This is a genomic window from Pseudomonas pharyngis (genome assembly GCF_021602345.1).
GTDB classification, from domain to species: domain Bacteria; phylum Pseudomonadota; class Gammaproteobacteria; order Pseudomonadales; family Pseudomonadaceae; genus Aquipseudomonas; species Aquipseudomonas pharyngis.
In genome coordinates, this window is the sequence record NZ_BQID01000020.1 from 1 (window position 1) to 57,671 (window position 57,671).

Genomic DNA, 57,671 nt, shown 5'->3' on the forward strand with positions numbered 1-57,671 from the left:
TTACCGCCGCCACCCCCACCGTTTCCACCGCCGCCGCCACCGCCGCTTCCTCCACCACCACTTCCCCCATCCTTGGCCTGAACACTCGACACCCCGGACAGGCTGTCCGGAATCAGTACGGTAGACGCCGACAGGACTGCGCCGATGGCCATTGCGAGCACGAGCTTTTGAATGTGCATATCGTTCTCCGTCTTTGTTGTCTTGATTGGGAACGTGGATGTGGCTTGTTGCGTGTGATCCGACCCGTTCCCGAGGTCAGTGGATACTCGAAGCCAGTTCGAAGATCGGGATGTACATCAGGATCACGATCACCCCGATCAACAGGCCGATGAAGGTCATGAGCAGCGGTTCGAACAACCGCACGAACCACTCGATCCAGCGGCTGATTTCCTCGTCGTAGAAATCGGCGCTGCGTTCCATCATTTGCCCGAGGTTGCCGGACTGTTCGCCAGCGCGCAGCAGGCGCAGGGACACGGGTGTCACCAGATGATTGAGCTCCAGCGCAGTGGACAGCGACTGCCCCTCGCGCACCCGCTCGCAGGCCTGGTCCAGCCGTGCTCGCGAGGCCACGGTGAGCAGGCCGCGCACCATGCCCATGGCCGTCACCAGCGGAATCCCGCCTTGCAGCAGAATCCCCAGTGACCGGTAAAACCGCGCCAGCTCATACATGAAAATCCGCTGGTGTACGGCGGGCAGTTTCTCCACCAGCCGATCCAGCCCACGGCGAAACGCCGGTTGTTTCTGCAGCACGGCGAGGGCGATGACGATTGTCGCCAACAGGCCGAAAAACTCGCCCTGATGGGCGTGTAGAAACATGCCGCTGCTCATCAGGATCTGCGACAGCCACGGCAGGTTCGAGCCCAGCCCTTCGAACACCAGGCTGAAGCGCGGCACCACGTAACCCATCAAGAACAGCACCACACCACCGCCGACCACCAGCAACAGCAGCGGATAGATCGAAGCGCTGACGATCTTCTGCCGCACCTCGTCCATGCGCTGGCGATAGCTCACGTAACGGCCCAGCGCATCGCCGACCGCGCCGGTCTTCTCGCTGGACTGCACCAGCGCCACGTACAAGGGCGGGAACACCGCCGACAACTGGCCCAGTGCCTGGGAGAACGATTTGCCTTCGTACAGCAGCCGCACCAGCTCACTCAAGGTTTTGCGGGCGGCGGGGGCGGTTTCTTTTTCGGCCAGGCTTTCCAGCGCATCGATCAGCGGCAGGCCGGCGTTGAGCAAGGTGGTCAGCTCCTGGCTGAACAGCACCAGATTGAAGGTCTCACGCTTGCTCAGGCGCAACGAACGCCAGTGGCGCTCGGCGTGCAGGCTGACCACGCGCAAGCCCTGATCCTCGGCGATGCGCCGTGCTTCGCTCTGGCCGGGCGCCTCGACGCTCAGCGACACCACCCCGGCCTTGCCCACTGCTTTGAGTTGAAATCGCATGCCGTGTGCTCCGCTTATTGCCAGTTGGTGACTTCGGCATTTTCGCCTTCGCCGCCGGGCTGGCCGTCCTTGCCCATCGAGAGCAGGTCGTACTCGCTGTTTTCGCCGGGATAGCGGTAGGTGTAGTTACGGCCCCACGGATCCTGCGGCAGTTTTTTCTGCAAATACGGGCCGGTCCATTTGGCTTCGTCGCTCGGTGCGGTCACCAGCGCCTGCAAGCCCTGTTCGGTGGACGGGTAATGGCCGACCTCCAGCCGGTACAGATCCAGCGCCTTGCTCAGGCCTTCGATCTGCGCCTTGGCGACCTTCACTTCGGAACGCCCCAACTGGGCGAAATATTTGGGCGCGACGATCCCGGCCAACAGGCCAAGCACCACCAGCACCACGAGCAATTCGAGCAGGGTGAAACCGCGTTGGGCACGCGGACGAAAATGCAGCTTCATGATGACCTCCCGTGAGTGGCAGCCGTGTCGCCGAAAGGGCTTATGCAATTGCCATGCTCAGCCCCCGATAAATTCGGCGGTCGGGCTGAAACCCTTGTATTACGGGCTTTTCAAGAGTCGGCACAGTGCTTGCGTACGGCTGATCAACGACGGGTCAGTGGGGCATTTCCCCCAATTTTTCGGGGCCTGTCAGGGGAGGCCCAATGATCCATTCATTCACTGCAGGACTGCTCGGCTGCGTGCTGTCGGTCGGTGCCGCGCAAGCCGATGTCTTCGTTTCCATGGACGCCAAGGGCAGCTACGTGCTGTCGAACGTCCACCGTCCCGGACGCACTTACGAGCGGGTGATTCGCGAGTCCGATGCGCCACTGGTCAGCCTTGACCGGCAACCGCAATTGATCGCCAACCAGCCCTACGCCGAGCTGGTGTCAGCGGCGGCCAGCGCCAATCACCTGCCCGAAGCCTTGCTGCACGCGGTGATCAAGTCCGAATCCAACTACAACCCCGGCGCCACCTCGCCCAAGGGCGCCGGCGGACTGATGCAATTGATGCCCGACACCGCCCGCGAGCTGGGGGTGAAAGACGTCTACGACCCCAAGGCAAACATCCAGGGCGGGGCCAAGTACCTCAAGCGCCTGATGACCCTGTTCGACAACGACATCGCCTTGGCCGTGGCCGCTTACAACGCCGGGCCTGACGCGGTGCTCAGCCGGGGCCGGGTGATCCCGCCGTTCGCCGAAACCCAGCGTTACGTCCCGAGCGTTTTGCGTCAGTACCGGCGCTTGCAGGGGCTGGCGGTTGACGAACCTTTGTAGGTCCAGCCCCGGCTTTCCCCACTTTCGGGGCAAACCCAAGGGGCCCGGAAAAGTGGGGAAACGGGTGGGGAATATCCCCCGCATTCTCAAGTGACCTGTGTAACTGATTGAGATGGAAGGCAATTTTTTGTGGCATGCGGATTGCTCTCAGGGCTTTAACGAGAATCGTTCCCTGTGAGCACCCACTACGAGGTTTCCGATCATGGTTGGCATTCACCACGCTCCGCCCCTGTTGAACTGGCTGCTGTTGCTGGTCTCGATGCTCAGCGTCGAACTGGCCAGCGCCGCCGTGCGCTGCGAGCGCAATCTGGTGGCCAATGTGGTCGCCTTCGATCAACCGCTGATGTTCAACCGCCTCGGTGCGCAAAATGCCAACGGCATGATGTACGCCCTGCGCCGCGATGTGGTCGATGAGCATGACGTCTCGCTGGCCTATGGCGGCAGCGCGGTGCCGGGCAAGGTGTCGCTGCGTGCGGACAAGCGTCCACGGCCGTTGGTGCTGCGGGTCGCCGCCGGTGATTGCCTGACGATCAACCTGCAGAACCTGCTCGATTATCAGGCCAACCCGAACAAGCACTTCGAAGGGCCTGAAGGCGAGGAGGGCACCGTGAACCCCGGTGGCGCCGATGCCTTCAAGGTCGACGAGCAGGTCGCCGACCGCCATGTCGGTTTCCAGGTCAACGGCCTGCAAGCGGTGAACAGCATCGACGACATTTCCTCCTACACCGGGCGTAACGCCAACACCCTGGTGCCGCCGGGCGCGAGCCGTTCCTACGTGTTGTACGCCGAGCGCGAAGGGGCGTTTGCCGTCAGCAGCCGTGGCGCGACATTCGGCGGGGAAGGCGCGGCCGGCAACACCGCCAATGGCCTGTTCGGCCAGGTCGTGGTGGTGCCGAAGTCGGGACGCACCTATCGCAACACCCTCACCGAAGAAGAAATGCGTCTGGCGACCACCGGCCGCACACCGGCCGGTCACCCCATCGTCGATTACCAGGCCCGCTACCCGCAGCGCGAACCGTGGTTGCGTGAAGGCAAGGCCGGCACGCCGATCATCAGCATGGTCGACGGCAACGAAATCATCTCCAGCGAAAGCGACGCGATCGTCATGGGCAGCAATGCCGATGGCAGTTTTGCGCCCAGCACCTATCCGCTGGAATCGGTGGGCAAACGTAACCCGGCGATCCCCAACCGCCTCGAGCCGTTTCGCGATTTCGCCTCGCAGTTCCAGGACGAAACCGCCGCCACCCAGGCATTCCCCGCCTACTGGGCCGACCCGGTCATGGCCCATGTGCTGGAGCCGACCCGCGACTCGTTCATGATCAACTACGGTTCCGGCGGCATGGGTGCCGAAGTGGTCGCCAACCGCCTAGGCGTGGGGCCGATGCACGATTGCCTGTCGTGCGCCTACGAAGAATTCTTCCTCAGCTCGCACACCGTCGGTGACGTGGCGATGCTGGTGGACGTGCCGGCCAACACCGGGCTCGAGAACATCGCCCCCGGCCAGACGCCGAGCGCCGATCAGGTCGGCGTCAAGGCCACCATGGCCCTGTATCCGTCGGAGCCGTCGAACGTCAACCACAGCTACATCGGTGACTTCGTCAAATTCCGCAACACCCACAATGGTCACGAGCAGCACATTTTCCACCTGCACGGCCATCAGTGGCTGTTCAACCCCAATGACGACAACTCCGATTACGTCGATGCCCAAGGCATCGGTCCGGGCGCCGGCTATACCTACGAAATTGCCAACGGCGGCTCCGGCAACCGCAACCGGGTGGCCGGCGATGCGATCTATCACTGCCACTTCTACCCGCATTTCGCCCAGGGCATGTGGTCGATGTGGCGGGTGCACGATGTGTTCGAAGAAGGCACCCGGCTGGAAGTCTCGCAACAGGGCGCCGATGGTTATCACAGCGAACCTTACGCCCTGCGCAGCGGCAAACCCGCCGCCGGTGCCCGCGCCTTGCCGGATGGCGAGATCATCGCCGGCACGCCGATTCCTGCCGTCGTGCCGCTGCCCGGCAAAGCCATGGCGCCGATGCCGGGCAAAGTGGTGGTGGTGCCGAAAATCGGCGAAACCCTGGTCGCCGGCCACGATGACGACGATGAGGAAGACGAGGGCGATGACGACGGCGAGCACCACGGTGGTAACGGTGGATCGCAAGCCATCGGTTCCCTGGCACTGGTCGATCGCAGCGAAGCCAACCGCAACGCCGACGGCAGCCTGAAAAACCCTGGCTATCCGTTCTGGATCGGCGGCATGGAAAGTTCGGTAGGTCAGCGTCCGCCAACCCCACCGCTGGACATGCTCGACGCCGCCACCGCGCAATCGTTGAAAGCCAGCGGCAAAGCGCTGTGGGCCAACCTCGATCCGAATCAGTCCGGCGGCTGGGACGGCGGCTTGCAGCGTCACACCCTCGACGGGGTGGCGGCCGGAGGCGAGGCGCACACCGTGACCACCTCGCTGGACTTCTCCAAGGAAGTCACCCGCGCCAAGCCGATCTACCTGCCCGAAGAGGGCACCGAAGTGGAACAGGCGGCGATGGCGTTCCATGCGAAAAAGGATCACCCAAGCTTTGCCTTGCTGCCCGGCAACCAGATCGTGGCCAAGGCCTTCCGCACCAACGGCGCCTTGCCGATGGCCGGCGCGCCGTACTACGAACCGTGCATGGACGACCGGCAAAAACGCCTGACCAGCAGCGCCGGCACCGGTGAATTCGCCAGCGGCGATCGGCTGGACGGCATGTCCTTCGTCGGCGCCTCGACCTTCACCGCCGACCGGCCACGGATCTACAAGGCCGCCAACATTCAGTTCGACGCGGTCTACAACAAGGTCGGCTATCACTTCCCGCAAGCGAGGATTCTGGCGCTGTGGGAAGACGCCTGGCCGGTGATCACCAAGCAGCGTCCGCCAGAGCCGCTGGTAATGCGCATGAACACCTTCGACTGCGTGCAATACCAGCAAACCAACCTGGTGCCCGCCACCTACGAGATGGACGACTATCAGGTGCGCACGCCGACCGACGTGATCGGCCAGCACATTCACCTGCCGAAATGGGACCTGACGGCCGCCGACGGTTCCTCCAACGGCTGGAACTACGAGGACGGCGTGCTCTCTCCAGGCGCTGTTCAGGAACGCATTCACGCGATCCGCGAATTCAATCAGTGCGAGGGCAGCGACCCGCGCGACGGCACCCAGGCGTGCCCGAAAGCCAAGGCGCATCCGTTCTTCGGCCAGTTCGGGCGCAGTGACTGGATGGGCGCGCGCACAGCCATGCAACGCTGGTTCGTCGACCCGGTGGTCAACGCCAAGGGCGTGGATCGCGGGCTGGGCACCATCTTCACCCACGACCACCTCGGCCCATCGACTCACCAGCAGATCGGACTGTATGCCACGGTGCTGGCGGAACCGGCCGGTTCCACCTGGTTCCACGCCGAAACCGGCGAGCCTCTGTACAGCGGCGCGCGCCAGGACGGCGGGCCGACCTCGTGGCAGGCGGTGATCAACACCGGCGACCTCGACGGCGACGGCAAGAACGACAGCTTCCGTGAGTTCTTCCTCGAATACAGCGACTTCCAGCACGCCTATGAAGCCGGTGTGTACGTGGGCGCCGGCCCCAACGGCGTGCCCAATCCGCAAGCCTTCCCGGCTACCGCCGACAGCTTCCGCTACGCGATCAATCCGCCGGTGCGCAACAACGCCAGCACCCTGCTCGAAGGCGTGCTGGAAGTGCAGGGCGGTCAGGTGCCGGGTTGCCCGAGCCGGCCTTGCCCGCAAGCGATCTCCGTGGATGATCCGGGCATGTTCGTCGTCAACTATCGCAACGAGCCGCTGGCCCTGCGGGTCTACGATCCGAACAAGGTCGGCCCGGACGGCAAGCGCGGCATGCAGGCCGACGGCCTCGGCGGCGATCTGGCCTATGCCATGCAAAGCCGTACCGACCGGGCGATCCCGGCGATGAATCTGGCACCGAACCTGGTGACGGCTGCCACCGGCCCGACTGGCGGCACCACCCTGTTCCCGCCGCACATCAACAAGGGCGGCAGCGAGCCGGGCGACCCGTTCACCCCGATGCTGCGTACCTACACCGGCGACAACGTGCGCCTGCGGGTGCATGCCGGCGGCCACGAAGAAGAGCACAACGTCACCCTGCACGGCGTGAAATGGCTGCAGAGCGGTTCCGGTTTCGGCAACAGCTCCAACTCTGGCTGGCGCGCCTCGCAGATGATCGGCATCTCCGAACAGATGGGCTTCATCGCACCGGTGTCGATGCTCTCCAGCTCTGCGGCGACCACCGGTGACTATCTGTACTCGATGGACGCTTCGATCGAAGGCTACTGGAGCGGGATCTGGGGCGTGATGCGCAACTACACGGCCAAACGCAATGACCTGTTCGCCATCCCCAACAACCCGAGTCCGGCGGGCATGCGCAACACCGTGGCGTTCGAAGGCAGCTGCCCACGGATCAGCGCCAACCCCAACGGCATCGGCACCCGGCCGACGGTGCAGCGCAACTATGAAGTGGTGGCGGCGCTGGCCAACGACATCCTCGGCAATTCGCTGGGCCTGAGCATCGGCGATTCGGCCGGGCTCGGTCAGCATGTCGGCGGGCCGCTGAATCCGGCGGGCGGCACCCTGGTGCTGAACTCGCGCACGGTGAGTATCCCGCAGGTCACGGTGACTGATCCGGAGGACGGCGAGACCATCACCATCGGTGGTCAGAGCGGGCCGCTGCATGATCCGACGGCGATCCTGTACGTGCGCAAATCCGACCTCGATCCGGTCAGCGGCAAGCTCAAACCCGGCATTCCGGTCGAACCGCTGGTGCTGCGCGCAGCGGCCGGGGACTGCATCAATATCACCCTGGAGAACCGTCTGCCGAGCGTGATGCCCGACCTGACCCAGACCGCGGTGATGCAGGGCATCGTCAAGCGCGATCGCAACAGCGGCCTGGGCTCGACCACTTTCAGCAACAACCTGATGCGGCCGTCCAGCCACGTGGGTCTGCACGCGCAACTGCTGGCCTATGACATCACCAAGTCCGACGGTGCCAACGTCGGCGCCAACCCGATCCAGACCGTGCCACCACGGTTGGGCAGCAGCGGCGCCTACCCGACCCGTACCTATCAGTACTACGCCGGGCACCTGGAGCGTGAAGGCAAACCGGTCACGCAACTGGGGCGCAGTGTCGACAACATCAACGCCACGGCCGTGGAGTTCGGTGGCCTGAACTTCACCCCGGCGGACGTGATCAAGCAACCGCAAAAAGGCCTGGGTGGGGCGATGAGCATCCTGCCGATCGGCGCGACCTGGGTCGACGATGCGCGCAAGGTCAACGCCACGGTCACCGCACCGGGGCAGACGACTTACCGCGACTTCGCGATGGTCTGGCACAAGGCGCTGAACACCCGCTGGGCCAATGGCCGGCCAGTCGAAGGCATCGCTGCCGAGGGCTTCGGTGTACCGACCGATCCGCAGGACAACTCGAGCATGGCGATCAACTACAAGACCGAACCGCTGTGGTATCGCTTCGGCCTCGCCCCGGATGCGCCGTTCGGTCGCGCCGATGGCGCGGGTTACGGCGACATGACCAACGCACACATGGCCTACAGCAATGCGCTGGTGGGCGGCGATCCGCAGACGCCGGTGCTGTATGCCAAACCGGGTCAGCCGTTGCGTACGCACATTCTGATGCCGAGCGGCGGCAGTCGCGGCACGACGTTCCAGCTCGACGGACACGTCTGGTCGCTCAACCCGTTCCAGGCCGAGAAGAGCGACACCGGCGGCTACCCAATGGGCACGCCGGGCGTGGGTTCGGTGCGCTTCGGTTACAACCCGATGTCGATGTACATCGGCGCTCACGAAAGCATCCTGCCGGCGGCGCACTTCAGCTTCATGATCCCGAGCGCCGGGGGCAGCAACGCGATACCGGGGGACTACCTGTTCCGCGATTACGCCGCCTATGGCAACACCTCGGGGCTGTGGGGATTGCTGCGGGTGACCAATGAGCCGGAGCCGGCGCCGCCTGCTCAGTAGGTGCCAATGCGCGACCTGTGGGAACCGGTGAACCCGCTCCCACAGGTGGGGACAGGATTTGTAGGGGAGAGCGACATGAACAGGATCATCAACATCATCGGCGTCTGCCTGCTGGCGATGGCCGGCGCGCTGCTCACGTTGAGCGAGATTGCCCTGGCGCAAACCGGCGCCGGGCAGGTGCTGACCCGCGACGGTGTGTCGATCGCCTTCGATCTGAAGCCGCTGGCCAGCGACGGTCAGCTGCGTGAAGGCGAGTTCGCCGACGTGCAGTTTCGTGTCACCGACGGTGCGTCCGGCCAGCCGTTGTCCGGTGTGGCGCCGGGGGCGTGGATCGATCCGCAAGCCGTCGCCGCCGACCAGGCCCAGGGCCGTGACCAGAGCTGCAAGTCGCGGGTCGGTACGTTCCTCAAATCCAACATCGGCGCGCGGCCGCTGCTCGACCTCAACAGCTATTTCCTGCTGGTGATGAACCGCGATGCCAGCGTTTCGGTGGTCGATCCGTCAGTCTCGGTGGGCGGCATCACCAGCACCCTGGCGCGGATCGAACTCAAGCAATCGCCGATGGACTGGGTCACGCCCAAGGACAATAAAAAGGTCTTCGTGTCGATGCCGACGGCGGGGGAAGTGGCGGTGATCGACAGCGAGCAATTCAAGGTGATCGACTCGGTGGCCGCCGGCAGCCAGCCGGTGCGGGTCGCCCTGCAACCGGACGAGCGCCTGCTGTGGGTCGGCAACAACGCGAGCAAGGCTGAAGAATCCGGCGTAACGGTGATCGACACCCAAAGCCTCAAACCGCTGAAACACCTGGCGACCGGTCGCGGCCACCACGAAATCACGTTCAGCAAGGACAGCCGTTTCGCCTTCGTCAGCAACCGCGACGACGGCACCCTCAGCGTTATCGACATCGCCAGCCTGAGCCTGGTGCAACAGGTCAAGACCGGCTCCAGCCCGTTGTCGGTGGCCTACTCGCCGCTGTCCGGCGCGGTGTACGTGGCCGATGGCAAGGACGGCACCGTCACGGTGATCGACAGCAACAGCCGCGCCGTCCGCCGGGTGATCAAGCTGCAACAGGGCCTCGGCCCGATGGGCTTCAGCGCCGACGGCCGGTTTGGCGTGGTGCTGAACACGGTGGAAAACCGCGCCACGGTGATCGACGCGGCCAACGATTCGGCGATCCATGATCTGGAAGTCTCGGCCGAACCCTATCAAGTGGTGTTCACTCAGGCCTACGCCTACGTGCGCGGACTGGCCTCGCCGAAAGTCACCATGATCAACCTGTCTTCGCTGGGCGAAGGGCGTCAGCCGATTACCCAGGGTTTCGAGGCCGGGCCGCAGCCGCCACGGCTGGCCGGGGACCTGCCGCTGGCGTCGAGCCTCGCGGTATCGCGCGATGACAACGCGGTGTTCGTGGTCAACCCGGTGGACAACACCACCTATTTCTACGCCGAAGGCATGAACGCGCCGATGTCCGGTTACCCCAACCGCGGGCAAATCGCTCGCGCCGCGCTGGTGATCGACCGCAGCCTGCGCGAAGTGTCGCCGGGGCTCTACAGCGCCCGGGTCAAGCTGCCAGCGGCGGGGCGCTTCGACGTGGCGTTCCTGCTCAACCAGCCGAACATCATTCATTGCTTCACCGCCCAGGTAGCGTCCGACGGCGCGCCGGAAAAACACCTGGGGGCGGCAAAAGTCGAGTTCCTGCTGGACAAGACCGCCGTGGCCCTCAACGACCCGTACGTGGTGCGCTTTCGCATCGTCCAGGGCAAACAGAAGATTCAGCGCAGCGGCGTGACCGACGTGCAGTTGCGCTATTTCCTCGCGCCGACCTCCCGGCCCCGTGAAGTGGCGGCGCTGGAAGTTGCTGACGGCGTGTACGAAGCACCGGTGACGCTTGATCGCAGCGGCGCCTGGTACCTGCACGTGCGCGCGGCCTCGCTGGGCGCCGGTTTCGACGACAAGACCTTTGCTAGTGTCCGGGTGCTGCCCGGCCAGACTCAGTGACGAGGAAACGACCATGAACCGATTTGCATCCCGTGGCCTGCTGACCCTGTGCCTGTTGGCCGTCGGTATCCAGCAGGCCAGCGCCCACTCGGCGGACGAGCATGCCGGCCACACCGCACCGGCCGCCAACAGCCAGGAACACGCCCAGGTCAAATTCGCCGACGTGCCGCTGCTCGACCAGAACGGCAAGACCGTGCACCTGGAGCAGGATCTGGTGCACAACAAAATCGTGGTCATGAGTTTCATCTACACCAGTTGCACCACGGTGTGCCCGGTGGTCTCGTCGATCATGGGCAAGGTGCAGAAACAGCTCGGTGCCCGGGTCGGCGCGGAAGTGCAACTGGTGTCGATCAGCATCGACCCGCAGCGCGACGACCCGAAACGTCTGCAGGACTACGCCCGCACCTTCCAGAAAGGCCCGGGCTGGAGCTGGCTCACCGGTTCGCCGCAATCGATCAACGCCACCCTCAAGGGCCTCGGCAGTTTCAGCGGCGACTTCAAGAATCATCAGCCGCTGATCCTCGTCGGTGACGGGAACAGTCGCCACTGGACGCGCTATTACGGCTTCACCGACCCGGCATTGCTGGCCAAAGAAGTCGAGAAACTCAGCGGCCTGCGCACCCACGCCAAACACACCGCGATTGCCATGGAGCAACAACCATGAGAACCCTGGACTGGCTCACCCTGACGGTGTGTTTCTGGATTTTCAGCGCTATGGCCCTGGCTCACGAAGGCCACGAACAACCGGCACCGGCAACGACAACGACCAGCGCTGCGCCCGCACCGGCGAAAGGCACCCATGATGCGAAAACCTGGTTCACCGACACGCCGCTGCTGGATCAGAACGGCGACGTCCAGCGTTTCTACAGCGATGCGCTGCACAACCGCGTGGTGCTGCTCAACGTGATTTTCACCAGCTGCAATGACGCCTGCCCGCTGATCACTCGCAAGCTCAAGGAAGTCCGCGAGCTGCTGGGCGACAAGGCCGACGGCATCACCTTCATTTCCCTTACCAGTGATCCGCTGCGCGACACGCCGGCGGTGCTCAAGGCTTACACCTTGAAGCAGGGCGCCGATGACCCTCACTGGCTTTTCCTTACCGGCGACAAGGCGCAGATGGACCTGGTGCTGGGCCGCATCGGCCAGATCGTGCCGACGCCCGAGCAGCACTCGACCCAGTTGATCGTCGGCGATGTGGCCAACAAACGCTGGAGCAAAATCCGTCCCGACGCCCCGGCCGCCGCCATTGCCCAGCGCTTGCAACTGCTGACAATGCCTGTGGCCGGCCGCTGAGTCCGCGCCATGAACCTCGGCCGCGTCCTCGCCCTGATCCTGCTCGCTGGCGTCAGCCTCGGCGCGGCCGCGTTGCCGCTGACCGATGAAGAAAGCGCCGGCAAGCGCCTGTACCGCGAAGGCCTGTCCGCCAGCGGCGAGCCGATCATGGCGCGGGTCGGCGCGGCGGATGTGTTGCTGCCGGCCACCAGCCTGCCGTGTGCCAACTGCCACGGTGCCGACGGCCTCGGCCGGCCCGAGGGAGGGGTGCGTCCGCCGCAACTCAACTGGTCGCGGCTGACCAGCATTCATGGCCAGCAACAGATCAACGGCCGCAACTACCCGGCCTACACCGACAGCAGTCTGGCGCGGGTGATCCAGCAGGGCCGCGATCCCGGCAACAATCGCCTCGACCCGAGCATGCCGCGCTTCCTGCTGTCGATGAAGGATCAGCGCAACCTCACCGCGTACCTCAAGCGTCTGGCCGATGACCGCGATCCGGGGCTCGATGACCAGACCTTGCACCTGGGCACCTTGCTGCCCAGCCAGGGGCCGCTGGCCGAGGAGGGCGCCACCATCGCGGCGGTGCTCAACGGCAGTGTGGCGCGGATCAATCAGGCCGGTGGCATTCACGGCCGGCAGTTGCGCCTGACCGTGGCCGATCCCGGCCCGGATCGCGCCAGTGCCGAACAGGCCCTGCAACGGCTGATCGAGGAAGAGCAAGTTTTCGCCCTGATCGCGCCGTTGGCCCCGGCGCTGGACAGCGAACTGGCGCCGCGTCTGGAGCAGTCCGGCGTGCCGCTGATCGGGGCCCTGTCGTTGCTCGGCCCGGTGCAGGCCAGCCCGCAGATTTTCGAACCGCTGCCGGGGCTGCGTGAGCAACTGATCGCGCTGGCCGACTACGCCACCGCCAGTCTGCGAGTGCTGCAAGGGCCGACGCTGATTGCCTATCCCGACGACCCGGCCCAGATGCTGGCGGCGCAGACCCTCGGTCGCTATCTGCTGGAGCACGGCTGGGAAAAAGTCCATCTGCAGGCCTACGACCCGGCGGCGGACAGCTTGCCGCTGGGCTCACGCTCGGTGTTCTACCTGGGCAACGGCGGTGGGTTCAGCCGGCTGGCGGCCGGGTTGCAGAATGCCGGGCAGGTGCCATACCTGTTTGCCGCATCCAGCCAGGTGGCGGGGGATCTGCTGCAAGTGCCGGAGGGTTTTTCCCGGCGGGTGTTTCTGGCGTATCCGTTCGTGCCCAGCGACTGGACCCAGGCCGGGCGCATGGCGCTGACGCTGTTGCGTGAGCATCAAGGCCTCGGCGCCCAGCACGCGGTGCTGCAAGTCGGCGCCTACGCCTCGATGCTGTTGTTCAGCGAAGGCATGAAGCAGGCCGGCCGCGATGCCAGCCGCGAAAAACTGGTGGCGGCGCTTGAAGGCCTGCACGACTTCGACACCGGCCTGACCCCGCGTCTGAGCTTCGGCCCCGGCCGACGATTGGGCCTGAGCGGGGCGCACGTGGTCACCGTTGACTTGCCCGACCAGCGTTTTTATCTGGTCGCTCCCTACAAACCGATTATTGCCACGCCCTGACCGGAGGCCCTGATCATGAAGCTCAAAACCCTGTGTTGGCTGCTGACAGGCTGGTTGTCGGTGGGAATGGCGAACAATGAACCGGTGGCCGCCCGGGTCAACGGCGAGGCGATTTCCGAGTTTCGCCTGGAACGCTTTTTCGCCGAGTACCTGGAGGATCAGGGCCGCGCCGTGGCGAGCATCCGCAATCCCAAGGCCTATAAACAACTGCGTCAGGCCGCGCTGGACACGCTGATCGACAAGGAACTGCTCTGGCAGGAATCGCGCAAGCGCGGGGTGAAAATCGATGAGCAAGCCGTGCGCGAACAGGTCGAACAGACCCGCACCGCCATCGGCGGCACCGACAAATTCCTCCAGCGTTTGCAGGACGCCGGTTTCGATGAGGCCTCGTTCACCGAGTACACCCATCGCGAACTGGCGGCGCAGCGGATGTTCGCCGAACTGACCCAAGTCCAGGCCCCGGACGAGCAGACCGTGCGGGCTTTCTTCAACGAACACCGCGCCGAAATGGGCGCACCGGAGCAGGTCCAGGCCCGGCACATTCTGATCAAGGTTGCCGGCGATGCCGATGCCGCCACGGTTGAAGCGGCGCGACTACGCTTGATGCAGATGCGTGCGGCTATCGCAGGGGGGCAAACCTTTGCTAGCGTCGCGCAATCGGGATCGGAAGATGTCACCGCCAGCCAGGGCGGGGACCTGGGGTATTTCGCCCGTGGGCAAATGGTGCCGGCCTTCGAAACGGCAGCGTTTGCCCTCAAGCCTGGTGAACTCAGCGAGGCGGTGCGCACACCGTTCGGCTGGCATTTGATTTTTGTCGAGAACCACAGGGAGGCGGCCGATGTCCCAGAGGAGCAAGGGCTGGAAACAGTCAGGGCGTACCTCGCCCGACAGCAACAGACCCAGGCTCGTCGTCAGGTGCTCGCGCAGTTACGGGCAGAGAACAGGATCGAACGAATTGACGACGACTGAAGGTTCCCCCCCCAATAGTGGGGATTGGCTTCGATGCCCATTCAGGTGCTTCCCCGTTTCTGGGGAACGGGGTACCGGGACGAGCGGGCATTTCCATTCAATTCAAGGACATGAAGACAAAAAATTACCGGCATTCAGCCTGGCATGAAGTGTGCGTTACCTCTTGTGAGGCGCACTCCAGCAGGTTCGGGTCATTGAATTTCAATTGCCGGCACTTGAGGTTTCAGGGAGTCCACCTTGGTTAACAAAGTACTGGTTGTCGAAGACGAACAGCTGCTTGCACAGAACCTTCAGGATTATCTGTCGGCGCAAGGGCTGGAAGTCCGGATTGCACATGACGGCGCAGAGGGAATCGGCCAGGCCGAGACTTTCGCCCCCGACGTGCTGGTGTTCGATTACCGCTTGCCCGATATGGAAGGGTTCGAGGTGCTCGACGCGGTCCGCCAGAACAGGACGTGTCATTTCGTGCTGATAACGGGTCACCCGACCGCTGAAGTCTGTGAGCGGGCGCGGCAACTGGGGGTCAGCCACATCCTGTTCAAACCGTTTCCACTGGCGGAACTTGCCCGAGCTGTCTGCGACCTTCTGGGGATCCAGCGCGAAGCGAAACCCGGTGCGAGCCCATCCGAAGGCTTTGTCGAACGACGCCAGAGCAGGACCGAGAGCTTCCCGTTGCAGTTGTACGATGGCAGTTGGGTGCTGGCGGACCGCCGACGAAACCGGTCGGAGGTCATGGCACCGGACGACGATCAAATGCTCACCGGGGAGTAATGGCGCGATAGACGTTCCGGCACTCGCCGAACTCGCCTCCCGCGCCGTCAGGGCCTCAAGCCCCGGGTGTTGGAGAGCAAGCCATGGATCGTCTGTCCGTTGTCGTCGAACCGCTGTCGGTCAATCCTCCACTGGAGGCCCAGACCCCGCCACGCTTTTCCAGTGAGCAACTGGCCCAGGCCCGGGCACGGGCCAGCACTTCCGGGGAACGGGTGCTCGATGCGCTGGCCGTGCTCTGTGAGCTGGCGCCGATGCCGTTCATTGCCAGCCTCGGCGCCACCCTGCATTACCCGGTGCTCGACACCGACACGCTGTTTCTGGCGACCCCGGTGTTCGACCGGGTCACCCTCGCGCAATGCCTCAAACGTGAATTCATCCTGCTGCGCCATAACGACGAAGTCATCGGCGTGTTCGCCGACCCCTTCGACACGTCGCGCCTGGCCTGGATCGACGAATGCCTGCACGGCGCGCCGCTGTACCTGGTGCACGCCGACGACCTCAAGGCCTATCTGGCCCGCCACGAAGAAAGCTTCCACGCGGTCGAATCGCTCAATGCTCAGGCTGACGCCGGCAGCGAGACCGACACCCTGCAAAGCCTGTCGCTGACCAGCATCAGCGAAGACTCGAGCGTGGTGGTGAAACTGGTCAACTCGACCCTGTACGACGCGCTGAAAATGCACGCCAGCGACATCCACCTCGGCACCACCGGCCAGGGCCTGGTGATCAAGTACCGGATCGACGGCGTGCTGAACAACATCGGCAAGATCCAGGGCAGCGAGTTCGCCGAGCAGGTGATCTCGCGGGTCAAGGTCATGGCCGAACTGGACATCGGCGAAAAACGCGTTCCCCAGGACGGTCGCTTCAAGATCGGCATCAGCGGCCGGCAGATCGACTTCCGCGTTTCGATCATGCCCAGCATCTTCGGCGAAGACGCGGTGCTGCGGGTGCTGGACAAACAGGACCTGGCCGACAAGGTCTGCGGCGTGCAACTGCAAGCGCTGGGCTTTGAAGACGAAACCCTGCGCCAACTGCGTCGCCTCGCCGCCGAACCCTACGGCATGGTGCTGGTGACCGGCCCCACCGGCAGCGGCAAGACCACCACGCTGTACGCGATGATCACCGAGATCAACCACGGCGTGGACAAGATCATCACCATCGAAGACCCGGTGGAATATCAGCTGCCGGGCGTGCTGCAAATCCCGGTCAACGAGAAAAAAGGCCTGACCTTCGCCCGTGGCCTGCGCTCGATCCTGCGTCACGACCCGGACAAGATCATGGTCGGCGAGATCCGCGACCCGGACACCGCGCAGATCGCCGTGCAATCGGCGCTCACCGGTCACCTCGTATTCACCACCATCCACGCCAACAACGTGTTCGACGTGATCGGTCGTTTTACCCAAATGGAAATCGACCCCTACAGCCTGGTCTCGGCGCTCAACGCGATTCTCGCCCAGCGCCTGATCCGGCTGGTGTGCAGCAGTTGCAGCACGCCGGTCAACCCGAGCGATGAAGAACTGCGCGCTTCGGGCCTCGATCCACAGAAAGTCGATCACTACCACTTCGTCCACGGCAAGGGCTGCGGCCACTGCCGGGGCAGCGGCTATCGCGGCCGCACGGCGATTGCCGAGCTGCTGCACCTGGACGACGAACTGCGCCAGATGATCGTCGAGCGCCAACCCATCACCCAGATCAAAGCCCTGGCCTGCGCCCGTGGTTTGCGCCTGTTGCGCGAATCGGCGCTGGAGCTGGTGGAGCACGGTCGGACCACGCTGGAGGAGATCAATCGTGTCACTTTTATCGCGTGATCAATTTATCGCCGTGCTCGGCGCCAGCGGTGTCGGCCTCGGCCAGCGCCGGGGCAGCGACACCCTGTGGCTGGGCAGCGTCGGCTACATCGACGAAGGCTTTCAGAGCTACGCGGTGGCGCTGGACACCCTCGACCGTCTGCTCGGCGAACACACCCGTGCCGGTGCCGAGCTGAGCGTGGTGATCTCCGGCCACTTCAGCCGCTTCTGTCTGGTGCCGTGGAGCGAGCAGATCAGCAGCCCTGAAGAATTGCGCGGCTTCGCCCAACTGTGCTTCGAAGACCTGTTCGGCGCCCCGACCCAACCGTGGAGCCTGGTGCTGTCGGCTGAGCCTGCCGGGCATGACCGGATCGCCAGTGCCTTGCCGCAGGATTTGCTGGAACGCCTGCGCACGCTGGTAAGCGGTCGCGGCCTGCGTCTGCGTTCGGTGCAGCCGTACCTGATGACCGCGTTCAACCGTTTCGACAAAAGCCTCGACGCCGGTGACTTCCTGTTCATCGTCGCCGAACCGCAACGCAGCGTGTTGCTGCTGGCAAGGGAAGGGCGCTGGTCGTCGGTGCGTTCGGTGGGCGGCAGCGACAGCGACGCGGCACTCAACGCGTTGATCGGTCGCGAACGGCAACTGCAAGCCTCCACCAGCGAACGCGCCTTCAACGTTTATCTGCACGCCCCGGCGCGCCTCGATGCGCAACCGGAGGTGGCGGGGGTGCAGTTGCGCACCCTCGAAGACAACTCGATGACCGTGCGTGACGCCTTGTACGTCATGTCCCGGGCGGTGGCCTGACATGCGCGCCTTGAACCTCGACTTCCAGCCTCGTCCGCGTTCCGGCCCGTTGGGCTGGAGCCTGCTCGGCGGCGGTGTGTTGCTCGCGCTGGTGTGCTTCGGTGTGCAGCAGCACCTCGGCGATCAGGCCGAGCAACAGCAGGGTCACTTGCAGCACACCCAGCGCCAGCTCACTGGCGACAGCGGCAGCAAGACAACGCTGAGCCCGGCGGAAACCCGCGAGCAGGCGCAGAACCTCGCCGAAATGCGCAAGGTCTCGCAGCAACTGCGCCGGCCCTGGGAACGCCTGTTCGCCATGCTCGAAGCCATGCCGCGCGACGACATCGCCTTGCTGACCCTGACCCCGGATGCCCGCAAGGGCCAGGTGCGGATCAGCGCCGAAGCGCGGGATCTGCAAGCGATGCTGGATTTCCACAAACGGCTGGAGGCCAGTGACGAGCTGTCCGACGTGTCGCTGCTGAGCCACGAAATCGTCGTCAAATCGCCGGAGCAACCGGTGCAATTCAACCTGTCGGCGACCTGGGAGATAGGCGATGCGAATCCCTAGACTGATCGTTCACGAATACCTGCAAGGCCTCGGCGTTCCGGGCCTGGCCGGTCTGGCGCTGCTGCTGGTCACGGTTGCCTGGGCACTCGGCGGTTTGCTGCCGGGCTGGCAATCGCTGCAACAGCTCAGCCAGCAAACCCAGGAAGCCACCGAATACCTGGCCAAGGTCGAGGACGGCAGCGTCGCCCCGCCCGTGGTGCCGCAACGTCAGCTCGATGATTTTCGCAACAAGCTGCCGGCCCAGCCGCAGGCCACCGTCGCCATCGACCGCATCTACGCGTTGGCTGCGCAGGAGCACATCACCCTGGCGCGCGGCGAATACGCCCTCGGCGTCGATCCCAAGACCCATCTGGCGCGCTACCAGATCCTGTTGCCGGTGCGCGGCAGCTATCCGCAGCTGCGCCGTTTCCTGCACGCCTTGCTCGGCCAGTTGCCGGCGGTGGTGGTGGAAGACGTCGAGTTTCAACGCAAGAAGATTGCCGACACCGACCTCAGCGGCCGGATCCGTATGACCCTCTACCTGTCGAGGTCGTGATGGACAGCAAACGCATAAGCGGCTGGTTGGCGTTCTTCGGCGTGGCGGCGGCGCTGGCCTGGTTGCCGGAATATTTCTCGCCGAGCGACGAAGCGGATTCGACCGAAGTCGCCGTGGCCAGCCCGACAAAATCCACCGCCCGTGGCGCCTTGCCCGCCAGCAGCGCCAAGGCGAATGCGGCGCCGATCAAGGACCTGAGCCCGGCCGGCGACCTGTTTGCGAGCAAATCCTGGAAGGCCGCGCCGACCCTGGCGACGGTCACCGAACAAGCGATCAACCCGACCCCGGTGGTGCAAGCCCCGAGCCTGCCACCGGTGCCGTTTCAGTTCGTCGGCAGGCTGCATGACCGCAGCGACCTGCAGGTGTTCTTGCAGGACGGCGAGAAAATCTACGTCGTGCGCAGCGGGGATGTGATCGACGACACCTGGAAGATTGCGGCGATTTCCGATGTGGAACTAAGCCTGGTCTACCTGCCTTTGCATTTGTCGCAGACCTTGTCTGTGGGGAGTACGCAATGAACAGATCCCGTTTGCTGATGAGCCTCGGCCTGTGTGCCGGGCTGGCCGCGTGCAGTTCCGCGCAGGTCGCCAACAAGGAAGCCGCCGACCTGATCGAGCAGGGCCAGTACGAGGCGGGCCTGGCCCGGATCGAGGAAGGCTTGCGGGAAAATCCGCGCGACACCGAGCTGCACCTGCTGCTCAACAGCGGCCGGGCCAAGGCGATCACCGCGCTGCTGACCTCCGGCGACACCGACCGCGCCCGCCGCGATTTCGCCTCGGCCCGCACCGCCTACAGCCGGGTGCTGACCATCGAGCCGAACAACCGCCGCGCCCAGGATGCCCTGCGCCAGCTCGACTACCTGCGCAGCATGGACGAGAAACTTGAGCTGGCCCGTGGCGACCTGCGCCGGGGCGACATCTACGGCGCCGACCGTCAGGTCAAACAGATCCTTGAACTCGACCCGAAAAACGACGGCGCGCTGGAGCTGCAAGGCAACATTCGTCTGGTGCAGAGCCGCAACGTGGTCCAGTACCCGCAACTGCGCACCCGGCTCGATCGCCCGGTGACCCTGGAGTTTCGCGACGCCAACCTCAAGACCATTTTCGAAGTGCTGTCGCAGGTCGCCGGCCTCAATTTCATCTTCGACAAGGACCTGCGTCCGGACATGAAAGCCACGATCTTCGTGCGTGACGTGCGCATCGAAGACGCCGTGCAACTGCTGCTGCAACAGAACCAGCTGCACCAGAAAGTGGTGAACGAAAACACCTTGCTGATCTTTCCGGACTCGCCGCAGAAGCTGAAGGACTACCAAGAGCTGGTGATGCGCACCTTCTACCTGACCAGCATCGACGCCAACACCGCGCTGAACATGATCAAGACCATGCTCAAGACCCGCGACGTGTTCGTCGACGAACGCCTGAACACCCTGACCATGCGCGACACCGAAGACGCCGTGCGCATGGCCGAAAAACTCCTGCAATCGCAAGACCAGTCCAACCCCGAAGTGGTGCTGGAAGTGGAAGTGATGGAAGTCGCCACCCAGCGCATTCTCGACCTGGGCCTGCAATGGCCGAACACTTTCGGTGTGATCAACAGCGACGGCACAGGGGTGTCCGTTCTCGATCAACTCAAGGGCATCAACTCCAGCCGGATTTCGATTTCGCCGTCGCCGCAAGCCAAGATCAATGCGCAGGACAACGACATCAACACCCTGGCCAGCCCGGTGATCCGCGTCAGCAACCGCGAACAGGCGCGCATCCACATCGGTCAACGGGTGCCGATCATCAGCGCCACCTCGGTGCCGTCGACTCAGGGCCCGGTGATCACCGAAAGCGTCACCTACCTCGACGTCGGTCTGAAGCTCGAAGTGCAGCCGACCGTGCACCTGAACAACGAAGTGGCGATCAAGATCGCTCTGGAAGTGAGTAACGCCACACCGCTGGAGCCGACCCGCCAAGGGACGATCCCGGTGCAGGTCGATACCCGCAACGCCCAGACTTCCCTGCGCCTGCATGACGGTGAAACCCAGATCCTCGCCGGCCTGATGCGCAACGACCACGGCGCCACCGGCAACAAGATTCCGGGCCTCGGCGACATTCCGGGTCTGGGCCGGTTGTTCGGCAGCAACAAGGACACCATCGGCAAATCGGAGCTGGTGCTGTCGATCACCCCCCGGATCGTGCGCAACCTGCCGTACCAGAGCCCGTCGGACATGGAATTCCCGACCGGCACCGAAACCAGCATGCACATCCAGGCGCCGGACCGTTCGCAGAACTACACCATGCCAGCGCCTGCCGCACAGCCTCGTGCAGTCGGTGAAGCGGCCGTGGCAACCACTCACGTCACCGTCGAGAAGCCTTGATCATGAACGCCTCCCAGCGCGGTTTTACCTTGATCGAAGTCGTGGTGACGCTGGCCCTGATCGGTTTGCTGGCCGGCATGGCCGCGCCGCTGACCGAGACCCTGGTACGGCGTGGCAAGGAGCAGGAACTGCGCACCGCGCTGTATCAGATTCGCGATGGCATCGACGCCTACAAGCGTGCCTTCGATGCCGGCTACATCGAGAAATCCCTGAACAGCAGCGGCTATCCGCCGAACCTGAAAGTGCTGGTCGAAGGCGTGCGCGACGTGCGCAGTGCCAAGGGTGCGAAGTTCTACTTTCTGCGCCGGATACCGCGGGATCCGCTGGTGCCGGCCAAACGTGACGACAACGGCGGTTGGGGCCTGCGGGCCTACAACAGTTCGGCCCAGAACCCGCGCGATGGCGAAGACGTGTTCGACGTCTACTCCCTTGCCAGGGGCCGTGGCCTCAACGGCATCGCGTATCGCGAGTGGTGATTCTCATGCGCCGGGAAAAGGGTTTTACCTTGCTCGAGCTGATGGTGGTGATGGCGATCATCGCGACCCTGATGACCATCGCCTTGCCGCGCTACTTCAACAGCCTCGAGGCCTCCAAAGAGACCACGTTGCACCAGAGCCTGTCGGCCATGCGCGAGGCGCTGGATCACTACTACGGCGACACCGGGCGCTATCCCGATTCCATCGAGCAACTGGTGGAGATGCGTTACCTGCGCAACGCGCCGCTGGACCCGATCACCGAGCGCAATGACCAATGGGTGTTGATCGCACCGCCGGACGGTGTGGCGGGCGGCGTCGCCGACATCAAGAGCGGAGCTACCGGGAGGGCGCGTGATGGCAGCCAGTATTCCGAGTGGTAAGCACGTGGAGCAGGGTGGGTTCACCTACCTGGGCGTGCTGTTCCTGATCGTGATCATGGGCATGGGCCTGGCCAGTGCCGGCGAGTTGTGGTCGACCGTGTCGCGCCGCGATCGCGAGAAGCAACTGCTGTGGGTCGGCACCCAGTACGCCCAGGCGCTGCGCAGCTACTACCGCAGTTCGCCGGGCCTGGCGCAGTACCCGAAAGAACTGGTCGACCTGCTGCAGGACGAGCGTTTTCCGGACGCCCGCCACCACCTGCGTCAGCTCTATCCGGACCCGATCGGCGGCGGTGAATGGGTACTGCAACGGGGTTTCGACGGGCGTATCACCGGCATCAACAGTGCCTCCACCGAGGTGCCGTTGAAGCAGGCGGACTTCCCTTCGCAGTGGTCGGATTTCGAAGGCATGCAGCGTTATTCGGACTGGCAGTTCGTGGCCGAGAAAGCCTTCCTCGACGGCACCGGCTCTGGCAACGGGGCCCCGGTCAAAGGCCAGTCGGCCCTGCCACAGGCGTTGCAGCCATGAGCCGCCACGTTTGGTGCGCGTTGATCCTCGCGGCCGTGGCGTCTTTCGCCAGCGCCAGCGAAGAAGACGAAATGATGGGCTTCATCGTCGACGACACGATCTCGCACATCGGCCACGACTTTTACTACTCGTTCAGCGAACGCCTGCGCGACACCAGCCGGATGGATTTCAACCTGGTGGTGCGCGAGCGCCCCGACGCGCGCTGGGGGAGCCTGGTGACCGTCGAATATCAACAACGCCTGGTGTATCGGCGCTTCCTGCCGCCGAACACCGTGGAACTGAAGGACGAGGCCTACGCGGCCGCCGACTCGGTTCGACTGGAGGTCGTCCGGCGCAAGCTGGAAGCCTTGTTGCAGGACACCACCGACCTTGAGAAGGACGAACTATGAACACGACAACGTTCTCACGGCGCAGCGGATTCTGGATCTCGGGGTTGTTGATCGGGCTTGCCAGCGCCGCTGCCGTCCAGGCCACCGAACTGGTCTACACGCCGGTCAATCCGTCGTTCGGCGGCAACCCGCTCAACGGCACCTGGCTGCTCAACAACGCCCAGGCGCAAAACGACCACGACGATCCGGACCTCAAGAAGCGCTCGACGGTGGCCGGCACTTCGGCACTCGAGCGCTTCACCAGTCAATTGCAGTCACGGTTGCTGGGGCAACTGCTGGACAACATCTCCACCGGCAACACGGGGAGCCTGTCCACCGACGCTTTTATCGTCAACGTCGTTGATGACTCGGGGGCACTGACGATTGAAGTGACCGACCGGGCGAGCGGCGAAGTTTCCGAAATTCAGGTGAACGGCCTCAACCCATGACGGGATGACGGTTCCGGGGAGCGATGGACATGAAAAAAATAATTGCGCTAGGGCTGATGTTGGCAGCATTACAAGGGTGCAGTCTGCGCGAGCCGATGCCGGCCGAGCAGGACACCGATACCCCGACCCTGACCCCCAGGGCCTCGACCTACTACGACTTGCTGAAAATGCCGCGACCCAAGGGCCGGCTGATGGCGGTGGTGTACGGCTTCCGTGACCAGACCGGGCAGTACAAACCGACGCCGGCCAGCTCCTTTTCCACCAGCGTCACCCAGGGCGCGGCGTCGATGTTGATGGACGCGATGCAGGCCAGCGGCTGGTTTGTGGTGCTTGAGCGTGAAGGGCTGCAGAACCTGCTGACTGAACGCAAGATCATTCGCGCGTCGCAGAAAAAGCCGAATACCCCGGTGAACATTCAGGGTGAGCTGCCACCGTTGCAGGCGGCGAACATGATGCTTGAGGGCGGGATCATCGCTTATGACACCAACGTGCGCAGCGGTGGGGAAGGGGCGCGGTATCTGGGGATCGATTTGTCCCGTGAGTATCGGGTCGATCAGGTCACCGTCAACTTGCGCGCGGTGGATGTTCGCAGCGGGCAGGTGTTGGCGAATGTGATGACCAGCAAGACGATTTATTCGGTGGCGCGCAGTGCGGGGATTTTCAAGTTTATCGAGTTCAAGAAGTTGCTTGAGGCTGAGGTCGGGTATACGACCAATGAGCCGGCGCAGTTGTGTGTGCTTTCGGCGATTGAGGCGGCGGTGGGGCATATGGTGGCGCAGGGGATTGAGCGGCGGTTGTGGCAGGTGGCGGGGGATGCTTCTACGCCTTCGCAGGATGATGTTTTGAATCGGTATTTGACTCAGAACAAGGTGGATCCGGAGGCTGAGTGAACTTGGCTGTTTTTCAGACGCGGGCGTTATTGCGAATGTACCCGGAACCCTGTGGGAGCTGGCTTGCCAGCGATGGCGTCCGGTCAGTCGATGGGGGGCTTTCTGGCTGGGTACATATCCATTTCTGCGGTAACGGCTGCCTAGGGTTTCGCCCTGACGGCGAGTCACCTTTTCCAAACGCCGAAAAGGTAACCCAAAAGGCTTTACCCTGACGTACGGCCCTCGCTGTGGCTCGGGTTCCTTCGCTCCGGGATTGATCCGGGGGCATCGCCTACGGTTTGCTTCGCTGCACCTCCTCTCGATGCATGCGGCTGCGCCGCACGGTCGCTGCGCTCCCACCCCCGGATCAATCCCTCCACTCAGCCTTCCGACGGGCCTTGCGATCAAAAGCGGTACTCGAGCTAACGCTCATCGTTTGGTTTGTTGAGGGCGCAAGGCTGTGTAGATGGGTTTGGTTTTGATTTTTTTGTTTTGAAAGCTTGAGTTCAGCTCGATGGTTCAGGTCGATGTAACTCGAATGAACAACTCGATCGGCTCCCTCTCCCTCCGGGAGAGGGCTGGGGTGAGGGCCAGCGTCCTAAAGTCTGTTTAAAAACGTGTCTGAATACACCGAACCTTCCCACAGGGTTTTCAGGTTGTCCGTCGGAAGCGCGGGCTCTAGCCTGTTTCGGTCGCTGCCAATTCAGCGATCGGGCCTGGAAACCCGCGGGAAAACAGAAACAAACGGCGGCATTCATGACGTATGCTGCGCACCTTCTCTGGTGTGCTCCTTGTTATGGCGGCTGTACGTGGGGACCTTCGGGTCGTCCGGGTTTCTCTGTTCCCCGGGTTTCCAGCCTGCGTACAGCTGCCACCCCTTCGTCCGGAAACCGAATGGGCCAGCTTCATTACTCAAACAGAGAAAAACATCATGTTCAAACCAACACCCAACCCACCCGAAACCCAAGCCAACCCCGAAACCGACCCAACCTCCCCATACACCTCCGCCCACTCCAGAAAACTCCACGAAGCCGCCGAACGCGCCCTCGATCATTACCTCTGCCCCGGCGCCCACATCATGGGCAGCGTCAACGAACCCGCCCCGATGTACCTCGCCAACCCGGCCTACAACACCGAATCCCTGCTCGCCAACGCCAGCGAATCCCTGGGCTCGGCCAGCGAAATGCTCAACAACTTCGCCGCCACCCTCGACCCCGCCCACCGCAAGACCGCCCTGGGTATCGCCCAGATCCTCATGCTGGGTGAACTGGCCGTAAATCAGGCTTTGGATCACGTCGAGTTGAAAGTCTAATCAGCTCAGTATTCATAAATTGGCTGGTAATATTTTGCCTCCGAAGAAAAATCGCGCCTTCGAAGGAGGGCGCGATCTAAAGTCGGGCAGATTTTTTATTTATACAAGAAAACGCCCTGTTGGCATGGTTTCTCATTTCGAGCCTTTGTTTGTCCGAGTCGGGATTGTTCAGACTTTGCTGGGGCTCAATTCGGGGTTGCCTAATACAATAGCTTGATATTGCTCGGATCCGGGGGCGTAGCGCTGATCATATCGATTTTATCGTATGTAATAACTTCGTTTGCACCGCTTTTGTCTGTTGGCCTTTTAATTGTTGCGGAGTTTTGGTCTACCGAGACTAACTCTTCGTATCGATTAGTAGAGCCTGTAGGGAAGTCAAATTTCCCTGCAAGGTACACCTTGTTCCCCACCCCAATGCCGTTCAGTTTTTTTTGTGCTGAAGTGCTATCCATGGCGTCGATTCCAATCTGGAGGATGAGGACATACGGTAAGTTTTTTAATGTTCAATGGAACCTGTCATAAATGACAGTGCATTAGAACTCTTCGAAATAAAGAATTGCTATCTGTTATGGTTTCATCACCTACGGTGACTTCTCTTTGGGAAGCGACGGGATGCCGGGTCTTTGCAAGACTGCTCCCGGCATCGCGCAGATTGTCATATTGGGTGAGTCGGCAGTGAATCAGGCGCTGGATCACGTCGAGACTGAAATCTAAGCGTCCTTGCCACAGTTGATTAGGGCTACATAGAAAGAGCCGCGACTCCTTGAAAGGATCGCGGTTTTTTTATGAGACAGACTTGGAGCTATTGATCAGCTTCGTGTTTTCGACGTTTGGTTTGAAGCAGCGCATGTATCTCCGCCATCACCTCTTCATGCGGAACACTCGGCCGTGGATCATCAATTGAAGCTTTTATCTTGGCGCGGAACCAGAGGTCGTAGCGTGCGGCCCCTGGGTTATTTGCAAACTCTGAAGTAGGTGGGTAGTAGTGAAAGTACAAGGGGCCTCCGATTAATCGCCTGATAGCCAAAACGGAAGGCACAATGCGCTCACCGCAGGCTGCGTTAATAGCTCCAAAGCCTAAACGTCATACGTCCGACGGCCAACCTGCAAAAGCAGTCAGACAATTCCGCTATTCTTTGCGAAATTTCGCAACTGTTTCACAACAAACTAAACGCACAAAAAGCCGCGATCCCCTTCTTCAAAGAACCGCGGTTTCTTAACACCCAACCCTTACTGCTGCAAAACCGTCGCCTGGTTAGCCGACCCGAACTGCTGAATGGTCGCGGTCTGCGTCATCCCGCTCTGATCCACGTTGGCAATGTTCCCCGTGCCGCCCTGGGTTACATACGCCACGTTCATGGTGTCCGCCTGTTTCACGGTGATCATGTTGTCGCTGCCATACAGCTGCGCGGTGTAGGCCTGGTTGCCGGTGCCGGATTGATCGAATTCGGCGCTGTTGCCCGAGCCGTTCGACGAGCCCTGAACCAGGTTGGTGGTGCCGCGCTGGTCGGCGATGAGGATGTTGTCGCTGCCGTTCTGATCGAAGTACAGCTCGTTGTAGGAATCAGCCTGGCTGACCGTGGTCTTGTTGCCGGTGCCGGTCTGGTGGGTGGTCATGATCTGGCCGATGCCGTCCTGTTTGAAGCTGGCGATGTTGCCGTTACCCGCCTGGGTGACGGTGGCGCGCTGGCTGCTGCCGAACTGGCCGCCCAGTTGCGGGCCTTTCCAGTTGCTGGCGTAGACCTTGTTGTCGTTGCCTACCGAGGTGGCGTTGAGGGTGTGGCTGTCGCCGTTCTGGTAGGTGAAATGCACGTTGCCGTTGCCGACCTGGTAGAGCGCCAGGGTCGAGTTGACCGATTCGAACTGGTCGGCATAGATGGCGTTGGTGTTGCCGACCTGGGTGACGGCGGCGGTGTTGTTTTCGCCGAAGCTTTGGTCGACCACGGTTTCGTTGCTGTCGCCGTACTGGTTGACGGTGGCCTGGCTGGCCAGTTGCGAGTCTTGCCAGATTTCGGTGCCGTTGAGGTTGCCGAACTGGTTGATGGTGATGTTGCCGCCGGTGCCGTTGCGCTGGTCGCCGTAGGCGTAGTTGCCTTCGCCGGCCTGGTTGATGCCGATCTGGCCGCCGTTGTGCAGCACCTGTTCGGCGGTGCCGTAGTTGGCGGTGCCGTACTGGGTGATCACCGAGCTGTTGCCGGTGCCTTCGTACAGTTGCTCGATGTTGGCTTCGTTGCTGTCGCCGAACTGGAAGGTCTTGCCTTCGCTGCCGTTCTGCGAATCCTGATAGACGAACGAGAAGTTGCCGGTGCCTTGCTGTTGTTGCAGCGCCTGGTTGCCGGCGCCGAAGCCGAGGGACTGGCTGGCGTGGGCGGTGTTGAAGGCACCGGTCTGTTGTTGGGTGATGGTGCTGTTGTCTTCGAAAAGCTGCTCGGCGTAACCGGCGTTGTAGTCGCCGACCGCGTCCTGGGTGATGACGCTGGTGGCGGTGTCCTGCACGGCGGCGGCGTTGTTGCCCTGGCCCAGTTGGGTCTGGGTCGCGGTGCTGAACGGGGCCTGGGTCTGCTTCACATCAGCGATGTTGGCCGTACCGAACTGGCTCTGGGTGGAAAGGCTGTCGTCGGCCATGGCCTGGGCACTGATCATGACCAGGATGGCGGCGGTGAGGGGCGTCAGTTTGAACATGATGAACTCTCCGATGATTGCAGTGCTTAGCGATATTGCTTGACCGAAACGCTCATGCCGTTGCCCGACTGGGTCACGGCGCTTTGCAGCCCCGTGCCGGCCTGCTCGATGCTGGCGTCGTTGTTGTTGCCGTTTTGCGAAATCTGCGCGCGGTTGTGGCTGCCGGTTTGCGTGATGGACGCGGCGTTGCCGGAGCCGTTTTGCGTAATCAGGGCCATCAGGTCGCTGCCTTGTTGCAGGATGTACGCCTCCTGATTGCTGCCCGACTGCACGATCCTGCCCAGCAGCGACTGACCGTTCTGCGACAGCAGTGCCAGGTTGACCTGGCCGTTCTGGTCGATCAGTGCTTGCTGGCCCACGGGGGGCGGCAGTTCGCCGAGATCGGCGCTGTTGGGCGCCAGGTCATCGTTTTCCATCAGGTCGTCGGCGCGCACGCCCGCACTGACGCACAGGGCGAGCAGGCAAAGCAGGGCGGCGGTCGGCGTGTTCATGGCAAATATCCTGTGGGGCGTTAACCGTTGAGCGTTGCCCCGCCTGCCCGAAAACAGGCGGGGCGTGGTTTACAACGTGTTCACCGAGATGGTGCGAACGGTGCCCTGGGACGAGCGGATGGTGGCGGTCGGGTTGGCTGATGGCACGACCAGCGTGTTGTTCAGCGTCAGCCGCCAGCGTCCGGTTACCGGTACCGTGGTGGTGCCCAGCGTTACCAGCCCGGTCGGGGTGGTGACCTGCACGGTGATGGTGTTGCCGGTGGTCACCGACGAGGTGCCGGCGAAGTCCCAGTTGAAGCGGCCGCCGGAACGGGCCTGCACGGTCGAAGTGGTGATCGTGAAGGTTTCCGCTGCTGGCCGTGGCGACACTTGCACCGTGACGGTCGCCGGCGTCGACTGGGCGTTGAAGCTGTCCCGGGCGATGTAGGTGAAGGTCGTGGTGAAGGCCGTGGTCACGGTGGCCGGTGGGGTGTAGGTGATCACCGTGCCGTCGGTGCTGACCGTGCCGCGTCCTGCCGGCGGTTGGGTCAGGCTGGCGACGCCCAGCGGCGTGTTGCCTTCCGGATCGGTGTCGTTGGCCAGGACGTTGATCGGGATCGCGACACCCAGCGTGGCGACGCTGTCGGCGACGGCGGTCGGTGGCCGGTTAGGCGCGACGGTCACCGTCACGGTCGCCGGGTTGGCCGAGGCCAGGCCTTTGCTGTCTTGCGCCTTGTAGGTGAAGGTCGTGGTCAACGGTGTCGTCACCACGGCTGGCGGGGTGTAGACCACCGAGGTGGTGCCGCTCAACGCGACGGTACCCTGGCCGGCTGCCGGTTGAGTCAGCGCGGTAATGGTCAGCGGCACGTTGTTGTCCGGGTCGCTGTCGTTGGTCAGCAGGCTGAGGGTGATCGGCACACCGAAGCTGGTGCTGCCGGTGTCGGCGTTGGCCAGTGGCGCCTGGTTCTCACCGGTGTCCGGTGCTGCACCGACCACTACGACTGGCTCGGTATCGCTGCCGCCGGCGGCGGATTTGACCGTGACGGTGGCTGGAGGCTGAGTCAGGTCGGCCACGGTGATTTTTTGCAGGGTGCCGGTTTTCGACAGGCGTCCGTAACCCTGGGCAACCATGTCCGGCACCGCGACTTCATCGGTCGAAGTGGCTTCGATCAACAGGCTGTGGTTGGCCCAGCTGTAGCGGGCGGTCTGGATTTTCACCACGTCGGTGAGCTTGGCCGAGACGGCAGTCGGACGGGTCGTGCCGGCCGGGTTGGTCGCGGTCACGACCACCACCGACGGCAGGGTGCCGGTACCCAGACGCTGGCCGAAGAACAGTCCGTTGTTGTCACCCAGCAGACTGGTCTGGCAAGGCGTCGGTGGTGGGCCGGGCAGCAACGCCACGGTTTCGCGGAAGCACAGGGTCGAGCTGCTGTCAGCCTTGGCGAACACCTCGGCACGCACACCGGCCGAGGTCCGGCGATAGGTGGCGCGGTCGATGGCGACTTGGGTTTGCTGACGATTGTCGAGGACCTTGCCGGCAACGGTGAACAGGTTGGTCTGAATCGAGCCGGCGCCCGACGGACCATCGATCCGCAGGAAGTTGGTGTTGAACGGGCTGCCGGTGACCGCTTCGGTGAGGTTCGGGTCGCCGACGAAGGTTTCGACGCCGCCGGAGTCCGGGTTCACTTCGGTATACGGCCCGTTGATGCTGCGCAGGAATGGGCCGATGGCGCCGTTGAGCGCTCCGCTGAAGTTGCCCGGCGCGCCGATGCCGATGTCCTTGGTGATGTTGATTGCCCGCCGGCCCGGCGTGGTGACGTTGACGGTTTCAACGCCGTACGGGTGGGTGATGGTGTAGGTGCCGGCCACGGGTACGTTCACCCGGATGCGGATCCGCGCGAAGCTTTGCTGATCGCCATCGACCGGATTTTCCGAGGCGAACGCCGCTTCGATGCCTGCGACGTAGGCGTCGACACCGAAACCGGCACCGTTGTTGGGGATCGCGGTTTCAGCCAGGAACCAGAAAGCTTCCGGTGGCCAGTTGTCGGGGAACACCATCGGCAGGCTGTCATCGAACACGCCCGGTTCCGGCAGCAGGGTGCACATGTACGCCGGCGGGGTGCTGGCCGGCACCCGGGAACTGGCGGCGCGCGACTGGCAAAGCTCCATCGACAGCTGATTGTTGTCCTGGTACCACATCGGGAATTTCCCGGTGGCGAAGGTGTAGGGGCCGGGATCGACGGCGGCCAGTTGCGCGAACGCACTGCCGGTCAGCGAGATTGTCAGCCCGAGCGCGTTGAGCGCGAAGCGTGGCCACTTGTTCATGATGCCTCCTGATGCGGATCTGGGCATGTGAGCGTTCATTGCACGATGACCACTTCTTCGGTATCGCTGCCGCCGTTGGACGACGTCACCCGAACCTTGGCCGGTGGAATCGGCGTGATCCCGGTGGCCAGGGTTTTCACCGCGCCATCACCGCCCAGCGCACCGATGGTGGCGCCGGTGCCGGAGGTGGCGGTGAGCACCGGTGGCGAGGTTTCGTCACTGGTCGAGGCCACCACGGTCAATTGCCCGGAAGTAAGGCTGTACTCGGCGCGCTGGATCACCACCAGGTCGGTCAGGGTCATGGGCAGGGTGGTCGGCGAACTGGTGGCGATCGCCAAGTGGTTGTCGGCGGTCACTTGCAACACGGCCGGCAAGGTCGGGTTGACCGCCGATTGCGCGTACCAGCTGCCGGTGCTGTCGGCTTCTGTCATGTTCACCACGGGCGTGCTGCTGGTGATGGCGGCGGTGCCCGGCGCGGGCGGGGCTTTGACGAACACGTCTTGTTGGGCCACTGGTGCGCTTTCGCCGGGCTTGCGCGAGTAGGTGCTGCGCTCGGTGATCAGAGGCGTTGGCCGCACCACTGTCGACAACTTGCCGGACACGGCGAAGGTTGTGCTGCGCAGGTCGATGCCGCCCGGGCCTTCGATGCGTACGTAGTTGGTGTTGAACGGGCTGCCGGTCACGGCTTCGTTGAGGTTCGGATCGCCAACAAACTGTTCGGCCGCGCCGGTCAGCGGATTGGTCTCGGTGTACGGCCCGTTGACGCTGCGCAGGAACGGGCCGATGTCACCCTTGAGCGCGCCGTCGTAGGTTTGCGGGGTACCGATGCCGATGTCGCGGGTCATGTTGATGGCGCGCCGGCCGGGGGTATCGACGGTGAACACATCGACGCCGTACGGGTGGGTGATGACGTAGGTGCCGGCGGTGGGCACGTCGACCCGGATGCGGATCCGCGCGAAGCTGACCTGATCGCCTTCCACCGGTTCTTCGGCGGCGAACGCGGCTTCGATGGCGCTGACGTAAGTCAGGTCGATCCCGCGTGCTGCATCGACGACGGTGGTTTCGCCGGTGAACCAGAACGCTTCATCGGGGAAGTTGGTGGGGAACACGATCGGCTGCGCGTCATCGAACACGCCGGGGGTCGGCAGCAGCGAGCACATGTATGACGGGGCGCCGGGTGTGCTCGGTACGCGGGAGCTGAGTGCTTTGGACAGGCACAGATCCAGGGTGCGACCGTGGCTGTCCTGATACCAGCTGGCGAAACCGCCATTGGCGGGTGTGTAGGGACCCGGATCGACGGCGAACAGAGCGGCCTGGGCAATGCCCTGGGCCAAGGCGCTCACGACCAGGACGGTCGCGGTTTTGGACAGTAAAGGGTGCATGAGTTAATCCCTCTATCGAAGTACCTGCCCCGTGGGGTTGGGTCAGTTGCTGAGGGCTTTACAACTTCCATACCAACGACCGGCCAACCGGCGGCAAAGGCCCGTGGCGCAAGGGTTCGAGGCTCGTCGTGGGGGAAAAGGACGCACGCCCGGATAGGGCGACTGTCCCCAGGATTGGGGATTGTGGGGGCATGAACGCCTGGCGGTTTTTCCCTGACCGGGAAATCGGCTGAGTGTGGGGCCGTTCACCCCCCGCATCCGGGCAAACACCCAATCGTGGGCTATAACCCTATAGGGACGTTTCGGGAAGTCGCCGCCATGAACATGCAGTCACAATCGCTACCGGTCGATGAGGGCAGCCAGCGGCTGAACTCGCGCAAGCAGCCGTTCAACCTGTTGCGCTGGTTTTCATTGATCAGCATGGCGGTGATCGGCACCGTGGCGGTGGCGCTTGGGGCGGTGTCGACACGGTTCGTGATCGAAGAAAGCGTGCAGCGCGATGCCTTGCTGACCGCGCAGTTCATTCAGGCCATCGCGTCGGCGGAAGTGCGCCACGTCTCGATCCCCAATATCCGCACCATGGGGGAATTGCTCGACCCTCGTCAGGACAACGATTTTCCCGATGTCGACCCGCAGGCTCGAGCCAGCGCCAGAGGTGAGTTTCTTGATCACATCGAGCATTTGCCAGATGTGATCCTCGCCAACATTTATGCGCCGGACCGTACCGTGATCTGGTCGACCAACCCGGCGCTGATCAACACCCGGATTCATGCCGACGAAGACCTCGACCGGGCCTTCGATGAAAAGATCCCGGTCTCGGCCAGCTATCACGACGTCGACAAGGCCCGTGAAGAACAAAAGTTCGTGGTACCGCCGGAATACATCTTCATCGAAAACTACATCCCGCTGTTCGACGCCGAGGGCAAGAACGTCACGGCGATGGTTGAAATCTATAAAGAGCCCAAGGATCTGATCGCCCGCATGGAGCGTGGGCTGACGCTGATCTGGCTGGCCACCGCGCTGGGCGGCGGGCTGATTTACCTGGGGCTGTACTGGATCGTGCGGCGGGCGGCGATTCTGCTGGCGGCCCAGCAAAAACAACTGATCGCCAACGAAACCTTTGTCGCGCTGGGCGAGATGTCCTCGGCGGTAGCCCACAGTCTGCGCAATCCGCTGGCGACCATTCGCTCCAGCGCCGAGCTGGCGCTGGAGTTCGACGCGGGGCCGGCACAGAAGAACATCAAGGACATCATCGGCCAGGTCGACCGCATGTCAAAGTGGGTGCGCGAACTGCTGCAATCGTTGCGACCGCTCAATGACGACCCGGAACCGGTGAACCTGGTGGCGGCGCTGCACGACAGCCTGACGGCGTTCGAGCAGCAGATCGCCAGGGCCGGCGTGCAGGTGGTGTTTCAACCTCAGCAGACGCCGATGGTGCTGAGCCAGCCGGTACAACTCACGCAAATCCTCAACAGCCTGCTGGCCAATGCGCTGGAGGCGATGGACAAGGGCGGCACGCTGACCATCACCCTCGAACCGAGCGACAGCCGTGGCGTGAGCGTCATGCTCAGCGACACCGGCAAAGGCATGAACGAGGAGCAGCGCAGCATGGCGTTCCGGCCGTTCTTCACCACCAAGCAAGGCGGCCTCGGCGTGGGGCTGGTGCTGGTCAAACGGATCATGGAGCGCTTCGGCGGCGGCGTGAGCCTGGACAGCCGCGAAGGCGAGGGCACCACCGTTCGTCTGGCGTTTCAGCTCATTCAGTAAATTGGGGTGAACTTTCCCCCCAGCAGTGGGTGTCAGGCCCCGGTCACCGGGGAGTGGGGAATGCAACAGCGCGTCCAAGTCCCTGTTACAACTGGAAATGATTTTTTGGCGAGGTAATTGCAAAACACCATCACCCCTTCCTTAGATGAGGCGGCTGGTGATGGAAAGAACAACGCATGACCCCAAAAAACTCTTCCTGTTGACGCCACTGAGCGTCTTCCTGATGTTGGCCCTCGGCCAGATGACCGGGGTTCGAGCGAGCCCGATCGACGACGAGAATCAGCCGGAAGCGTCCGACCCGTCGGCCTATTACGACGAGCCCGCAGACCGCGCCGGCGCCCTCAACGCCATCCTGACGATGCCCGAGGCTAACGAAGACTCCTTCGATCTGCCCGACGGGGTCAAAGGCACGCGGGACACGACGCGCACGGAAAACATCCTGCCGCCCACCGTCCAGACCAGTTTCAATTACCCCACCAACGGCAAGCCGAGCCCGCTGTACGGTGCCCAGCCGTTCACTCAGCAACTGGTGCTGTTCGAAGAGTTCGGCCCGGAAAAACTCGACCCGACCACACCGGCCGCGCCGTTGAGTTTTCCTCCGGCCGCCATTGGTCCGGCGCCGGCGCAAGACCCGAACAACATCGCCCGCAGCGCGCCTCCCGGCACGGCGCTGGATGCGTTTTTGCGTCAACCGGGGCTCACGCCATTTCCGAGTCAGTTCGCCAACACGGTTGACCGCAACCCGTGGCAGGCGCAGATAGAGCTGTTTCTCAACCGTCACATCGGTTCCTCCGCCGAAGGCAGGCCACCGGGAAAAGGCTGGGCCCATCAGCGCTGGAACGAGTTCTACCCGCAAGTCGCCTACAAGACCGTGCAAACCGGTGCGCGCCTGAACGGCGGCCTGCGTGACAGTCGGCAGATGCACGGTTATGCGGTGGGCGAGTTCGGCCCCGGCGGTCTGTACCACAACGTCGCAGGCGTGCCGGCGACGGATGGCACAGCCAAGGGTGTCGACCCACGGTTCCACCCGGCGATGCCGGTGCAGGACCACAACTCGGTGTGGACTTTCGACGGCACGCTGCCGCCGAAACTGTTGATGGTGCGCTACGGCCAACCGGTGCTGATGCGGCACTACAACGGTTTGCCGATTGATCCTTCCGCCAACCGCGGTTTCGGTCTGCACACCATCACCACCCATGAGCACAACGGCCACGCGCCAGCGGAAAGCGACGGTTATGCCAACGCGTTCTTCTTCCCCGGCCAGTTTTACGACTATCGCTGGCCGATCCAGCTCGCCGGTTACGACAGCATCAACACCAAGGCTGAAGATCCACGCGCCGCATTCCCGTGCGCACCGGGGGAAACCCTGTGGGTCAACGACCTGCAGCCTGCGAAAAAGACTTGCGACCACGGCACCATCAAGATTCGTGGCGACTGGCGCGAAACCATGAGCACTCACTGGTTCCACGACCACATGCTCGATTTCACCGCGCAGAACGTCTACAAGGGCAACGCGGCGATGATGAACTACTACAGCGCCCTGGACCGTGGCAACGAATCGGTGAACGACGGCGTCAACCTGCGTTTCCCCAGCGGCAGCGCCTTGCCGTGGGGCAACCGCGACTACGACGTCAACCTGGTGTTCGCCGACAAGGCCTGGGATCAGCAGGGCCAGTTGTGGTTCAACCCGTTCAACACCGATGGCTTCATCGGCGATCAGGTGCTGGTCAACTGGCAATGGAAACCGACCCTCGACGTGCGGGCGCGCAGTTATCGCTTCCGCCTCCTCAATGGTTCGGTGTCGCGCTACTTCAAGCTCGCCCTGGTGCGTGAAGTCAAAGGCACCGGCGGCGAATTCCAGGGACCGAGAAACTCCGGTGTGTCGTACAGCCGGGTGCCGTTCCACATGATCGCCAACGACGGCAACATCATGGAACACAGCGTGCCGTTCGACGGCTCGATGGACCTGGATGCCGACGGCGACAAGCAGAACCACAACGCGATCCTGCCGACCCAGGGCATCGCCGAGCGGTTCGACATCATCGTCAACTTCGCGAAAAACGGCATCAAACCGGGCGACAAGCTGTTCTTCGTCAACCTGCAGGCCCAGGACGACGGCAAGGGCCCGAAAGAAGTGATCCCGCTGGCCGACGTGCTTTCGGAGAAATACCTGGCAGTCATCAAACAGACCAGCAAGGGTCCGCAATGGGACCGGGGCGACCCGGTGGTGGGCAAGGTCCTGCAACTCAACGTCAAGGCTTATACCGGCCAGGATCTGTCGATGAACCCGGCGGCCTACGAACCGGCCAAGCCGGGCAAGGCCGAAGGCATGGTGATGATTCCGCTGAAGATTCACCGCGACAACGCTGCCGACAAGGCCTTGCTCGCCAAGGCGCTGCACCGGACCTTCATCTTCGGCCGCTCCGACGGCACCGATGAAGCGCCATGGACGATCAAGACCGACGGCGGTTTCGGCTTCCACATGGACCCGCGCCGGTTGAATGCCTCGACCAAACTGGCCAGCGGCCCGACCGACGCCGGAGTCAGCGGCATCGGCACCCTGGAAGTGTGGAACATCAAGGCCGGCGGCACGGGCTGGAGCCATCCGGTACACGTGCACTTCGAGGAGGGGATCATCCTCAGCCGTGGCGGCAAGGCCCCGCCTGAGTGGGAAAAATGGGCGCGCAAGGACGTCTATCGCATCGGTTCGGAGGCCGACGGGCTGGACAGCGTCGAGATGGCGATCAACTTCCGCGAGTTCGCCGGGACTTACATGGAGCACTGTCACAACACCCAGCATGAGGACAACTCGATGCTGCTGCGTTGGGACCTCGAGAAACCCGGGCAACTGCAGTTGATGCCGACACCGCTGCCGAGCTGGGATGGCGTGCGTTACGTCAACTCCGCCGCGCTGCCAACCTTCCGCACCGGCGACGGCTTTGGCCCGCAAGTGACCGTGAAACCATGAGCCGGGAGGGAGCCGACATGACCCAGCCAACGCCGCGCTCCCGCGCCCTGGGCATGCACCTGATTCTGGTGCTGGTCACCTGCCTGCTCGGCAGTCAGGTGCTCATCGCCCATCAGGCGCAGCCCGAAGGCGCCAGTGAATCCGCCACCCCGTGGGGTGGCGACTATTTCCCCAACACCCTGCTGACCGACCAGAACGGTCGGCAGGTGCGCTTTTTCGATGATCTGATCAAAGACAAGGTGGTGGTGATCAACTTCATCTTCACCTCGTGCAGCGACTCCTGCCCGCTGGAAACCGCGCGCCTGCGCCAGGTGCAGAAACTGCTGGGGGACCGGGTCGGGAAAGACATCTTTTTCTACTCGATCACCATCGACCCGTTGAGCGACACCCCCGAAGTGCTCAAGGCCTATGCGCAACGCTTCAAGGTCGGCCCTGGCTGGAAATTCCTCACCGGCGAGTTCGAAGACGTCACCGAGCTGCGCAAGAAACTCGGGCTGTTTATCGAAGGCGTCGACAACGGCCGGACCAAGGATCACAACCTGAGCCTGATCGTCGGTAACCAGAGCACCGGGCGCTGGATGAAAGCCTCGCCGTTCGAGAACCCGTGGATCCTCGCCGACCAGCTCGCCAACACCTTGCAGAACTGGAAACAGGCCAGCACCGAAGAAAGCTATGCCGATGCTCCGCAGATTCGTCCGCCGAGCAATGGCGAAGAGCTGTTCCGCACCCGCTGCGCTTCGTGCCACAGCCTCGGCCCGCAGGACGGCGAAGGCATCGGCATGCGCAACATCGGCCCGGACCTGATCGGCGTGACCCGCCAGCGTGACCCGGCCTGGCTCAATCGCTGGATCCGCGAACCGGATCGCGTGCTGGCGGAGAAAGACCCGATCGCGCTGCAACTGTTCGAGCAATACGAGCGCATCCCGATGCCCAATCTGCGCCTGGACGAGGCCTCGGCGCAGTCGATCATCGACTTTCTGAGTGCCGAAACCGAGCGTCAGCATCCGTCCGTGCAGCCCTTGGCCGACGGGGCATTGACGCCAGTAAAACCGGGTTCTGCCAGCGAAACGGTGAGTCGTATGCAGTAGCGGCTAAATAGCATCATTGAACCGTGTGTCACGGTCATTGCCACCTACACTCATTCGAGAGGGCGGCTGTAACCGGCTCGATACCAGAACGCCAGGGCATCCCCATGCAACGACTGGAAGAACAGAAAACATCGGCACCGAACCTCGCGCTGGCGGCCATCAAGAGCTGGGGCGGGCAGTTCAATCTGCTGCGCTGGTTTTCGCTGGCGAGTTTTTTCATCATCGCGGCCGTGGCGCTGGGGCTGGGCTACATCTCCACGCGTTTCGTGGTCACCGAAAGCGTGGAGCGTGACGCGCTGCTCACCGCGCAATTCGTGCAGGCCATCGGTGATGCGGAAATGCGCCACGCCAACATCACGCCGCAGCGGACCATGGGCGAGATGCTCGACCCGCGCCAGGATCACAGCTACCCCGACGTTGATCTGCTGGCTCATGCAATGGCCCGTGCCGAGTTTCTCGATCATGTCGAACACCTGCCCGACGTTTTGCTGGCCACGGTGTATGCCCTGGATCGCACGATTATCTGGTCGACCAACCCCGAGCTGATCAACGTCAGGATCGAAGATGACGACGAGCTGGACGAGTCGTTCGAAATGAAAGTGCCGGTGTCTTCCAGCTACCACAAGATCGACGATGAAAAACCCGAACAGCGGCTGTCCCGCGAACCGAAATACCTGTTCATCGAAAACTACATTCCGATGTTCAACGCCGACAAAAGCAAAGTCGTCGCCATGGTCGAGATCTACAAGGAACCGGCGGATCTGGTGGACCGTATCGACCGTGGATTCGCCTCGATCTGGGCCGCGACCATCCTCGGCGGCGCGGTGATTTACCTCGGGTTGTTCTGGATCGTGCGGCGCGCCTCGAGCCTGTTGCAGAGCCAGCAACAGCAGTTGATCAGCAACGAGACCTTCGTCGCTTTGGGCGAGATGTCTTCGGCGGTGGCCCACAGCCTGCGTAACCCGCTGGCGACCATTCGCTCCAGTGCCGAACTGGCCCAGGAAATTGCCAGCCCGGGGGCACAGCGCAACATCGGCGACATCATCAGCCAGGTTGACCGCATGTCGCGCTGGGTTCGCGAACTGCTGGTGTCGTTGCGCCCGATGAGTGACGACGGCGAGGCGGTGGACCTGCTCGCGGCGGTCGAGGACACCCTGGGAGCATTTGACGCGCTGATCCGGCGCAATGGCGTCGAAGTGCGATTCACGCCACAAAGTTGCCCGCCGGTCGTCAGTCAAAAGGTGCTGCTCACGCAAATACTCAATAGCCTGTTTGCCAACGCCCTGGAAGCGATGCCCAGAGGCGGCGTACTCAGTGTCGAGATTGAAACGGCGCAGTCCGGTCAGGTGCGCGTGACCCTGAGCGATACCGGCAAAGGCATGAGCGCGCAGCAGCAACAACAGGTGTTCAAACCGTTTTTCACCACCAAGCAGGGCGGCCTCGGGGTCGGCCTGGCGCTGGTCAAGCGAATCATGGAGCGGTTTCAGGGTTCGGTCGTGCTGACCAGCCGCGAGCAGGAAGGAACCCGCGTCAGTCTCAACTTTAGAGTGGCATCGGGAGGGGAATATGGAACACAGCATTCTGCTGGTCGAGGATGACGAACTGTTGGCCGAAAATATTCAGACCTACCTGGAGCGCAAAGACTTCGAGGTGACGGTCTGCCACTCGGCCGAGGACGCGCTGGGGCAACTGGAAAGCTTCATGCCGGACATCGTCCTGACCGACAACTCGCTGCCGGGCATGAGCGGTCACGATCTGATCCAGAAGCTGCGCATCAGCGCGCCGGACCTGAAAGTGATCATGATGACCGGCTACGGCAACGTTGAAGACGCGGTGGTCGCAATGAAGGAGGGCGCCTTTCATTACGTCACCAAACCGGTTGCGCTGCCGGAACTCAAACTGCTGCTGGACAAGGCCCTGGCCACTGAGCGGATGGAGCGCACGCTGTCGTTCTACCAGGAGCGCGAGGCGCAGAAATCCGGGGTGCAGGCGCTGATCGGCGAGTCAGCGCCGATGCTGCATCTGAAGAACACCATCGCTCAGTTGCTCGACGCCGAGCGGCGCATGGCCAACGGCGATCTGCCGCCGGTGCTGGTGGAGGGCGAAACCGGTACCGGCAAGGAGCTGGTGGCCCGCGCGCTGCATTTCGACGGCGCGCGCAGCAAAGGCCCGTTCATTGAATTCAACTGCGCGTCGATTCCGGCCAACCTGGTGGAATCGGAACTGTTCGGGCATGAAAAAGGCGCGTTCACCGATGCCAAGGACCGCCGGGTCGGGCTGGTGGAAGCTGCTGATGGCGGCACGCTGTTTCTCGATGAAATCGGTGAAATGGATCTGGTGCTCCAGGCCAAACTGCTGAAACTGCTGGAGGATCGCACCATTCGCCGGGTCGGCTCGGTGAAGGAGCGCAAGGTGAACCTGCGGGTGATCAGCGCCACCAATTGCAACCTTGAGCAGATGGTCCAGCAGGGCAAGTTCCGCCGTGATCTGTTTTTCCGTCTGCGGATCATCTCGATCAAGGTCCCGCGTCTGTACGCCCGTGGCGAAGACATCCTGCTGCTGGCCCGGCACTTCCTCGCCAGCCACGGCAAGCGCTATGGCAAACCGAACCTGCACTTCAGCGATCAGGCCGAAGAGCTGCTGCTCAGTTACACCTGGCCGGGCAACGTGCGCGAACTGCGCAACATGCTCGAACAGACCGTGCTGCTGGCGCCAAACGACACCATCGCCGCGCATCAACTGAACGTGTGCATGAGCCTGTGCGATGAGCTGCCACCGCAACATCAGCACGAGGTGCAGCACCCGCACTTCGAACCGCGCCCGGCGAGCAACACCGAATCGATGAACCTGCCGGAAGTCGAGCGCGACATGGTGCGCAAGATGCTCGACAAGACCGACTGGAACGTCACCAAATCGGCGCGCCTGCTGGGCCTGAGCCGCGACATGCTGCGCTACCGCATCGAAAAGCTCGGCCTGGCGCGCCCGGACAAGCGTCAGTGGTAAACGGCGGTGCTGCGTGGATTCGGCGAGCCGAGGCATTCGAGCACGCACGTCGGGTCCAGCACCTCGTCGTTGACGTAGATGCCGCGCTCGGCATCGTAGGTGCGGATAAACACCCGCACCGTCGCATCGGCTACGCTCGGCAACTGCGAGTCATGGAACACATGGCGATCCGGGATGACGATGAAATCCTGCGGCGGCGTGTCATCGAACGGCCGGGGCGGCTGGGCCGACAGCGACGGTGGAGCAGGGTGGGCAAAGGGCTGGTCCGCCCCGTAGTAGTTGAAGTTGCTGTCCAGCGCCTGCGCCTGGGTGGCGGCGAGCAGACAAACGGACAACAGCAGTCGATTGAACATTCCCATGGCAGCACCTGTGGAAGCGGATTTCCCCAAGGCTATTAACTATAGCTGCCCATCGAAGCAGGCGTTGTTGCAGGCGTCGGCGGCTTACAAGTTCGCAACAACCTGTTGCGTGCGGCTGAACTAGACTCGGGCCGCTCAATTGTGAGCATCCCCCGGAGTGCGCCATGGAAGTGCCAAACCATAAAAACGCCGTCGAGAGCAATCGTCAGGCGTGGAATGATTCCGCCCGTCATCATCAGGACTCGCCCGATTGGCAGGCCTTGCTGACCGAGGTTACGCAGGCGGATTTTTCCTGCCTCGACGACACCCTGCGCGGTTTGCTCGAGCAGGTCGGTGTCGATGGCAAAGACGTCGTGCAACCGGGTTGCAACAACGGCCGCGAAAGCCTGTCACTGTTCGCCCTCGGCGCACGGAATGTGGTCGGTATCGATCAGTCGAGCGCGTTTCTCGAACAGGCCCGCGAACTGAACAAGCGTTCGCCGCATAACGCCGAGTTCATCGAGGCCGATATCCATCATTTGCCTGACGCGCTGCACGCCCGTTTCGACGTCGCGCTGATCACCATCGGCGTCTTTGGCTGGATGCCTGACATCGGCGAGTTCTTTCGCCACGTCGCCTCGACCCTCAAACCGGGCGGACAACTGGTGATCTACGAAACCCACCCGTTCCTGGAAATGGTCGACCCCGAGGCCGAAAACCCGTTTCGCCTCGCCAGCTCGTATTTCCGCGAAGAACCGTTCGTGCAGGAGGAGCCGATCGTCTACGTCGGCAAGGTCGAACAGCCGGCGGCCAAGTCCTACTGGTTTGTGCACACCCTCGGCGCAATCTTCACCGCCGCCCTCGAGGCCGGCCTGAACATCACGCACTTCAAGGAATACCCGCACTCGAACCGGGAAGAAGTGTATGACCAGTACCAGAACCGCGAGGCGCAGATGCCGATGTGTTTTACGTGGGTGGGGGTGAAGCGCTGAGGCAGCTACAAGAGGGGAAGGCGAGAGGCGCTGTCTCTTTTTCGGTGAGTCGGATACGGGCTTGCGTCACGTATCCGATTGCTCGAAACAACTCTTCGTCGTCACCTTCTGCCAGTACCTGAGAGAGGTACTCACGGATGGCATTCAGATCAACCAGCAGTGCCGTCATTTCAAAATCGGATGTGTTTTGTTCCATCGGTTTGTCTCTGCGTTTCTGCATGAATGTATTCATTCACATGATTGCGAGCAGCCAGATGGAGCCGAAACTGAATGTCGCTGGTTCCTGTACGAGCGTAGGAAGATTCTGCGGCGCCGTCCCGGCCGCCGCAGGTTAAACCCGTCAAGCCTGCGCAGCCGCCGTCACCACCGGCCGTCCCGGCTTGCGCAGCGGATCGAGGCGTGAGCCCTCATAGCGGGTTTCGCGGAAGAACCGCCATTTGCCGAACAGGCAATAGACGTGGGTGACGCGGCCCTGCTCGTGGTAGCCCATGCGGATGTGCAGTTTCAGCGCCGGGATGTTGTGGGTTTCGCAGACGTCCACCACCTTGTTGCAACCCTGGGCGGCCATGGCTTCCCAGAGGGCGACCTGCACGTCCACCGACAGGCTGCTGCCGAAGTAGGCGCGAATCATTTCACCGCCGAACTCGAAGAACTCGCCGGGTTTGACCGGGAAGGTGCAGCCGTAATAGTGGCGGTCGTGGTAGTCACGAATGCTGCCCCAGATAAATCCGACCGCATGGCCGTCTGCGTCGAGGTACATGTGCCCGGTGTGGCCCTCGTTGGCCAGCTCGGCCATGGTCTGCACCCGGTCACCGAAGTGTTTGGCGAACGCGCCGGCATTCTGTGCGGTGATGTCGACCTTGCGCAGGCCGTCGTAGGGGCGCAGCTTGTGCGGCGGTACCGGGCTGACCAGGTCGCGCTCCATCCACAACAGCTCCCAATGGAAGAACACGTAGCGTTTCCACAACGTGCCGAAAGTACGGCCCAGGCCTTTTTGCTTGATACGTTCACGCAGCTTTTCAATGACGCTCATGATGCCCTCCGAGGCCGGAGCCCGGGTGTTGTGGATGACGCTGTTGTGGGTATAGATCAAGCCGGCAAATGCATGTCAAAGCGCCGGCTTTGAAAATATTGCAAGTTGTGTAACGGCTCAGATCGCCTCGGCACCCCGCAAAAAATCCTTGTTCAGATCGGCATAGGAAACCCGTGGAACCCCCGTCAGCCGCTGCTCTAGCAAGCGGCTCAGGGACTCTTCGGGTGGCAGATAGGCGTCGCCGAAATCCGCCCCGAGCTGGTTCGGATGGGCGACGATTTCCAGCACGCCGTCGGTCGGCGCGGGGGCGTTGCGCAGGTCCACCGGGGTGCAGACGTAATCGGCCGTGACCCCGGCCAATCCCTGCAATCGGCGGTTGAGCAACCCCTTGAACAGGCGCTTGGGCAGACTGAGGTTTTGCCCCAGGTTGCGCGCCAGGCGCACGGGCACACCTTGATGGGCGGCGAAGCGCGCGACGATCTCGCCGATCGGCCAGATGTTGTGCACGTGCTGATGCGAATCGAGGTGGCTGGGACGCACGCCGTGATCGACGCAGCGCTGCCACTGCGCCTGCAATTCTTCCTGCACCGCCTCGCGGTCTTCGCGGCTCAGCCACAGGCTGTGGCGAGGCAGGTTGAGGTCGAACACGCCGTGGCTGTCGCAGAAGGTGCGGCGCTCGACAATGGCCCGGCTCAAGGGACGGCCGTAGGTCAGGTTGAAATGCAGGCCGATCCGGCCCTCCAGCAGCGGCAGCCGGGCCATGGCGCAGGCCGCTTCGAACGCCGGCATGTTGGCCATGGCGGTGGCGGAACTGATGACCCCGGCCTGGAACGCACCGAGGATCACCGCGTTTTCGTTCGGGCTCAGGCCGAAATCGTCAGCGTTGACTATGACTTGGCGAGGCATGTTCGCCCTCCTTGGTGGGGTTGATCACAGGTGTCGCAATGACCGCCGCTTTGGCCGCCGCACGCTTCGCCCGCCATTGTTGCAACGCAGGTTTGAGCCGGTGCCAGGCGCGCAGCCCCAGCCCCAGCAACAGACCGCTCGGGCGCCACGAGTAGAAGCTCCAGCGCCAGTGCTCCAGTTGTCCGGTCATGCGTTCGTGCAATTGATGGCTGGAGTTTTCCAGGCTGACCCGCGAGGCATCGATCCAGCGCCAGTTGTCGTCCAGCCCCCAGCGAATCCATTCCTCCAGCAACACCCGGCCGCTGCCCAGATCGGCGTATTGCGGCAGGAAGGCGAGGTTGTAATCGTAGAGCCGGCCTTGTTCGAACAGACCGAGCCGATAGCTGATGCAACGTCCGTCCAGTTCCAGCATCACCACGCGCACCCGATCCGAAGCGGCGAGGGCGGTGAAGGCGTTTTCCATGTAGCGGCGGCTGCGGTCGCTGGCAAAGATTCCGACGCCTTCGTCACCTTTCCAACTGACCGCTTCGACTTCGCTGATGGCCTGCAACAACGGGCCCATGCTGGTCGCGTCGGGCGTGATCCTTCGGACTTCGGCGCCGCACGCGGCAATCCGCTTGCGCGCCCGGCGCAGTTTGTAGCGCGGATCGCCCGAGACTTCCTGGCGGTCAGCCTCGCTGATCAGGTGCACCGGCACCCGGCAGCTCAAGCGACGTTCGCCGGTGGAGCTGTGGGCCATCCATTCGGTGAGCACGCTTTCGGCGCCGACCGGCTCGGTGATTTCATTGAGTTGCAGCAGGGCGTGGGGCACGCGCTGGCGAATCAGCCGCAGGGCCTGGCGCATGTCGTCGGCGTCCAGCAGTGATAGCAACGCCAGGCGATCGGCCAGCGGATAACTGAGGTGATGCACCACCCGAAACGGCAAACCGAAAAATCGTTCACGGCTCGCCACCAATGGCAGGCACAGGCGCAATTCGTCCGCTTCCCAACCCAGCAATACGTGCAGCTGCTCATGCGTGTCGAGCGCCTGCTCTGCCGCACACAGCCAGTCGAGGCTGTTGAACGGCGTGTGGTCCGTCACCCGCAGGCGCAGCGCTTCATAGGCCGTCGCCGGGAAGTCAGGTGTGCACAACGAAGTGCGCCATTCGAATCGCGCCATAGGTTCAGGTCACCGTTGCTGTGACAGGTGGACGGGAAGGTTTGCGCAGTGCCTCCAGGCGCGAGCCGCTGTAGCGGGTTTCGCGGTAGAAGCGCCAGCGGCCGAACAGTTTGTAGATGTTCATGATCCGGCCCTGTTCGGTATAGCCCATGCGCAGGTGCAGCTTGAGCGCCGGGATGTTGTGGAATTCGCAGACGTCGACCACCTTGTCGCAGCCCTGGGCGGCCATGGCTTTCCACAGTTCCAGTTGCAGATCCACCGACAGTTCGGTGCCCCAATAAGCGCGGGTCAGTTCGCCGCCGAATTCGAAGAACTCGCCGGGTTTCACCGGGAACAGGCAGCCGTAGTAGTGCCGGTCGAAATAGTCTTGAGCGGTGCCCCAGATGAAGGCCACCGCATGGCCCTGATCGTCCAGGTGCATGTGCCCAGTGTGATGTTCCCGGGCCAGTTCGGCCATGGTGCCGACCCGGTCACCGAAGTGGCGGGCGAAGGCGCTGACGTTGTCCGGGGTGATCTTCACCACCCGCAGGGGCGGGTAGGGTTTGAGGCTGTGGGGCGGCACTGGACTGACCAGGTCGCGCTCCATCCACAGCAGTTCCTGATGAGAAAAGACGTAGTGCTTCCACACCTTGGCCAAGGTGGCCCGCAGGCCTTTGTGTTTGATGTGATCGCGGATTTTTTGCAGAACATTCATGGTCGTGGCTCCTGATGACGAGTCATCGCGCGGCACAGGCCAGCGCGGCCGGACATCAACAGGGCGGTCATGAGGCGCTCCAACGCAGGGCAAACAGGGTCTGTCCCGGCAGTTCAAAGCGCACGCGGCCGTCCTGGCAGCGAAATGGTGCGTCGCGGCTGCGGTTGTCGGCGCCGAAGTAGCGCAGCGCGCCGTTGTTCAACGGGCATTTCGCGCCCGCGAGGTCGACATGCTGCAAACGCGTGCCCTTGTTCACGCCGAGCAGCCCGCGCTGATCGTCGCCGGCCATCGCCAGCACATCGACTTCGAACGCATCGTTCTCCAGCCACAGCACGTTGTGCAGCCAGTGCTGCTGAATGAACTGCTGGGCCAGGCCCACCGGTTTCAACTCGAAGCGGTCATCGCCCAGCACCCGCAACATGCCTTTGGGGTATTGCGGCTCATCGGCGGCCTGAAACCAGTTGAGCATGGTCAGCAAACCGTCCTGGGACGCGTTGATCACCACCGAGGCCCACCACAGCGAGGTGAAATGGGTTTCCTGATCGTAGGGGCTCAGGCTCGAGCCGCTGGACAGGTTGGTCTGGTCCAGCAACAAGGCCTTGCGTGGCTGACCCTTGGCATCGAGGCCAACCAGATCCGCCGCCCGGCGCACGCTGTCGCGGTACACGCGGGTGGCGAGCAGGTCGCGAATCATCCATTCGTGCCAGGCCAGCGCATCGACCTGATCGGCGGATTCACCGAGCAGGCGCCGGGCCCAGTCGATGCCACGCTTGTTCGCCGCGTTATCGGCGAACGGTCCGTTGATCAGCCGTGAACTGGCCGGCATCGCGATGCGCACGCCGGCCCTGGCATTGGCCGGATCGCTGCGCACCTGCCGGGCCATGCTGGTGAAGATCGAACGGTATTGCTCGTAGCTCGAATAATTCAGGTTGGGCTCGTCGGCGAACCCGATGTAGTGCGTGCCTTTGCCGCCCAGCGCCCGGGTGCTGCCGAGCCAGGCGTCGAGGCCGTTGTTGCTTTGCACGTCGGCGCGCAGATCGGCCTGACGCTGACTGCCGGCAAGCAAGGTGATGTCCTGACGGATGCCGAACCGGTCCTGATAGACCTGACGAAACGCATCTTCGAAGTGCGGATTTTTTGCCGTCACGTCGACGAACGTGTAGTAACTGGCGGCCGTCGGTTTCAGTGCATCGAGCACCGGATGACTGGCGGGCGGCGGCATCACGTAGGGCAGGGCGATGCCCAGGTCCGGGGTGCGGCCGAGGACTTTGTCGTGCAGGATCAGGCGCGTCTGGCCGTCGTCTTCGCGCAGCGGTTTGAGCTGTTGCGGGGTCTGAGCGAACAGATTGGGCGTGCCGTCGAGCCAGAATGCCGCTTTGCCGCTGCCTTGCAGACGCAGGCGCCAGACCTGCTCGCGCTGACTGACGGGCAGCGCGAGCTGATCGAACTGCCAATAGGCGCGATAGGGTTTGAGCGACAGTGTCAGGGGCTGCCCGTCGCCGACCCGCTGCGCTTGCAGGGCGCTGACCCCGCCGTGAAACTTGCCCGCCAATATCGCGTGCTCACCGGCGGCGACCTTGAAATACAGTTCATCGCCATTACGGGTTTCTGCACTGAAATGCACCTTGGCCGGGGCAAACAGCGCCACGGTGGTTTCGTCGTGTTCGACCCGGTAACTGCGGAAGCTGTAGCCGGGGATCTCCAGCTGATAACTCGCGGCGCCCGGCGCCAACGGCCAGCTCTGGCTGCCACGGGTTTCACTGGCCTTGATGAAGCGCTCGCCCTGCAATTGGCCCCGGCCGTCGAGCAGGTAAATGTGCTCTTCGTTGGCCTCCGCCTGCCACGCCGGCGCCCAGCGCACGGTCACCGTGTCGGGGCGATCCGCTTGCAGGTACAGACTGCCGTCGCGAATGTCGCCCCAGCGCATAGACGCCGCGAAGGCGTCCAGCGACAGGCCGAGGCCGAACAGCAGGGCCAGGCCTTTCATGCTGCCTTCCGACGCTGCAACATCAACCACATCGGCGTGAGGTCGCTGGGCAGAATGATCAGGGTTTGCCAGAACGCCACGCCGCTCAGCCGGCAGTACAACACCAGCATCGCCACGGTCACCGCCAGATAGGCAATCGACGAAGCCGCCGCCGCGCCGACGATGCCGTAGGCCGGAATCAGCAGCAGGTTCAGCGCAAGGTTGAGCAGCGCGCCGAGCCCCATCATCAACGACACCGTGCCGGGACGGTTCTTGCCGATCAGGTCCAGGCGCAGGATGCTCGCGTAGCACAGGCCCAGCAGCCCCGGCAGCAAGGCCAGCAGCGCCGGATACGCCGGCTGGTAGGCGACGCCGAACAGGGTGACGATCAGCCATTCGCCGATCACGGCCATGGTCAGGCAGGCGCCGAGCATCACCGTGGCGGTCAGGCGCAGGGCCAGCGGGGTGACCTTGTCCATGCCTTCGTCCTGTTGCAGCAGGCGTTTCATCAGCGGTGTGGTCACCGCTTCCGGGACGATCAGCAGCAACTCGGCGGCGGCGCTGGCCATCGCGTAATGCCCGAGGGCGGTACTGCCGAGCAGGGCGCCGATGAACAGGTAATCGGAACGCAGGATCACTTGCTGGAACAGCAGATCCGGGTGGCTGCGGGCACTGAAGCGCAGCAGTTCGTTCTGGCTGGCGCGATCCCATTGCAGTTGCAACGGCTGGGCGCGTTTGAGCCAGACCCAACCGGCCAGCACCACCAGACTGATTCCGGCCAGCCAACTGATCAGCGCCGCTTCCAGGGCCGCTTCTTTCCACATCCAGAACAGCGCGAGAAACAGCAGCAGCGGCGCCAGGGATTCCACCAGTCGCAAGGCATTGAACGCGACCACACCGCCGGACGCATTGTGCAGGGTCAGCAGACCGCTTTTGAGCACGGTCAACGGCACCGCCAGCAGCAACAGCCACGCCAGCAGACCGAGTTGCAGGGTCACGTCCAGTTCACTGCCGAACTCGCGTACCAGCGCCACCACCAGCAAGGTCAACAGACCCGCGAGCAAGCAGCCGAACACCAACACCTGCGCGAGCAACACACCCATCGGCCGCTGCTTGGCGGCCTGATAACCGACCGCCGAATTCAACCCGCCGCTGGTGGCGGCGCTGATCAGATCGGGCAGGGTGCTGAGCAGGGCGAACAGGCCCCGTTCGCTGGGCCCGAGGATCCGCGCCAGCAGCACATTCCTCAGCAGGCGCAGGGCGATCATCGCCAGTTTGGTGCCCATGCTCAGCGCCAAGTGTTTGAGGTAGTTGCCTCGGCTCATGGCCGCGCTCCACGGTAGATCCGCCACGACAGCAGTTGCGGATTGCGCGCGGTGCGCTGACTGACACCGAATCGCGGCAGGTTCAGCGGATCGCCCGTGCCGCGATAGAGGCCGCTGCCGGTGCCGAGGGCGAACGGGTAATCGTGATTGGCGATCTGTTCGCGCACCCGCTCGTCGTTGTCGCCGTTGGGGTAGCAATACACCGGCAGCGGCCGGTTGCAGCCATTGAGCAGGGCATCGCGGCTGCGGCTGATTTCTTCGCCCAGGCGCACATCGTCAAGGCCGGTGAGGATGGCGTGACTGGCGCCGTGGGGGCCGAAACGCACCAGCCCCGACGCTTCCATCGCCCGCACCTGATGCCAGTCCAGCGCTTGTGGCAACGACTCCTGCGGACACTCGTCGGTCAGGCGTTCGAGTCTCTTCGGATCGAGCGCCTTGAGGCTTTGCAGATAATGCAACAGGGTCAGACTGCGGCGATCCACATCAATGTCGTCCAGCAGCACTGGCAACGGCTGGCCGGCGGCACGCAGGCATTCGATCAGGTGCGTGCGGGCTTTTTCACCATGACTGCCCCACAGGGTTTCGCCGATGCTTTCCCACCAGAAGCGCTGACGGCTGCCGATGAAATCGGTGGAGAGAAAAATGCTCGCCGGCACCTGATGTTTCTGCAGCAGCGGGAAGGCGTTGGCGGCGTTGTCGCGCCAGCCGTCGTCGAAGGTCAATGCCACTTGCGGACGCTCGGTGCGCAAGGCATTGGGTTGCAGGATCTCCATCAGCGGCACGCAATCGAAATGCTTGCGCAGCCACACCAGCAAGTGTTCGAAGGCCTTGGGCCCGACGCACAGTTCGTTGCGGTGCGGCAGGTCGGCGGCGCGGTCGTTGGACAGCACCCGGTGGAGCATCAGGATCACGCCGGCGCCGTGCAGCTGGTTGCGCCCCACGGACGAGTTGAGATAGAGCCAGCCGCTGGTGCGTTTAATCAGTTGCTTGATCGCCATGGCTCGATCCCTCTCAACGGTTTTGGTCAGGGTTCCACTGGGCATAACGCTGGCCGCGAAGGAACTGCCACAGGCCGATGCTCATGCCCGCCAGTGTCACCAGCAGGAATGCCGCAAGGCGGAACGGCTTGGGCAAGCGGTGTTGCGAATCCAGCAGGCCGGCAATCGCGATGGCGTAGCCGACCAGTTGCGCGATCAGGCAGAGGCGATAGAAACCGTGCTCTTGCCACAGCCAGAAATTGCTCAGCAGCAGCGGCAGCAACAGGATCGGCGCCAGGCGCCGGATCAACTTGTGGCTGATCAACGCAATCGAATACAGCCCATGCTTGAACGGATTGAGCAGCTCGCTGCGTTGCGCCAGGCTTTGCAGGCCGCCGACGGTGACCCGCTGGCGCCGGCGGAATTGCTTGTCGGCTTCGTCCACGCCGTGGTCGATCACTTGCGCTTCGGGCACGTAGACGATGCGTTTGAATTTCACTGGCGCACAGGTGCTGATGAAGAAGTCGTCGTTGACCTCGGCCGGCACGTTCTCGAACAGTTCCCGGCGCAAGGCCAGCAGCGCGCCGTCGGCGGAGACCATGCAGCCGGTACGGTTCTCGACCCGGCGCAACCAGCCCTCGTAGTGCCGATAAAGGCTGTCGCCAATGCTCAGTCCGCCACCGGTGACCGGAATCACCATGTGCCCGGCGCAGGCGCCGACCTGCGGATCGCTCAGGGGCGCCAGCAGGTAGCCGAGGGTTTCCCGCGACCATTGGTTGTCAGCGTCGGTAAACACCAGAATGTCGCCCGTAGCCAGCGCCGCACCGGCATTCAGCGTGGCGGCCTTGCCCTGGCGGGGCAGATCGAGCACGGTGATTCGCGGGTCGACGACCTTGTGTGCACAAGCCACGGTGTCGTCAGTGGAACCGTCGCTGGCCAGAATGATTTGCAGGGTCGCCGGCTGATAATCCTGGGACAGCAGCGAGCGCAGCTTGTGTTCGATGTGCCGCGCTTCGTTGTGGGCGGCGATCACGATGCTGACGTTCAGCGGCGGAGCCGGGCTGTGGCGCCACGCCGGAAACAGCGGCGCGAGCAGCGTCAGCAGCAGCGGGTAGCCGACATAGGCGTAGGCCGGCAGCAGCAGGCACATCCAGAAAATGAATTCAGCCACGGGCAGGCCTCCTGGCGTTCCAATGACACAGACTGAGAATGAACGCGGCGCCCGCCAGGTGCAGGCGCAGCCAGTGCAGGCCCCACAGTTGCAGGGTCAGGCAGACGTTGTGGTGCTTGGCGCTCTGGCGCACGCTGAGCACCAGCCCCGGCACCAGCGTCAGCATCACCATGATCGCGGCGTGATGGGGAAAACCGTCGAGCAGCGCGGAGATCGCCAGGAAATCGAGAATCCAGACCAGGATCGACAGCATCGGAAACCGCAACAGGCGCAGGCTGAAACCATGGCTGCGCAGCAGTTGCAGGTGACTGCCCTGGCGCCACAGTTCCTTGCCCATCCACTCGCGCCAGTTCATTTCGTAACCCCAGTGCAGCGCGACGTTTTCATTGATCGACAGCAGTCGGGCGCCGTGCTCGCGCAGGCGCAGGGTGAATTCCTTGTCTTCGCCGGTGCGCAGGGTTTCGTTGAAACCGCCGACCTTGTCGAACCAGCGCCGGCGCATCAACAGGTTGGCGCTGGGCAGCCAGTCGACGACATGGCTGGTATGGGTGGTCGGGCGCAAGGTCCGGCGCTGCCAGGCGGTGGCGTACCACGGCGCGGCGGCGGGGGTGTGCAGGTCGAGACCGAAGACATCGGCCTGGCCACTGGCTTCGATGTCGAACAATGGGCGTAGCCAGTCTTCCGGCATTTCGATGTCGGCATCGATGAACGCCAGCCATTCCCCGGTGGCGATGGCGGTCCCACGATTGCGCAACGCGCCGATCAGCAGGCCTGGCATCACCAGTACGTGGGCGCCGAACTGCCGGGCGATCTGCGGCCCTTCGTCGCTCGAACCATTGTCGACGACGATCAGTTCACACTCGACATCCGCCGCGTGCGCCGCTTTTTGCGCGGCCAGCAAGGTGCGGCCAATGTGCCGGGCCTCGTTGTACATCGGAATGACGATACTGATCCGGCTCATGTCCTCCTCTCCGTCAGCGGTGCCTGCTCGGCTTTGAGGCGCAAGACGCTGGTCATGGCGAGCATGATCCACACGTATTTCTGATTCGGCGCGCTGAGGAACATCAGGAACAGCGTCAGCGACAGAAAACTCACCCCCAGATGGGTCATCAGATCCGCCTGTTGCCAGTCACGCCGCAACATCCACGCGTTGCGCGCCCGCATCAGGTTGTACAGACCCAGCGCGAGCATGCCGACGAACATCAGGCCGGCAGGAACCCCCAGCTCACTGAAGATTTCCAGGTAGGTGTTATGCGCCCGGCGATACAGGTCGCCGATCTTGCGGTTGGCGGAAAACGCCTTGGCGTAGCCGGTGGTGGCGTAGTGCAGCGGAAAGGTGCCGGGGCCGGAACCGAGCAGCGGGTTCTCGCGGATCATCTGGCCACCGACCACGATGTACGAGGCACGGCGACCGAGGGATTCGTCGTTGTGGCCCTTGGCGCCGGCGCTCAACACGCTGAGGGACTGGATGCGCGCGATGTAACCGGCGGGCATCGCGTAGATCGCCAGCGGAATCACGATCGCCGCGCCGAGCATGGCAAACCCCAGATGACGCGGGCGAATCCGCGCCAGTTGCGCGCGGTAGTGCCAGCAACCGATCACCAGACTCAAGGCCAGCACCACCAGCCCGGAGCGCGATTCGGTCTTGGTCATGCCGCCGAGCAACAGCAGGCAGCATCCGCCCCAGAACAGGCGATGCAACAGGTTCGGGCTGCGGATGACAAGCAATAGCCCCAGCGGAATGGCGAAGGCGATGAGCAGGGCGAAAGCGTTGGGGTCTTCGAGCAGGCCGGCGGCGCGGCCCTGATCCTGGAATTTGCTGGAGAACATGGCCATGGCGCAGGTCGTGCTGACGGCCAGGGTCACCAGCCGGGCGAACAGGTCGAGGTTCAGCTCGCGGCCGATCAGCAGGGTGATGACAAACAGAATCAGGCCGACGCTGATTTCCCGCAGATGACCGAGCGACATGCCCATGTCATCGGTGTTGAGCAGGCTCAGAAAGTACAGAACCATGAAGGCGATCAGGAAGCGCCAGATATTGCTGCGCAGACGATCCGAGGGAATCTGGTGCATCGCCAGTTGCAGCATCAGGATCACCGCCAGCGAAGCGCCGATCAGCTTGCTGCCCGACAGTGAACTGTCCTTGAAGAAACCCTCGAACGGCACCAAGGCGGCGATACCGAGCAGGCCCCAGGTCGGTTTGCGGTACAGCACTGCGAATCCGACCAGGCCGATGACTGCGCCTGGCGCCAGATAGGGCCAGGGACTGGCCAGCAGAGCGATGCAGGCCAGCCCCAGCAGACTGACGATCGAGAGCGGGAAAATCATGCGCGTGCCTCCCGTGCCGTGCGGATGTACAGCTGCGACCAGCGTTCGGCCAGGGCCTTGAGGTCGTAGCGGTCCTGTTGCGTGCGTTTTGCGTTGTCGCGCAGTTGCCGCGCCAAGCCAGGCTCGGACAGCAAGGTGTCGAGCTGGCGGGCGAGGGCGGCGCTGTCGGTGGGGGCCGCAAGCAAACCGTTGTGGCGATGCTCCAGCACGTCGGGAATCCCGCCGACGCCGAACGCCACCACCGGCACCCCGGCCTGCATCGCTTCCAGCAGAATCATCGGCGTACCTTCGGTGCGCGAGCTGATCACCAGCGCATCGAGTTGTTGCCACCAGGGGCGCATGTCGGTCTGGTAACCCGGCAGGCGGATGCGCTGCTGCAATCCGGCGGCGTCGATCCTTGCCTGCAAGTCTTCGCGTTCCGGGCCGTCGCCGAGCATCACCGCGTCGAGTTGCGGGTGCTGGTGACATAGCGGGATCAGCGCGTCGAGAAACAGATCCGGGCCTTTCTCACTGCTCAAACGCCCGACGTAACCGGCGAGCCAGCGTGGTCCTGGGGCATCGCAAGGCAGGGCGGCCGCTGCCGGCAATCCGTTGGGGATCACCTGCAATTTTTCCGCGCGTACGCTGGCCTGACGGTGCAACACCGCGATGCTTTCGGCGACACACACCACCCGATCCACCGACGCCGTGCGGCACAGTTGCAGGCTCAGCCAGGTGTAGAACTTCTGCTTGCGGCTGCGCGGGGTGAAGCCGTGTTGGGTGATGACCAGCGGCAGGCGCAACAGCGTGGCTCCGACCCAACCGAACAACAGCCCTTTGAAATTGTGAGTGTTGATCAACGGACGTTCACTGCGCCGCTGACGCAAGTGCCGCAGCAGGGCACCCAGCCCCGCGCAGCCTTGCGCATCAACGCCAGCCTCGCGAAAGCGCGCGATCAGTTCCGGCGGCGCATCGAGGAACAGCACTTGGTGCTGCCCCGGCGTCGCCAGGCAATGATCGAGCAACATCCGCTCGGCACCATAGAACCCGCCGCTGCTGAGCAAATGCATGATCGGCAGCGCGGCGTTCGGGGTGGAGGACGTGTTCAATTGCGCACCCAGTGCACAAAGCTCGGCACGGTCCAGTTCTTGTGCGGGTTGCTCGGTTGCGCGTTCTGATCGTTGATCACCAGCAGCACCGGCAGGCCCAGCTCGTGGCTGATTTGCGCCGGGTGTTTGAAGCGGTGGTCGAAGAACTCACGTACGTAGACCAGTGCAATCGCCAGCAGCAGACCGGTGAACAACCCGAACGGAATGATCAGCATCGGCTTGGGGAACGCCGGTTCGGTCGGTTCGAACGGCGGGCTCAACACCCGGGCGTTGGACAGGTCATCGCTCAGCGAACGGGTGGTGCTGCTTTCGGCAAAACGCTGGGCGTAGGTCGAGAACGCGGCGTGCAGGGCATCGATCTCGGTATCCATTTGCCGCAGCTTGCTCTGGGTTTGCTGCAGCTCGTGGATACGGTTCTTGAACTCGGCGATGCGCGCGGTTTTCTGATCGATCACCTGCTGGACCACCGCCAGATCGTTGGTGCGCTCCTGGATGCGGTTGCTCACCACCTTGAGGAACTGCTGGCGGGTGCGGGCAATCTGCTCGCGGGTCAGCAACATCGGCTCGCTGCCCGGCTGGAACACCGCCAGATCGTTCATGTAGCGGCTGACCTGGGTGGTCAGTTGCTCGCCCATCTGTTTGATTTCCCGATCCTCGAACGCCACGTTGTCGACGGTGGTGGTGAAGGTGTAGGGGAAGGTGTAGTCGTTAAGTTTGCTGTTACTGGCGGCGGCCAGCGCGGTCTTCAGGTACTCGAGCCAGCGCTGGCTTTGCAGCAGGCGGTCGCGATACAGGTTCAGCGCCTGCTCTTCGGTGTTGATCGCGTTGAGGCGGAAGGTGATTTCTTCCTTCGGATCCGACGCGCCGACACTTTCCAGCAACGCCTGGCGATTGCCTTCCAGTCCATCGAGGCGCACCTGATACAGGTGTTTCTTGGTTTCGTAGAACGATTGCGGCAGGTCGATCGACTGCAGCGCCTGGCGGCTCACCAGATAGTTTTGCAGCAGGGCAGAGACGAAGGTCGTGCCTTGATGCGGATCGGGGAAGCTGTAGATGATCGAGATCACGTTGGAACCAGGCAGGGTCTCGATTTTCAGGCTGTCTATCGCATCCTGGGTCAGCGCATCGAGCGCGGTGTCGCGCACCGGATCGGTCTCAAGCCCCAGGGTGTTGCGCACGGGGTTGATCACGTACTGGCGCAGCGGCGAACTGATGTAGCGCTTGAACGGCTCGCTCACCAATTTGCTGAACATGCCCGGTGAAGGCGTGTATTCGCCCTTGTCGCGCAACTCGCTGATGGTCTGACGGATCAGCGCCGGCGAACGCAGGATGTTGCTCTCGGTTTCCATGTCCGCCAGCGACGGCGGGATGAAGGTGGCGTTGTCCACGGTCAGCGACGTGGTGGCGTCGCCCTGTGAAAGTTTTTTCGACTGCACGATCACCTGAGCGGTGATATCGAAGGTCTGCTTGAGCAGCAGCGGCAGCACCAGCGCGATCACTGCAAAGATCAGGAAGACCCGTTTCACCAGTTGCTTGTTGGCGAAGAAGATCCTGAAGAACTCATGCAGGTAGTTTTCCTTTGGATTCATGATCGGTCACCTGAGAGTCAGTTGTTGTTGCTGTCTTTGTTGTCGACGCGGTAGCCGAAGCTGAAGCCCACACCCTGGAACAGCACCACGTCGGCCAGTTGCCGGGCGAGTTCGCCGGCGCTGGCCAGTTTGGTTTTCGGCACGTACAGCATGTCATCCGGTTGCAGGTAGGCGATTTGCGGCGCCTCGCCCGACAACGCTTTCTCGACGTCGTACCGCACCGCCTGCACCTGATTGCCGTTGCGCCGCATGATCATCACCGAATCGAGCCGCGCCTTGACGTTGGTGCCGCGCGCCAGGGTCAGTGCCTCAAGCACCGACACCGGCCGACGGATCGGGTAGGAACCCGGCTGGCCGACTTCACCCAGCACATAGATTTCGTTGCCGGCGGTGGACTTGAGCAGCACGTCCACGGTCATGCGGCCCGGCAGTTGCGCGTACTTTTTGTTGAGGAAGGCTTCGAGCTGGTTGACGGTCATGCCTTGCAGCGGCACCGCGCCGATTTCCGGGAAGCTCGCGTAGCCGTCGGTGCCGACAGTGATCTCGCGGCTCATGCCGGTGGCCGGGTGGTTGAGGGCGCTTTTCAGGTTCTGCTCGTTGGTCAGCGGGCTGATGATCTGCACCGTCAACTGATTGCGGTTGGGCTGGAACAACTGTTTGCGTTGATAGGCGCGCTGG

Annotated in this window: 49 protein-coding genes and 2 pseudogenes (1 of these 51 running past the window's edge); 28 read left to right on the forward strand and 23 right to left on the reverse strand. The window is 63.0% G+C overall.

What is annotated here, in order from left to right:
* Positions 1-255: 255 nt before the first annotated feature.
* Both L6D74_RS26900 and gspG read right to left on the reverse strand, forming a co-directional pair.
* A complete protein-coding gene (locus L6D74_RS26900) occupies positions 256-1,443 on the reverse strand; it encodes a type II secretion system F family protein (RefSeq protein ID WP_064595139.1) in 1,188 nt (395 codons plus the stop codon).
* Positions 1,444-1,457: 14 nt separating this feature from the next.
* Positions 1,458-1,886 carry a type II secretion system major pseudopilin GspG gene (gene gspG / locus L6D74_RS26905; RefSeq protein WP_007956107.1) on the reverse strand — a complete coding sequence of 143 codons (429 nt, stop codon included), beginning with the start codon at positions 1,884-1,886 and terminating at the stop codon, positions 1,458-1,460.
* A 203-nt stretch (positions 1,887-2,089) separates the two neighbouring features.
* Here gspG and L6D74_RS26910 point away from each other — a divergent pair, with 203 nt between their 5' ends.
* From L6D74_RS26910 to L6D74_RS27010, 21 genes are all read left to right on the forward strand, one after another.
* Positions 2,090-2,701: a lytic transglycosylase domain-containing protein gene (locus tag L6D74_RS26910; protein WP_163974554.1), complete on the forward strand. Its 612-nt coding sequence runs from the start codon at positions 2,090-2,092 to the stop codon at positions 2,699-2,701.
* A 202-nt stretch (positions 2,702-2,903) separates the two neighbouring features.
* Positions 2,904-8,738: a manganese-oxidizing multicopper oxidase MnxG gene (mnxG, locus tag L6D74_RS26915; protein WP_236191108.1), complete on the forward strand. Its 5,835-nt coding sequence runs from the start codon at positions 2,904-2,906 to the stop codon at positions 8,736-8,738.
* Between the two features lie 75 nt (positions 8,739-8,813).
* The gene (locus L6D74_RS26920) at positions 8,814-10,736 is read left to right on the forward strand and encodes a YncE family protein (RefSeq protein WP_236191110.1); all 1,923 of its coding nucleotides are present in this window, start codon (positions 8,814-8,816) and stop codon (positions 10,734-10,736) included.
* Positions 10,737-10,749: 13 nt separating this feature from the next.
* A complete protein-coding gene (locus L6D74_RS26925; RefSeq protein WP_236191112.1) occupies positions 10,750-11,400 on the forward strand; it encodes an SCO family protein in 651 nt (216 codons plus the stop codon).
* Positions 11,397-12,029 (forward strand): SCO family protein, encoded by a 633-nt coding sequence (locus tag L6D74_RS26930; protein ID WP_064595148.1) that lies wholly within the window; start codon positions 11,397-11,399, stop codon positions 12,027-12,029. Before L6D74_RS26925 ends, L6D74_RS26930 begins: the two co-directional genes overlap by 4 nt.
* Before the next feature lie 9 nt (positions 12,030-12,038).
* On the forward strand, positions 12,039-13,589 hold the full coding sequence (locus L6D74_RS26935) for an ABC transporter substrate-binding protein (RefSeq protein WP_236191113.1): 1,551 nt from the start codon (positions 12,039-12,041) through the stop codon (positions 13,587-13,589).
* A gap of 15 nt (positions 13,590-13,604) precedes the next feature.
* Complete coding sequence (locus tag L6D74_RS26940) at positions 13,605-14,558, forward strand: peptidylprolyl isomerase (RefSeq protein WP_236191114.1); 954 nt, start codon at positions 13,605-13,607, stop codon at positions 14,556-14,558.
* Between the two features lie 237 nt (positions 14,559-14,795).
* Entirely contained in the window at positions 14,796-15,329 is a 534-nt protein-coding gene (locus L6D74_RS26945; protein WP_085748467.1) for a response regulator, read from the forward strand.
* Positions 15,330-15,412: 83 nt separating this feature from the next.
* Complete coding sequence (locus L6D74_RS26950; protein WP_039769035.1) at positions 15,413-17,134, forward strand: GspE/PulE family protein; 1,722 nt, start codon at positions 15,413-15,415, stop codon at positions 17,132-17,134.
* On the forward strand, positions 17,115-17,918 hold the full coding sequence (locus tag L6D74_RS26955) for a hypothetical protein (protein WP_236191115.1): 804 nt from the start codon (positions 17,115-17,117) through the stop codon (positions 17,916-17,918). Before L6D74_RS26950 ends, L6D74_RS26955 begins: the two co-directional genes overlap by 20 nt.
* 1 nt (position 17,919) lies before the next feature.
* Positions 17,920-18,465 carry a PilN domain-containing protein gene (locus L6D74_RS26960; protein ID WP_007956129.1) on the forward strand — a complete coding sequence of 182 codons (546 nt, stop codon included), beginning with the start codon at positions 17,920-17,922 and terminating at the stop codon, positions 18,463-18,465.
* Positions 18,452-19,000, forward strand: coding sequence for a GspMb/PilO family protein (locus L6D74_RS26965; protein ID WP_236191116.1), 549 nt, complete (start codon positions 18,452-18,454; stop codon positions 18,998-19,000). The genes L6D74_RS26960 and L6D74_RS26965 overlap by 14 nt, the downstream gene beginning before the upstream one ends.
* Positions 19,000-19,518 carry a hypothetical protein gene (locus tag L6D74_RS26970; protein ID WP_085648788.1) on the forward strand — a complete coding sequence of 173 codons (519 nt, stop codon included), beginning with the start codon at positions 19,000-19,002 and terminating at the stop codon, positions 19,516-19,518. The genes L6D74_RS26965 and L6D74_RS26970 overlap by 1 nt, the downstream gene beginning before the upstream one ends.
* Entirely contained in the window at positions 19,515-21,362 is a 1,848-nt protein-coding gene (locus L6D74_RS26975; protein WP_236191117.1) for a secretin N-terminal domain-containing protein, read from the forward strand. Before L6D74_RS26970 ends, L6D74_RS26975 begins: the two co-directional genes overlap by 4 nt.
* A 2-nt stretch (positions 21,363-21,364) precedes the next feature.
* Positions 21,365-21,838, forward strand: a complete 474-nt coding sequence (locus L6D74_RS26980) for a type II secretion system protein (protein WP_064378909.1) — start codon at positions 21,365-21,367, stop codon at positions 21,836-21,838.
* Between the two features lie 5 nt (positions 21,839-21,843).
* Complete coding sequence (locus L6D74_RS26985) at positions 21,844-22,218, forward strand: type II secretion system protein (protein WP_011333435.1); 375 nt, start codon at positions 21,844-21,846, stop codon at positions 22,216-22,218.
* Entirely contained in the window at positions 22,193-22,744 is a 552-nt protein-coding gene (locus L6D74_RS26990; protein WP_236191118.1) for a type II secretion system protein, read from the forward strand. The genes L6D74_RS26985 and L6D74_RS26990 overlap by 26 nt, the downstream gene beginning before the upstream one ends.
* Positions 22,741-23,133, forward strand: a complete 393-nt coding sequence (gene csgE / locus L6D74_RS26995; RefSeq protein ID WP_064378911.1) for a curli production assembly/transport protein CsgE — start codon at positions 22,741-22,743, stop codon at positions 23,131-23,133. The genes L6D74_RS26990 and csgE overlap by 4 nt, the downstream gene beginning before the upstream one ends.
* A complete protein-coding gene (locus L6D74_RS27000) occupies positions 23,130-23,561 on the forward strand; it encodes a curli assembly protein CsgF (protein ID WP_007956141.1) in 432 nt (143 codons plus the stop codon). The genes csgE and L6D74_RS27000 overlap by 4 nt, the downstream gene beginning before the upstream one ends.
* A 29-nt stretch (positions 23,562-23,590) precedes the next feature.
* Positions 23,591-24,451: a CsgG/HfaB family protein gene (locus L6D74_RS27005; RefSeq protein WP_085607704.1), complete on the forward strand. Its 861-nt coding sequence runs from the start codon at positions 23,591-23,593 to the stop codon at positions 24,449-24,451.
* Between the two features lie 910 nt (positions 24,452-25,361).
* Positions 25,362-25,742, forward strand: coding sequence for a DUF6124 family protein (locus L6D74_RS27010; protein WP_064595171.1), 381 nt, complete (start codon positions 25,362-25,364; stop codon positions 25,740-25,742).
* Positions 25,743-25,942: 200 nt separating this feature from the next.
* Here L6D74_RS27010 and L6D74_RS27015 read toward each other — a convergent pair whose 3' ends face one another.
* Positions 25,943-26,194: a hypothetical protein gene (locus L6D74_RS27015; protein WP_064595173.1), complete on the reverse strand. Its 252-nt coding sequence runs from the start codon at positions 26,192-26,194 to the stop codon at positions 25,943-25,945.
* A gap of 175 nt (positions 26,195-26,369) precedes the next feature.
* Between L6D74_RS27015 and L6D74_RS30380 the strand changes: the two are divergent.
* Positions 26,370-26,456 (forward strand): annotated as a pseudogene (locus tag L6D74_RS30380) (DUF6124 family protein); the annotation flags it as partial.
* 88 nt (positions 26,457-26,544) lie between these two features.
* On the opposite strand, the gene relB reads toward L6D74_RS30380, so the two are convergent.
* From relB to L6D74_RS27040, 5 genes are all read right to left on the reverse strand, one after another.
* On the reverse strand, positions 26,545-26,739 hold the full coding sequence (gene relB, locus L6D74_RS27020; protein WP_082934387.1) for a type II toxin-antitoxin system RelB family antitoxin: 195 nt from the start codon (positions 26,737-26,739) through the stop codon (positions 26,545-26,547).
* A 233-nt stretch (positions 26,740-26,972) separates the two neighbouring features.
* The gene (locus L6D74_RS27025) at positions 26,973-28,424 is read right to left on the reverse strand and encodes a curlin (RefSeq protein WP_236191119.1); all 1,452 of its coding nucleotides are present in this window, start codon (positions 28,422-28,424) and stop codon (positions 26,973-26,975) included.
* A gap of 26 nt (positions 28,425-28,450) precedes the next feature.
* Positions 28,451-28,915, reverse strand: a complete 465-nt coding sequence (locus L6D74_RS27030; RefSeq protein WP_064595177.1) for a curlin — start codon at positions 28,913-28,915, stop codon at positions 28,451-28,453.
* Positions 28,916-28,984: 69 nt separating this feature from the next.
* On the reverse strand, positions 28,985-31,219 hold the full coding sequence (locus L6D74_RS27035; protein WP_236191120.1) for an Ig-like domain-containing protein: 2,235 nt from the start codon (positions 31,217-31,219) through the stop codon (positions 28,985-28,987).
* Positions 31,220-31,254: 35 nt separating this feature from the next.
* A complete protein-coding gene (locus tag L6D74_RS27040; protein WP_085648797.1) occupies positions 31,255-32,601 on the reverse strand; it encodes a hypothetical protein in 1,347 nt (448 codons plus the stop codon).
* Between the two features lie 318 nt (positions 32,602-32,919).
* Here L6D74_RS27040 and L6D74_RS27045 point away from each other — a divergent pair, with 318 nt between their 5' ends.
* From L6D74_RS27045 to L6D74_RS27065, 5 genes are all read left to right on the forward strand, one after another.
* Positions 32,920-34,368: a sensor histidine kinase gene (locus tag L6D74_RS27045; RefSeq protein WP_236191121.1), complete on the forward strand. Its 1,449-nt coding sequence runs from the start codon at positions 32,920-32,922 to the stop codon at positions 34,366-34,368.
* A 160-nt stretch (positions 34,369-34,528) separates the two neighbouring features.
* On the forward strand, positions 34,529-37,336 hold the full coding sequence (locus L6D74_RS27050) for a multicopper oxidase domain-containing protein (RefSeq protein WP_236191123.1): 2,808 nt from the start codon (positions 34,529-34,531) through the stop codon (positions 37,334-37,336).
* Complete coding sequence (locus tag L6D74_RS27055) at positions 37,333-38,424, forward strand: SCO family protein (RefSeq protein WP_236191125.1); 1,092 nt, start codon at positions 37,333-37,335, stop codon at positions 38,422-38,424. Before L6D74_RS27050 ends, L6D74_RS27055 begins: the two co-directional genes overlap by 4 nt.
* A gap of 104 nt (positions 38,425-38,528) precedes the next feature.
* Entirely contained in the window at positions 38,529-40,022 is a 1,494-nt protein-coding gene (locus L6D74_RS27060) for a sensor histidine kinase (protein ID WP_236191126.1), read from the forward strand.
* The gene (locus L6D74_RS27065) at positions 39,991-41,427 is read left to right on the forward strand and encodes a sigma-54-dependent transcriptional regulator (protein WP_064595188.1); all 1,437 of its coding nucleotides are present in this window, start codon (positions 39,991-39,993) and stop codon (positions 41,425-41,427) included. Before L6D74_RS27060 ends, L6D74_RS27065 begins: the two co-directional genes overlap by 32 nt.
* On the opposite strand, the gene L6D74_RS27070 is transcribed toward L6D74_RS27065, so the two are convergent.
* Complete coding sequence (locus tag L6D74_RS27070; RefSeq protein ID WP_236191129.1) at positions 41,418-41,786, reverse strand: hypothetical protein; 369 nt, start codon at positions 41,784-41,786, stop codon at positions 41,418-41,420. The genes L6D74_RS27065 and L6D74_RS27070 overlap by 10 nt on opposite strands.
* A 164-nt stretch (positions 41,787-41,950) precedes the next feature.
* Between L6D74_RS27070 and L6D74_RS27075 the strand changes: the two genes are divergently transcribed.
* Complete coding sequence (locus tag L6D74_RS27075; RefSeq protein ID WP_236191131.1) at positions 41,951-42,757, forward strand: class I SAM-dependent methyltransferase; 807 nt, start codon at positions 41,951-41,953, stop codon at positions 42,755-42,757.
* A 55-nt stretch (positions 42,758-42,812) separates the two neighbouring features.
* Here the strand turns inward: L6D74_RS27075 and L6D74_RS30250 are convergent.
* The 14 genes and pseudogenes from L6D74_RS30250 to L6D74_RS27145 all read right to left on the reverse strand — a co-directional run.
* Positions 42,813-42,953 (reverse strand): annotated as a pseudogene (locus tag L6D74_RS30250) (addiction module antidote protein); the annotation flags it as partial.
* Positions 42,954-43,097: 144 nt separating this feature from the next.
* The gene (locus L6D74_RS27085; RefSeq protein ID WP_074687891.1) at positions 43,098-43,790 is read right to left on the reverse strand and encodes a GNAT family N-acetyltransferase; all 693 of its coding nucleotides are present in this window, start codon (positions 43,788-43,790) and stop codon (positions 43,098-43,100) included.
* Between the two features lie 117 nt (positions 43,791-43,907).
* Positions 43,908-44,696, reverse strand: coding sequence for a ChbG/HpnK family deacetylase (locus tag L6D74_RS27090; protein WP_064595195.1), 789 nt, complete (start codon positions 44,694-44,696; stop codon positions 43,908-43,910).
* The gene (locus tag L6D74_RS27095; RefSeq protein WP_236191132.1) at positions 44,668-45,855 is read right to left on the reverse strand and encodes a GNAT family N-acetyltransferase; all 1,188 of its coding nucleotides are present in this window, start codon (positions 45,853-45,855) and stop codon (positions 44,668-44,670) included. The genes L6D74_RS27090 and L6D74_RS27095 overlap by 29 nt, the downstream gene beginning before the upstream one ends.
* 4 nt (positions 45,856-45,859) lie before the next feature.
* Positions 45,860-46,549 carry a GNAT family N-acetyltransferase gene (locus L6D74_RS27100; RefSeq protein WP_085613453.1) on the reverse strand — a complete coding sequence of 230 codons (690 nt, stop codon included), beginning with the start codon at positions 46,547-46,549 and terminating at the stop codon, positions 45,860-45,862.
* A gap of 67 nt (positions 46,550-46,616) precedes the next feature.
* Entirely contained in the window at positions 46,617-48,536 is a 1,920-nt protein-coding gene (locus L6D74_RS27105) for a hypothetical protein (RefSeq protein WP_236191135.1), read from the reverse strand.
* Positions 48,533-49,840, reverse strand: a complete 1,308-nt coding sequence (locus tag L6D74_RS27110; RefSeq protein WP_236191137.1) for a lipopolysaccharide biosynthesis protein — start codon at positions 49,838-49,840, stop codon at positions 48,533-48,535. Before L6D74_RS27110 ends, L6D74_RS27105 begins: the two co-directional genes overlap by 4 nt.
* Positions 49,837-50,838: a polysaccharide deacetylase family protein gene (locus tag L6D74_RS27115; protein WP_236191138.1), complete on the reverse strand. Its 1,002-nt coding sequence runs from the start codon at positions 50,836-50,838 to the stop codon at positions 49,837-49,839. The genes L6D74_RS27110 and L6D74_RS27115 overlap by 4 nt, the downstream gene beginning before the upstream one ends.
* A 13-nt stretch (positions 50,839-50,851) precedes the next feature.
* Entirely contained in the window at positions 50,852-51,988 is a 1,137-nt protein-coding gene (locus L6D74_RS27120; protein WP_236191140.1) for a glycosyltransferase, read from the reverse strand.
* Positions 51,981-52,949 (reverse strand): glycosyltransferase, encoded by a 969-nt coding sequence (locus L6D74_RS27125; RefSeq protein WP_236191142.1) that lies wholly within the window; start codon positions 52,947-52,949, stop codon positions 51,981-51,983. The genes L6D74_RS27120 and L6D74_RS27125 overlap by 8 nt, the downstream gene beginning before the upstream one ends.
* Positions 52,946-54,316 (reverse strand): O-antigen ligase family protein, encoded by a 1,371-nt coding sequence (locus L6D74_RS27130; RefSeq protein ID WP_236191144.1) that lies wholly within the window; start codon positions 54,314-54,316, stop codon positions 52,946-52,948. Before L6D74_RS27130 ends, L6D74_RS27125 begins: the two co-directional genes overlap by 4 nt.
* Positions 54,313-55,365 (reverse strand): glycosyltransferase family 4 protein, encoded by a 1,053-nt coding sequence (locus tag L6D74_RS27135; protein WP_373874495.1) that lies wholly within the window; start codon positions 55,363-55,365, stop codon positions 54,313-54,315. The genes L6D74_RS27130 and L6D74_RS27135 overlap by 4 nt, the downstream gene beginning before the upstream one ends.
* Positions 55,366-55,400: 35 nt before the next feature.
* Positions 55,401-56,993 (reverse strand): GumC family protein, encoded by a 1,593-nt coding sequence (locus tag L6D74_RS27140; RefSeq protein ID WP_085648813.1) that lies wholly within the window; start codon positions 56,991-56,993, stop codon positions 55,401-55,403.
* Between the two features lie 17 nt (positions 56,994-57,010).
* Positions 57,011-57,671, reverse strand: the 3' portion of a protein-coding gene (locus tag L6D74_RS27145; protein WP_236191147.1) for a polysaccharide biosynthesis/export family protein. Its footprint extends 365 nt past the window's final position; the window shows 661 of its 1,026 coding nt (coding positions 366-1,026); its start codon lies beyond the right edge, outside the window — the gene reads right to left on this strand; the stop codon is at positions 57,011-57,013.

Excerpts from the sequence above, each read along its gene's own strand:
- L6D74_RS26900 (WP_064595139.1), bottom strand. The coding sequence starts at position 1,443 with ATGCGATTTCAACTCAAAGCAGTGGGCAAGGCCGGGGTGGTGTCGCTG.
- gspG (WP_007956107.1), bottom strand. The coding sequence starts at position 1,886 with ATGAAGCTGCATTTTCGTCCGCGTGCCCAACGCGGTTTCACCCTGCTC.
- L6D74_RS26910 (WP_163974554.1), top strand. The coding sequence starts at position 2,090 with ATGATCCATTCATTCACTGCAGGACTGCTCGGCTGCGTGCTGTCGGTC.
- mnxG (WP_236191108.1), top strand. The coding sequence starts at position 2,904 with ATGGTTGGCATTCACCACGCTCCGCCCCTGTTGAACTGGCTGCTGTTG.
- L6D74_RS26920 (WP_236191110.1), top strand. The coding sequence starts at position 8,814 with ATGAACAGGATCATCAACATCATCGGCGTCTGCCTGCTGGCGATGGCC.
- L6D74_RS26925 (WP_236191112.1), top strand. The coding sequence starts at position 10,750 with ATGAACCGATTTGCATCCCGTGGCCTGCTGACCCTGTGCCTGTTGGCC.
- L6D74_RS26930 (WP_064595148.1), top strand. The coding sequence starts at position 11,397 with ATGAGAACCCTGGACTGGCTCACCCTGACGGTGTGTTTCTGGATTTTC.
- L6D74_RS26935 (WP_236191113.1), top strand. The coding sequence starts at position 12,039 with ATGAACCTCGGCCGCGTCCTCGCCCTGATCCTGCTCGCTGGCGTCAGC.
- L6D74_RS26940 (WP_236191114.1), top strand. The coding sequence starts at position 13,605 with ATGAAGCTCAAAACCCTGTGTTGGCTGCTGACAGGCTGGTTGTCGGTG.
- L6D74_RS26950 (WP_039769035.1), top strand. The coding sequence starts at position 15,413 with ATGGATCGTCTGTCCGTTGTCGTCGAACCGCTGTCGGTCAATCCTCCA.
- L6D74_RS26960 (WP_007956129.1), top strand. The coding sequence starts at position 17,920 with ATGCGCGCCTTGAACCTCGACTTCCAGCCTCGTCCGCGTTCCGGCCCG.
- L6D74_RS26965 (WP_236191116.1), top strand. The coding sequence starts at position 18,452 with ATGCGAATCCCTAGACTGATCGTTCACGAATACCTGCAAGGCCTCGGC.
- L6D74_RS26970 (WP_085648788.1), top strand. The coding sequence starts at position 19,000 with ATGGACAGCAAACGCATAAGCGGCTGGTTGGCGTTCTTCGGCGTGGCG.
- L6D74_RS26975 (WP_236191117.1), top strand. The coding sequence starts at position 19,515 with ATGAACAGATCCCGTTTGCTGATGAGCCTCGGCCTGTGTGCCGGGCTG.
- L6D74_RS26980 (WP_064378909.1), top strand. The coding sequence starts at position 21,365 with ATGAACGCCTCCCAGCGCGGTTTTACCTTGATCGAAGTCGTGGTGACG.
- L6D74_RS26985 (WP_011333435.1), top strand. The coding sequence starts at position 21,844 with ATGCGCCGGGAAAAGGGTTTTACCTTGCTCGAGCTGATGGTGGTGATG.
- L6D74_RS26990 (WP_236191118.1), top strand. The coding sequence starts at position 22,193 with ATGGCAGCCAGTATTCCGAGTGGTAAGCACGTGGAGCAGGGTGGGTTC.
- csgE (WP_064378911.1), top strand. The coding sequence starts at position 22,741 with ATGAGCCGCCACGTTTGGTGCGCGTTGATCCTCGCGGCCGTGGCGTCT.
- L6D74_RS27000 (WP_007956141.1), top strand. The coding sequence starts at position 23,130 with ATGAACACGACAACGTTCTCACGGCGCAGCGGATTCTGGATCTCGGGG.
- L6D74_RS27005 (WP_085607704.1), top strand. The coding sequence starts at position 23,591 with ATGAAAAAAATAATTGCGCTAGGGCTGATGTTGGCAGCATTACAAGGG.
- L6D74_RS27010 (WP_064595171.1), top strand. The coding sequence starts at position 25,362 with ATGTTCAAACCAACACCCAACCCACCCGAAACCCAAGCCAACCCCGAA.
- L6D74_RS27015 (WP_064595173.1), bottom strand. The coding sequence starts at position 26,194 with ATGGATAGCACTTCAGCACAAAAAAAACTGAACGGCATTGGGGTGGGG.
- L6D74_RS27025 (WP_236191119.1), bottom strand. The coding sequence starts at position 28,424 with ATGTTCAAACTGACGCCCCTCACCGCCGCCATCCTGGTCATGATCAGT.
- L6D74_RS27030 (WP_064595177.1), bottom strand. The coding sequence starts at position 28,915 with ATGAACACGCCGACCGCCGCCCTGCTTTGCCTGCTCGCCCTGTGCGTC.
- L6D74_RS27035 (WP_236191120.1), bottom strand. The coding sequence starts at position 31,219 with ATGAACAAGTGGCCACGCTTCGCGCTCAACGCGCTCGGGCTGACAATC.
- L6D74_RS27040 (WP_085648797.1), bottom strand. The coding sequence starts at position 32,601 with ATGCACCCTTTACTGTCCAAAACCGCGACCGTCCTGGTCGTGAGCGCC.
- L6D74_RS27045 (WP_236191121.1), top strand. The coding sequence starts at position 32,920 with ATGAACATGCAGTCACAATCGCTACCGGTCGATGAGGGCAGCCAGCGG.
- L6D74_RS27050 (WP_236191123.1), top strand. The coding sequence starts at position 34,529 with ATGGAAAGAACAACGCATGACCCCAAAAAACTCTTCCTGTTGACGCCA.
- L6D74_RS27055 (WP_236191125.1), top strand. The coding sequence starts at position 37,333 with ATGAGCCGGGAGGGAGCCGACATGACCCAGCCAACGCCGCGCTCCCGC.
- L6D74_RS27060 (WP_236191126.1), top strand. The coding sequence starts at position 38,529 with ATGCAACGACTGGAAGAACAGAAAACATCGGCACCGAACCTCGCGCTG.
- L6D74_RS27065 (WP_064595188.1), top strand. The coding sequence starts at position 39,991 with ATGGAACACAGCATTCTGCTGGTCGAGGATGACGAACTGTTGGCCGAA.
- L6D74_RS27070 (WP_236191129.1), bottom strand. The coding sequence starts at position 41,786 with ATGGGAATGTTCAATCGACTGCTGTTGTCCGTTTGTCTGCTCGCCGCC.
- L6D74_RS27075 (WP_236191131.1), top strand. The coding sequence starts at position 41,951 with ATGGAAGTGCCAAACCATAAAAACGCCGTCGAGAGCAATCGTCAGGCG.
- L6D74_RS27085 (WP_074687891.1), bottom strand. The coding sequence starts at position 43,790 with ATGAGCGTCATTGAAAAGCTGCGTGAACGTATCAAGCAAAAAGGCCTG.
- L6D74_RS27090 (WP_064595195.1), bottom strand. The coding sequence starts at position 44,696 with ATGCCTCGCCAAGTCATAGTCAACGCTGACGATTTCGGCCTGAGCCCG.
- L6D74_RS27095 (WP_236191132.1), bottom strand. The coding sequence starts at position 45,855 with ATGGCGCGATTCGAATGGCGCACTTCGTTGTGCACACCTGACTTCCCG.
- L6D74_RS27100 (WP_085613453.1), bottom strand. The coding sequence starts at position 46,549 with ATGAATGTTCTGCAAAAAATCCGCGATCACATCAAACACAAAGGCCTG.
- L6D74_RS27105 (WP_236191135.1), bottom strand. The coding sequence starts at position 48,536 with ATGAAAGGCCTGGCCCTGCTGTTCGGCCTCGGCCTGTCGCTGGACGCC.
- L6D74_RS27110 (WP_236191137.1), bottom strand. The coding sequence starts at position 49,840 with ATGAGCCGAGGCAACTACCTCAAACACTTGGCGCTGAGCATGGGCACC.
- L6D74_RS27115 (WP_236191138.1), bottom strand. The coding sequence starts at position 50,838 with ATGGCGATCAAGCAACTGATTAAACGCACCAGCGGCTGGCTCTATCTC.
- L6D74_RS27125 (WP_236191142.1), bottom strand. The coding sequence starts at position 52,949 with ATGAGCCGGATCAGTATCGTCATTCCGATGTACAACGAGGCCCGGCAC.
- L6D74_RS27130 (WP_236191144.1), bottom strand. The coding sequence starts at position 54,316 with ATGATTTTCCCGCTCTCGATCGTCAGTCTGCTGGGGCTGGCCTGCATC.
- L6D74_RS27135 (WP_373874495.1), bottom strand. The coding sequence starts at position 55,365 with ATGCATTTGCTCAGCAGCGGCGGGTTCTATGGTGCCGAGCGGATGTTG.
- L6D74_RS27140 (WP_085648813.1), bottom strand. The coding sequence starts at position 56,993 with ATGAATCCAAAGGAAAACTACCTGCATGAGTTCTTCAGGATCTTCTTC.